We start from the raw sequence: 57671 nt of genomic DNA, 5'->3' as shown, positions 1-57671 counted from the left end.
TGTTGTGTTGGGCCAAGAGAGGTTTTTGACCAGTCCCGTTCTCGCATCCTAGCACCCATTTCACCTCCGCCGAGAAGGAAATTTACGTCGGCGTTGCTTGCTGACGTTGACTCGTTCTTCATTAATTCCTCTCGATTGGTCATGCGTCGGTTAAAGGATAAATCTGTGGTCGTTTTTGGTCAAAATACCCTCTAAATTAGACGTTTATGCTGCTAAACAGTCATTTTTGAAGATATTTAAGGTCATATCCAGCGTTGAAATCTCAATGCCGTGACTTTTTAAAGGTTAGAGACCGTCTTTTAAAGGCAAGTTGCTGTTTTGACGATTTTCTCATTGTCACCTATATATCATCCATATTCCCAGGTGACAAGGCCGATTCTCACTCAGAACTCACAAAGGTTACTCTTGTTCTCGGAAGTATGTTGCCTTGATAATTTGCCCGCGTTCGCCTAACTCATTGAGTAAGCTACTGATTCGCTGTATTGCTAAAGGAGAAGGTGTTACATGTCCATTTTCCCAACGGTTAATTGTTGGGAAAGTAACACCAAACTCGGCGGCAAATTTTTCTTGAGACAGATTTAACTCTTGCCGCAGGGCACGAATTAGTATGCCAATATTAGGTTGCTTTGCCACAAATAGGCTTCTAATCTGAGCCATATAGATTAAAGTTCATAAAGCACCATATATTACCAAGTTTTACGATAAAGTCTTCTTCTGCGTCTATTACTCCTGAGATAGAGATTGCGATCGCCAATCAGAGCATCACAAACAATTTTATCAAACAGAATTAAGGAGTCAGGAGTCAGAATTCAGTTGGACATTCGGTGCAGGCTTTGCTCGGAAATTTTGACTGGACTCCTATCGGGCATAAATTTAATTTATCGTTTTAACAAACAAGACTATTTGATTTTATTCTATAAGTTGCTTTATCCTGAAATTAGTAGAGATTTGAACTTTAAACAAATACAAACTTGCCTTGTGATTAATACAAGTTTTTGCCTGAGTAATTAACTCCGCTAATCTCTAGTGCTATCAAAACTAAAATTTATTAGTGAGATAAAAGTAGGTGTTTTGTCAGGATTCCAATACCAAACTAATGCTAAGTTGCCTAAAGTAGTTTTAGTGTACCTACCTTTTAACCTTGATAAAACAAAGAAGGAGAATAGTTAAATGTTAGATCGGCAAATTGACTGCCCCAGCAGATCCAAGACAAGTGCAACGAGCGTAAAACTTTTACAAATCACTCTAGTGGTCTTAATACTTTTAATTAATTTAGCAGTTGCTTTCCCCTCTTGGGCAGAAAAAGCACCTTCTTTAACTAGCAATTCTGACTACTTTCAAGTAGGGCAAAAAGTAATTTGGCTTTACAAGTCTCGTGCAGATTCTAAAGATATCCAAAGAATTCCTGCCGAAGTAGTCCAGTTAAGTTCTAAGCAAGTGCAAATTAAGGTATACAAACATAACCACGAATTTGTCAATCGTTGGGTAAATCCAAACAAACTTGAGAATTTGTAAAAATTCAAATAGTCATCAACTATTTTATTTTTTGTAAATCAAAAAAACTGAACCAATTGGCCCAAGATTTTCTACATAAGTTTTCTGGTTATAATACAATCCTGGAGACATACCTCCATCAAATAAAATTCCTTCTTGAATTTTACCTAAACAGTTATTGCTAGCAATGCCTTCTACGACATTATCAAACATATCTGGCAGTAACTCTTGATTAAGTTGAGATGATTCAATATCAGAATTAGCTTTCAAGTCATTAACTATTAAGATTACATAGCCTCCATCGGTAATCGCTGCCAGAGAGCGATTGGTAGCATTTTTACAAGCAAATTCTCCCAAATCTTGACAAATATCTTTAAACTTACCCTGACGATAGAACCTGCCATTACCACCCACTAAATTGTAATTGAGAATATCGCTTTTTCTTCTACCAGTTTGGATAGTGGCTTGTCGCTGGTTGGGTGTACCTCCTGATATTCCAAAGGAAGAACGCTTATTTTTAAATATTCCTGAATACTCTACGCCACGAGAAATATTTAAGCCTTGTGGTTTATTATCAGTACCTATATAGTCGGCATTAATTGCGGCAATTGGTAGTTGTCCATTTAGTTTGGCATTTTCATCACCAATGAGTTCATGAAACTGTTTTGGGATGTATTCTTTACGGAGTTTACCTTTAGCGTCTTTGGCGTAGAGTTTATGAGATAGACCAACATTCACTTTGAAATCTAGTTCTGCTGATTTGGGATTAAAAATAATTACATTGTTAATACCTCTGAGATTTTTTTTACCTTGATTATTGGTTTTAAAAAAATCAATACTGAATTTAGCATCTTTGCCAGGGCAAGTTTTAGATGCTTTGGGGACTGAATTTGCTTCAATCTCTTGACAACCTGATAACAAGCTTGTACCAATTATCAAGATAAATAACAAAAATAATTTTTTGGCTGACATATAATACAAAAAAAAACCGCTACAGAATTACTATAGCGGGGAATAATTTAAAATTTCAGTTTGGAGTTAATCTGATAACCAAAACTTAAGAGAACCATTCTACAACAGCTTCTTCTTTGGTGTTAGTATTTCGAGATGGTGTCTCACGGTTAAATTTCATCTGAATTGACCGGGTTTGCTCGCCATCAGCAGCTACAGCCAAAATTGGATAGTCAATTAAACCATCTTGGAAGGACATCTGGAAGCGGAATGTCCCATCTGGATTTAGCTGAATTGGACGACCGCCAATGGTTACGGTAGCGTCGGGTTCGGTTGCACCGTAAACTATCAATTCAGCATCGGCAATTAACCAGAACTGGCGCGGACGCACTGGTACGGCGGAAGCCGAGAAGCCAACACCTGACATTCCGGCACCGGAGGCTGTTAAGCCAGACCCGGTGGGAACTGCCCACATACCCACACCAGATGGGAAAATGTAAGAGCTAAGGGCTTGTTCTGGACTTGCTACTTGGTGTTGCGAACCGAAGATAGAACCAGCAACCCGTAGCGCTTCGACAGATTCGGCTAAACCAAAGATTTGGTCGTAGATGGGGTTGCCATTGGCATTCACAGCATTACTACCATTGGCGGTAGCTGTAGCTGTAGCTGCAATCTTCTTGGCAGGGGGAACTAGTTCGTACTGAGTCTTAGCACGCAAATCTTCTTCAAAGTTGACAGTGATGAAGACATCTTCAATCCAGTCAGAAGGATAGACGGGAGGAATATGTACTCTAGCAGAACGAGCTAGTACTAACCAGCGACCATCAGCAGCACGATAGCCGATATCGATCGCATAATCGCGATCGCTAACTGGAACTGGTAAATACCATTCTCTAGCTAGTTCATCAGCCGGATATTCTTGGATGCTGTGGGGGCTTTGGTATTCGGTATCGATGTCGGTGACATCATAAATCCGTAGTGCGAGTTGTTGTCCCCCTTGGCGGCGCAGTTCCTCTTTATGTTCATTGGGAATATCCCAGTAAGTGTAAGCCCACTGAGGATCGCGCGGTAAAAGGACAATCCGACTTTCACCATAGCCAGAGGGCAAATCTGCAAGTCCTTCATCAACATCAGCCAGAGATCCACCTGTACGATCTTCTTGACCTAATTCAAACTTAGCTGCTTCCACGGTTTCCTGTGCCTCCAATGAACGAGATGGACTGAGCGAAGTTTTGCTGCGCTGAACTTCTAAAATTGATGCCAGTAATTGTGATTTACGCATTCGGCTATAGCGAGAGATGCTATATTCGCTAGCAACTCTTCGTAGTTGGCGTAAGGTCATCTCCTCTAGTGGCGGGCGTTCTTTTGCCATTTATTTGGCCTCCAGTAGTGTAAGCGGTAAATGATTTCCCCTGGTTAAAGAATGCTATGTAAAATGTCATCCACTCCAGATGAATTTCTTATTCCTGACTCCTGGTTTTGCCCAGTTTTAAGTTTTTTAATCTGTTTTTAAATTGAGGTAACTTTCAACCAATTCCTAGTTATGCCAAAATTAGCATTTCTTTGGGATCGGAGAAGTTGTGTTTGTTAAGTCAATATTAACCACTAAGCATATCTAGGGATCAAGGGGTTTCAATAGGTTTTCTGCCTGTGTTACGAATTTATAAGCCTTTTCGGGATCGTATTGTCATGGTTTCATCACATTACTTGCTAGGCAGCTATTGAGCAATAGCTGCTATGTCAAATTTTCATGATATTTAGCTTCGGGCTTTGGGTATTAGGCATTTGTAATTACTAATTTGTCAAATTTGAGAGTTATAATTTAGCAACTCATAAGTAAATCGGCGATAAAAGTTCAATGTATATAAAGAAAGATAAATTATCAGTAGGGTGTGTTATGCCGTAGGCTAACGCACCTGGAATTGTTAGCAGTGAGTTGCGCTGCGCGACAATGCACCCTACATTTAAATTTCTTAATATAGCTACGCCGAGTTACTTAACTCCTAACTTTTAATATTTGATTACCTATGACGAAGGATGAAGTCTTAGCGGCTAATGCAGCTTTTTATCGAGCTTTTGAAAGAAAAGACATTGAGATAATGAGTGCAGTATGGTCACAAGGAACTGGTAGTTTTTGTATTCATCCTGGAAGTAATATACTGCGAGGTTGGAAGGAGATTCGCATCTCTTGGGAACAGATATTTAAAAACACCGCTTATATCGAAATAAACACAGATATAATTGCTACAGAATTAAGTGATAATATTGCTTATGTTGTGCTGAGGGAAAATGTGTTCCAAGTAGTGGCAGGGAGAAGACTTGAAGCACAATCAACAGCTACAAATATATTTCACTTTCTTGGTGGAAAGTGGTATTTAGTTCATCATCATGGCAGTCCAATTATGCGGTAAGAAGAGAAGCAGTTGAGAGGATATCTGAAAAGTCCTCTTACGGGTATTCAAAAGTTCTAGATTCCTTGAAATTACCCGATAAATTGAGAGATTTTGATTCTGATTCCCCGCTTAAAAAGGGCAGGGCTGTTTAATTCTCTAAAAGGCTATAAAAATCAAGGGTTATAGCAATTTAAATTTGATTATTTTGCTACCTGCGTGTCGAGATAACAGACAATTACACTGTTGTTTATGTGCTTGAAAGTCGATTCAGTCGCTACCCATACCTGAATAAATCATCTTTTCAATCGCATGAAGGCTGCACCAATCCCTAAACCTAAAACCTGTCCCCAAAAAATAACACCCGATTGGTTTACGCCAACGGGGGGAATATTTAAACTGCCGATACCATAAAATAATTGCTGCACAAACCACCAAAATATATAGAAAAAGGCTGGAAGTTGGATCGGGAGATACACAATAATTAACGGCAAAATACTGTCAATTTTAGCTTTAGGAAACTTCATAACATAAGCCCCTAAAATAGCTGCGATCGCACCATTTTCCCCAATTAATGGTACTGTCAAACTTGGTTCAGCCAGAATTTGTAAAACTTCTATTATAATACCAGTTGCCAGATAAAATCCGAGATAGCATCTACGTCCCAGAATATTTTCTACAGTCTTGCCAAAAACCCACAGAAATAGCATATTTCCCAATATTTGACTAAAACTGCCGTGTAGAAATATTCCAAAAATTAACGAACATGCCCGCCAAATTACAATTATCCAAGCAGCAGAGTTGAAAAAGAGAGCATTTGTAATTGCTGCACTAATCTGGGCTGGAATCACACCCCAACTATTGACAAAATAGCCCAATGTCTCACTAAATTCTAGTTGGAGTTCCCATAAAAATACGGCAATATTAATGCCAATTAGCCAATAGGTAATAATCGGCTTATTCCAACAACGAATATTATCACTAATAGGAATCATGCTAATTCGTAATTCATAGTTCGTAATTCGTAATTAAGAAAGAAACACCAAATATGCTATGTGTTCTTAACTCCCTACTCTCCACTCCCCCCTATAACCCTTAACCTGTGGCAAGATTGAAATCAGATCGCATCGCACTTAACTAGGCAAACGAGATGCTGGGAAACACACTTGTTGGAAGATACCAAATTATTAGTAACTTGGGAGGAGGGGGTTTTGGTGAAACCTTTGTTGCTTATGATACTCAATTACCTGGTTCACCTCAATGTGTCGTCAAGAAACTCAAACCGCAGGCAAACGATCCTGTAACTTTGGAGACGGCTAGGCGTTTATTTGATACAGAAGCACAAGTTCTATATAAATTAGGAACTCACGATCGCATTCCTCAACTTTTAGCTTATTTTGAGGAAAATGCCGAATTTTATCTCGTACAGGAATTAATCGAAGGTCATGACCTGAGTCAAGAATTAATACCAGGTAAAACCCTTAGTCAAGAGCAAGTAATTTCACTTTTACAAGAACTTTTGACAATTCTAGAATTTGTCCATCGACAGAATGTAATTCACCGTGATGTTAATCCCCGAAATATCCTCAGACGACACCCAGATGGCAAATTAATCTTAATTGATTTTGGTGCAGTTAAACAAATTACTACCCAAGTGATTACTCCCGAAGGTTCAGCGAAAGGTACTGTTGCTATAGGTACGCCTGGATATATACCTGGGGAACAAGCTCATGGTACGCCAAAATTAAGCAGTGATATCTATGCTACAGGAATAATTGCTATTCAAGCTCTCACCGGATTATCACCAGAGGAAATAGTAAAAGATGCTGAGACTAATGAAATTATCTGGCGCGATAAAGCCACGGTAACGCCAGAATTCGCTCAATTCTTAGATAAAATGGTGTGCTACGACTTTCGACAACGCTATCCTTCAGCAACGAGAGCATTACAAGGGCTGAAAGAGTTAACACTACCACCGGCTGAAACAATAGCGTTAACTCCTATTTCTCCAGCCAAAAATATAACTAAACCTCAACTGAAAAAAGGGATTTTAGGTAAAGTTTTACTAACAATATTTTTAGTCACAGTAAGTGGAATAGCATCAATATTCATTTTGAATTATATTAATTCAAATAACGCTATAGAATTATCTAAGCAAGGAAATACACTTTTTGATTTGCAACGCTATCAAGACGCATTAGAAGTATATGAAAAGGCTGTTAATATTAGACCAGATTATGCTCAAGGTTGGAATGGTCAAGGCAAAACGCTGTATAAATTAAAAAAATCTAAAGAAGCCCTAGTTGCGTATGATAAAGCAATTCAAATTAAGCCAGATTATTTTGAAGCTTGGAGTGGACGGGGCTTTGTATTGGCAAATCTACAGCGATATCAAGAAGCGATCGCATCTTTTGACAAAGCCATACAATTAAATAACGAAAGTTCGGAAGTCTGGAATGCTAAGGGTGAAGCTTTTAGTAACCTAAACCAATATGACCAAGCAATTAAAGCTTATGAAAAAGCGATTGAATTAAAATCAGATAATTATGAAGCTTGGTATAAAAAAGGATTAGCTTTACAGAATTCTAACCGATATGAAGAAGCGATCGCAGCCTACCAAAAAGTCGTTGATTTAAAACCAGACTACGACCAAGCTTGGTATAATTTAGGAAATGTGCTAGTTAATCTGCAACGCTACCAAGATGCATTTGCAGCTTATGATAAAGCGGTACAATACAAATCAAATTATTATCAAGCCTGGTTTTCGAGAGGTAATACCCTACTAAATTTACGACGTTATCCAGATGCCATTGAATCTTTTAATCAAGTAATTAAATACAATCCTAGTAACTATCAAGGATGGTATAATTTGGGCTGGTCGCTGCATCAAAATCAACGCTATGAAGAAGCAGTAAAAGCTTATAATAAGGCCGCAACACTTCAGCCAAGAAACTATCAACTCTGGTATAACCTGGGGAACTCACAATACATTTTGCAAAAATACGAAGATGCGATCGCGTCTTATAATAAAGCAGTTCGTTATAAACCAGACCATTCTGAAAGCTGGTATAGCAGAGGTAATGCCCTCTTAAATTTAAAACGGTTTCAAGATGCGATCGCGTCTTACGATCGAGCAATAAAATACAAGCCTAATTACCAACAAGCAGTAGACGGGCGCAATCAAGCCCAGATTCAACTACAATCCGAGAAACCAAAGCCTATAATCGTGCCAATTATCCCAGTTCCTAATTCTACTAATCCACCGCCCCCAACACCATAAATAATTCTTAATGATGCTCTCTACGCATCGCGTTTCGTAGCTTGCTTCCTCGTAGGGATACGCGGACTCCTTCGCGTAACGCTAACGTAATTCGTAATTCGTAATTCGTAATTCGTAATTACGAATTGTTACCAACACTTAATCAGAAGGAATAATTGGAGCTTTAGTTGATTTTAAAGAATATTTTGAGATAAAAACTTATAATTCGTGGCATTCCTATAAATTTATTGTTTATTTTACCAAAAGCTGTGAGCATCGGTAATTTCTTGGGCAATCTAAAGATAACCTAGAATTTCTTTTTACCGAACTATGCGATTAAGGAGTTAACCCTTGATACGAGCAAACTCCAGCGTATCTGTAGCTAACAGAGGAAATCATCCCTCGCGAAATTTACTGATTCGATTTATTCTTGGCGGCACTACCCTTGTAGTTAGCATTTCGGCTTATTTCAGCTATCAAGCCGCTAGAAATATGATGCTCAAAGATTTGAGACAGAGCGCTTTTTTAGAGGTAAAGAGAGGGGTTGCTGAAATTGAGGAGTGGCTACATGTTCGCCAGGTGGAGGTACAAACCCTGGCTAATACTTCAACTGTACGCTCCTTAAACTGGCCTGTGGCAGAACCGTATTTAAAAGCAGAAGTCAAGCGGATCAATGAATTTTTCCTTTTCCAAATAGCTAACCCTGATGCTTCATATTCCAATACAAAAGTTGGTCGATCAAATAAAAATATTCGGGATCGAGACTACTTTAAAAAGGCAATTGCGGGAAAGAGCAACATTTCTGATCCCTTTATTAGCCGTTCTACAGGAATTCCTTTAATTGCGATCTCTACCCCGATTTGGTCAAACTCTGCTAGCAGTAGTTCACCAATCGGGGCCTTCCAGGGCAATGTGAGAGTCGATCGCATTACAGAGGTTGTTAACTCCCTGCAATACGGTACGAACAGCTATGCTTTTGCGCTCAATTCTCAAGGACAAGCGATCGCCCATCCTAACTCAGCGTTGATGTCAACCCTAGAAAAACCTGCACCCAGCCTGCTGAAAATGAGCGATCGCAATTTAAATGCGATCGCCCAGAGGATGGTAAACAAACAACAGGGAATTGAGTTAATGGAAATTGACGGCACTAAAAAGTATGTAGCTTATCTGCCGTTGCAAGCCGCTAATTGGTCTGTAGCTTTGGTGATTCCCCGCCAAAATATCGAATCTCGATTGCAATTCCTCGATGCGATCGCCTTAATTGTGGGTGCATTAACTGTCACGATGATTACTGTCTTGTGGCAAGTGCAAGCATTTGAACAACGCGAACTAAAAAAATCTAAAACTGCGGCGGATACAGCCAACCACGCTAAAAGTGAATTTTTAGCCAACATGAGTCATGAACTGCGAACACCTTTAAATGGCATTCTCGGTTGTGCCCAAATTTTGCTGCGTTCTCCAGCTTTACCGAATCAAGAGCAATATCACGTTAATATTATTGAACAATGCGGCTCTCATCTGTTGACTTTAATTAATGATATTTTGGATCTCTCCAAAATTGAAGCGAAAAAGTTAGAACTGCATCCTTCTGATGTGCATTTCCCCTCCTTTCTCCAAGGAATTGTCGAAATATGCCAGATTCGGGCAAAACAAAAGGGCATTTTGTTTGTCTATAAACCTGCGATCGACTTGCCTATCGGGGTTTATGTTGATGTCAAAAGATTACGTCAAGTACTATTAAATCTGCTGGGAAATGCCATCAAATTTACAGATCAAGGTCAGGTTACTTTCAATATTGAAGTCATCGATCGACCTCCCAGTGATGGACAGACGCTGAAACATCGCCTTCGCTTTATCGTAGAAGATACGGGAATTGGTATAACTCCCGCAGAATTGAGCAAAATTTTCTTGCCATTTGAACAAGTAGGTGAGAAAAAGCGCCAAGCTGAAGGCACTGGTCTGGGTTTAGCGATTACTCGGCAGTTCGTAGAGATGATGGGTACTGATATCCATGTTAATAGTCAGATTGGTCAGGGGAGTAGCTTCTGGTTTGAGTTGGAGATTCCCGAAGCAACTGATTGGGTAAAATCTGCGATCGCAGCATCAGAGAAACAAATCATTGGCTTTGAGGGTAGCGCCTACACCATCCTGATGGTTGACGATCGCTGGGAGAATCGCACAGTGATTACAAACTTACTGCAACCACTGGGTTTTAATGTCGTTGAAGCCAGTAACGGTAAAGAAGGTTTAGAAAAAGCGATCGCCCTCAAGCCAGACTTAATCATCACAGATTTGCTGATGCCAGAAATGGATGGGTTTGAATTAATTAAACGCCTCCGTCAGACTCCAGAAATTCAGGATGTATTCATTATTGTTTCTTCCGCTAGTGTTTTTGAAGCCGACCAAAATCGCAGCCTGCAAGCTGGAGGTAACGCCTTCTTGAGCAAACCCATACAATTAGATGAATTATTGCATCAACTAGAACAATACTTAAATTTGGTATGGATTTACAGGCAATCTCAGCCGGATGGGGAAAAAGCTAAGGAAGCAACAATAGTAACTGCTCAATTAACCCCTCCTTCCCCCCAAGTGTTGCAAGAAATAGTCACCTTAGCCACTAAAGGTAACTTCAATGCCATTCTCAAGTGGGCCGATCAACTTGAGGAAACAGACATAACCTTCGCACCATTTGCTAACGAACTACGGCAACTAGCAAGGCAATTTGATGAAGATTTAATTCTCAGTTTTTTGACTAAATATGTGGTGCAAACAGTATGAAAACAATTATTGAAAACCAAAATAATTCTATCAATTATGCTCCTTCTAGAGGAATTATTTTAGTCGTTGATGATAACCCTGCAAATTTACAAGTTTTATCCAGCTTTCTGGATCAATCTAGCTTTGAAGTTTGGGCAGCACGCAGTGGAGAGAAAGCCCTTCAGCGATTAGAGAATGATGATTTACCTGATTTAATCTTGCTGGATGTGATGATGCCGGGTATAGATGGTTTTGAAACCTGTAAACAGCTAAAAAGCAATCCTCGTGTCCAAGATATTCCAGTCATTTTTATGACAGCCCTTTCAGAAACGGCTGATAAAGTCAAAGGTTTGCAATTGGGGGCTGTAGACTACATTACCAAACCTTTTCAGTATGAAGAAGTCTTAGTGCGGATTGAAAATCACCTCAAGCTGAGAAATTTGACGAAAACCTTGATTGCTAAAAACGTCGAATTACAACAGACTCAAGCTCAACTTATTCAAGCAGAAAAGGTAGCAGCTTTAGGGCAACTGACAGCTGGAATTGCTCATGAGGTTAATAATCCCATCAATTTTATAGCTGGCAACTTGAATTTTGTTCAACAATATGTTCAAGAGGTAATTAGTTTACTGTATCTCTATCAAAAATATCTGCCTGAACCCCCAGATGAAATTCAAACCGCAATTCAAAAAAACGATCTTAACTTTTTGTTAGATGATTTATCGAAAATTATTAAATCAATGCAACTTGGTACAGATCGCGTCACAGAAATTGTGTCATATTTGAACAACTTCTCGCGCCACAGAGAAGCTGGTAAGAAACTAGCTAACTTGCATGAAGGGTTAGAAAGTACATTACTCATTCTTGGACATCGCTTGAAACGAAATGCTCATCAACCAGCCATCCAATTAATTAAAGAATATGGAGATTTGCCACTTATTGAGTGTTTTCCTGGTGAAATAAATCAGGTTTTTATGAATTTAATTTGCAATGCAATCGATGCGATTGAAGAATCACATAAAAATAAAGATATTGATACAATATATCAATATCCTGGTGTGATTAAAATTAAAACTGAGGCAATTGGAGAGCAAGTTATTTTAAGAGTTGCCGACAATGGTTCAGGTATAGAAAACGCAGATAAAATAAAAATATTTGATGCCTTTTACACAACAAAACCCGTCGGTAAAGGGACAGGGCTTGGTCTATCGATTGCTTACCAAATTGTGGTTAATAATCATCATGGCAAGATTACATACCATTCCAAACCTGGTGAAGGTATAGAGTTTATCGTTGAACTACCTATCGGATAAATGAGAATTTGCAAACTAAAAAATTGCTGTATATAACAAGTCTATACATCTAACAATTACTATTACTACCGAATATTAACTTCTTGCAGGTAATTTCCTACCTGAAGGTATTCAATTTTATTAGCTGACTTTTTAGAGACAAATGAATTTGTTCTTTTTGCAGAAGCTACCTTTTGATTGTCAGCTAGCAGCCGTTGCTTTTGAGTATACTCATTTAATTTGACTTGAGCTTGAGCATAAACTAGAGTGTCTTGGGGAATGTTTCGGAGAAATTTTACAGCCCGATCGAAATCACCAATGGATGCTTTTTTGTAAGCATTCTGTAAAAAGTAAGCTGCTCTAATCTGGCGCTTTCGATTGTACTCAGCCAATTTTTCTTGAACTAAAGCACCCGCACGACTTTCTTTAGGAATTTGTCGCAGATATTGTAATGCACTAGAAAAATCTTTTATCTGGGCACTTTCGTAAGCTTTTGCTAACAAATCTTGTGTCTGTGCTTCAATATTGATGTATGCTTGCTGAACTAGTTTATCTGTTTTAGATTGCCAATACGAAATATTTGGAATTTGAGAAACAGCATCAAGAACATCTGACCATCGGCTCTCATGAAAAGCTAGTTGAGCCATTTGATATTGTTGGGCAGCAACTTGCCATTGCTCTTGCCATTCTTCAATTGTGGCTTGCGCTTCTGGATAAACATTGCTGTGGGAGGGAATTGATTTAGCAAGTGCGATCGCTTCTTGCAAATCCCCAGCTTGATATTCTTGTGTGGCTTTAGATAAAGTTTCTGTTTCTGAGTATGCAGGAGAAGTATTAATTAAAGAATATACACCAAATCCCATCAACAAAGAATTAGCCGCCAGTCCGATTTTCATTCCTGTGAATAACGGGGATAAATTGCCAGATGTAGGATTATCATCTTCAATCGCCGCTTCTAGGAAAAATTGATTATCTGCTTCTAATGTTTCTGATGGTTGAGTTTCCCATGTCATTTGTTTGAGTACCTGCAACACCTCAGCCGCAGACTGGAAGCGGTTTTGAGAATCGTAGCGGATCATTTGGCTGAGAACAGCAGCTAGATAATCGTTAACTGGCGTGTTTTGAGAACGCCAAAAAATTTCATTAGTATAAGGATCGACTTTTAATTGTAGTGGTTCTAACCCAGTTAAAGCCTGAATAGCAATCATACCTAGAGCATAAATATCGCTGTTGGGCTGGGTTTGACCAATAAATTGCTCTGGTGGTATGTATCCCAATGAGGTGACGGGAATTCTATAAATCGGCAATTCGGCACCGATGCCAAAATCGATAGACTGGATTGAGCCAAAGTCAATCAAAACTAACTTGCGGAGGGCATCGCTATTACGTCTAATCAAGTTTTCCGGTTTGATGTCACAATGGATTACGCCTTGAGAGTGAACAAATTCTAGAATACCTAAGACATCGATCAGGAATTCTACAACTTCTTTTTCACTCCACAGACACCCCCACTGTTGATCGATGGGCAATTCCGCAGTCAGTGCATGTCCTTCAATTAGCTCTTGCACTAAATAAAACTGGTTGTTTTCTTCAAAACAGGCAATAAATTCAGGAATTTGTGGATGGCTTCCCAGAAGCTTGAGGGTTTCAGTTTCAGTTAGAAACATTAACCTCAGCATTTCCAAGTAGCCAGGTTCGCAGCTGTTGACTTTAATTTGCTTAACAACGCATTTGGGATTCTCTGGATAATCTACGTCTACAGCAATGTATGTTTGTCCAAATACCCCTGCACCAAGGGTTTGGACAATTTGGTAACGCCCTTGTAGTAATTTACCGATTATGTGGTTGGTCATGACCTGGTTACTCAGTAAGTTCTTTTATTTAGTTTTTCTGACATTACCTCCTGTTTCCGGAATGCTTTAGAAATAAATAAACGGAGTTTTGATACCTTAAATACAAGTTTAATTTTTTAAGTATTTTTGCGTAAATAAATATAATTTTTTATTACAATTTGTATTGTTATTAAAAAATTGACCTAGATACACCTAACTGCTGAGAATTAATATCCATTTAGCAAATATCAAAGCTAATTTCAGGAAAAATTAGCTAAAATTACTAAATTAGACATTAAACATCCTCACGCGGGAAGTTTGTCCAAATTTGTTGTCGCATTTGTGCAATATCTGATTCAGAAACATTACTACCTCGCCACAATCCTCGTAAAGACTTTCGCTGTTTCGGCTGAATATTTGTTAATTCGCGTTCAATTTGGGGTGCAATTTGCTCGATTAGGCGAATTTTGTCTATCAATGAAAGCTGTTTTATTAACACTAATGCTTCTTCAAGAGTTACTGTTTTATTCATTGTTATTTTCTCTGTTCAAAAGTGGATAATAACTATATTATATAAAAAAATAAGCATTACTTTTTGAATTTTTAACCATTAATTTCTTCATCGTGTTCAACTACTTCAGATTTATCTTGTAAGGGCTTGACAACTCGCGCGATCGCTTCTTGAATAAAAGCTTTAATAAATTCATCTCTGCGATTAATCTGAAACTGTTTCTGCACAACTTCCGTCATTCCACCATCACCCCAGTCTTGGTCATGACGAAAATATTCAATAAAACTTTTACCAGCAATTCGCGTTAAATAAGCTGCTGTCACGCCTTGAATTGCTCTACCAATCAGAAAGGTAGCAACATTAAGTTGCAACGCTGTAGATAATAACTGAATCGCTCCTTTAACAATGCCCAAACTGGCAATAGTTTTCGCTAAAGAAAGGGCTAACTCTCGTCCCCGTTCCATATTCAATTCACAGCCGTAGACTCTGCCAATTTCCACAACCATTTGAGCGTTGACTGCGGCTGTCGCTAATAAATCCACAACTGGTATGGGCGTGACTGATACCACACCAGCACCAATCCACTGAAACCGTTCTACGATTTTGTCAGCTTGACGGCGACGCTGACTATCGATGAGTTTTCGCGCCTCGTCTCCCAATCGCAGAGATTGCAAAAGAATGTTATCTGCTACTAAATCTTCACCTTCGGCGCGTAAAACAGCAGCTGTCCGCCGCAGCAAAGGAACAATATCGGGTTCTGGCTGGTAAGTTTCGCCAGTTTCTAGTTGTGCAGATTGGGGATTAGCTGCGATCGCCACCACATCACTAGTAGCAATAAATCCCCGTACCCGTTGACGCAACCTAGCAAGGATGGCTTCTTTATCTTCATCTGTATATAAATCGGTTTTGTTAAGCACCAAAAGCGATCGCTTGCCAATTTCTGCTAACCCCCGCAACGGCTCATATTCTGAGCGTCGTAAGTCATTATCCACCACAAATAACAGTAAATCTGCTTCTGTCGCCAGTTCTCGCGCCATTTGTTCGCGTTCCGTTCCCGCCACCCCCGCTTCTAAAATCCCTGGCGTATCTGTAATTAAAATCTTCCGTTCTAATCCCTTCAACCGCAGACAATAGGTTTCCCCAACCTGGGTTGTACCCATCGGTGCATCCACTTGACCCACCATGCGTCCCATAATTGCATTCACTAGGGAAGTTTTGCCAGCACTTCCCGTACCAAATACTACTACTTGAATTTCACCCCGTGCTAAGTTCGCTTCAATTTCCCGCGATCGACTTAATAAAGCTTGGCGTGTGACTTCATCTTGAATTTGCGCTACCTGTTGGCGCACAGCTTGGAGAGTTGTAGAAGCAGCGTCAGATTTAGCAGCAGGAATTTGCGCTGCAGTGACTCGCTTGGGGTTGCGGCGCGATCGCTTTTCCCCAGATTGAATTACCAATACATAATAGACAAAAGCGGCAACCAAGGCTCCGATAAGGACAATCAGCAGCAACAGCAGCAAATTGCCAAGCAACGGCGAATAGGACAATTGCCAATAGAGGCGCGATAGGGAATCAATTAGCCAGAGGGCTAGCCCCAAAATGACGATTAGACCAACAATTAGCGTTACTATGCGCGACAGAGGCATGGTTGGGAAAGATTAGTGGGTATTTAGTAGGCAGATGCTTCCGATCTTAATAGTTTCAGGATTTTTTGAGATCAAATTCAGATTGTTATATCTCAGTAGACAGATACTTCTTATCTTCATAGTTTCAGTATTTTTGACCAGGGTAGAAAAAAGCCCCTTTTGATAAACTAAGAGCGCATTTTGGATTAAATGTGTTCTTATTTGCGTCTGGATTTCTTGTTTTTGATGAAAAACCGCCTAGTAAAAAATTCAACAGCGAGTAATACAGTGACTGCAACACCTCAATTAAAATACTTTAACTGGGTTCAACAAAGATTCCATCGCCTGAGTATTCGGCAAAAAATTTTTTATGGATACGGTTTGGCTTTGGGAGTTGCAGTTTTAGGGACAACAGCAGGGTTGGTAATAGGCGATCGCTACTTTCAACAAGCCAGACAACAGATGAGCTTGGTAGATGAAGAAGGAAGCTTGTTAAGTAGTTTGCAGGGCGAACTGTTGAAAATACAGATCCATCAGCAAGAGATAGTGCCTTTTTTACAACAGCCGCAAGCGTTGCAAAGGGGAATTTCTGATTTCAAAACCGATCTGGCGGAAACCGAAACATTGGTTTCTCAGGCACAAGAATTTAGTCAAACCAATTCCCAAGCGGATTTACAAACTCTGCTCGCAAAGCATAACAGTACTACAGCCGGATATTTTGAACAACTCAGGGCGCTGATTCGGCAAATTTTGCCATTAAGTTCACAGCCAGAGGGAGCTATAAAAGCACAGCAATTAATCTTGAAATTCAGTCAAAGTCAGGATGCTCTAAAGTTTTATCAATTTGCCCATGAGTTAACCCACTTTGCCCAAACCCTTCAAGAACGCCAACAGGAAGCTGATATAGCCCAAAAACAAGCGGGGCTTATCCAAGCTCAGATTATTATTGGTAGTATGGTATTGTCAGTAGCGATCGCTGCTATCCTGGCTTTCTACACCAGTACAATCATTGCCTATCCGATTAAAGCGGTGACAGATATCGCCCAAAGAGTTAGCCAAGAAGCCAATTTTGACTTGCAAGCACCCGTAATTACCCAAGATGAAGTTGGGGCTTTAACTAGTTCCCTTAACCAACTAATTCAACAGGTAAAGCGCCTTTTAGAAGAACAACAAGCTGAGACCCAAGTCCGACTAATTCAAAGTGAAAAAATGTCTAGTTTAGGACGGATGTTAGCTGGTGTGGCTCACGAAATTAATAATCCTGTAAATTTCATTTCTGGCAATCTCGTACACGCAAAAACCTATACTGACGATTTATTAGCATTATTACAAACATACAAAGCCGAATTTCCTCACCCTTCCACTGCCGTGCAAACTCTAGCAGAAGAAATTGATTTGGAGTTTCTCGAAGTAGATTTGCCAAAACTCTTCAATTCAATGAAAGTTGGCGCTGAACGCACGCGAGAGATTGTCCGAAGTTTAAAAGATTTCTCTCGTTTAGACGATGGCGAAGCGCAGTTAGTAGAGCTACACCCTTGTCTGGATAGTACATTATTAATTCTGAACAATCGCCTGAAAAATGGGATTAACCTTGTTCGCAACTATGGAGAGATTCCAGCGATTCCAGGCTATACAGGTTTACTTTATCAAGTATTTATGAATCTGATCGGCAATGCCCTTGATGCTGTGGAGGAAAAATCGGCTAATAATCCGGAATTTATCCCTAAAATCACTATTATTACAGAACGTTGCCCGAATGATTTGGTGATAGTGCGAATTGCCGACAACGGCCCTGGTATTCCACCAGAAAATCAGAAAAAGATATTTGAAACATTTTTTACAACCAAACCGCGAGGTATTGGTACTGGTTTGGGGCTAGCGATCGCATATCAGATTGTGGTAGAAAAACACAAAGGCAAGATTAGCTGTCAGTCTGAGTTAAATCAAGGTACAGAATTTGCGTTGGCTTTGCCCACCGCAGGTATCGCTTTACCCACCGCAGGTATCACTTTACCGATTTCTCATCCTTAAGCTAGTAGGTTTCCAAAGTTAATTTTTTCACAATAACCAACAGCAAGTATCAGCTTGCGTGTTTAAATTTTTTAGTGGACTGACGAAAGTTTGCCTACACACGAACACTTCAAGCCAGTTTTGGCAAGCTTTTTGAGAACAAAGGGAGAAATAAATTTATGGGACTTTTCGATCAAATTCTTGGGGCCGTTACTAATCCCAATCAACAGGGCAGTTTAGGGCAACTGGGAGGAATTATTAACACTGTACAACAGTTGAGCCAACAGACTGGCGCAGACCCTTCTACCATTCAATCAGTCTTGTCAATTGTCGGAGGTCAAGTGCGTTCTGCTTTACAAGACAAGCAAGCTACAGACGGAAATGAAGCCGCACAAAGTTTAGTGAATCAATATGCTGGGACTTCAGCTAATCCCCAAGCAGTTGATTCGCTGTTTTCTCCTGAAATACAACAGCAAGTAGCTGAGGTTGCTGCCCAGCGCACTGGATTGGATGCTGGTATAATTCAACAATTGCTACCTTTAGCAGTACCTTTAGTCCTGAATTTCTTACAATCAGGCGCAAATGCTCAAAATCCCCAAGCTGGCGGCAATCCTGTACTAAATTCCTTTTTGGATGCTGACGGCGATGGTGATGTTGACATCGCTGATGCCATCGAAATGGCAAGTCGGTATATGAGACAGTAATATTTTTCCCAACTCCCCACTTCTTTAGACATGAGCAATTGTCCCTTGCTAGATATTTAGCTAAGACATAGGCTGAGAAGATGGGGAATTTCCAAATATAAATCAGACAGTGTATGTCTAAAGTTTTTGACTGTATTACTGACGAACAGCAAGAGTTTATTGCAGCCCAACATCTTTTCTTTGTTGGCTCTGCACCCTTGAGTCCTACGGGTCATGTTAACCTATCTCCTAAAGGTTTAGGCTGCTTTCGCGTCCTCTCTCCTAGCCGAGTAGGTTACTTAGACCTTACAGGCAGTGGTAATGAAACCTCAGCCCATTTACAAGAAAATGGGCGGATAACCTTCATGTTTTGCGCCTTTGAAGAACCCGCACGTATCCTGCGTCTTTACGGTCAAGGAAACACGATTTTACCGAGTTCTCCAGATTGGGACTCTCTATATTCTTTGTTTGTACCGATGCCTGGAACTCGTCAAATTATCGTCGCTGACATTGAAAAAATACAGATATCCTGTGGTTTTGGCGTACCACTCTATGAATATCGAGGTGAGCGCCAGACTTTAGTCAACTGGGCTAGCAAAAAAGGCGAAGAGGGAGTTAGAGAATATCAACAGAAGAAAAATCTTGTCAGTATTGACGGTTTAGCGACACCCCTGAGTAAATTACCCTCTAAATTGCCTCAAAACCCGTGATTAATTTTTAAATAGTTGTAAAATCCTATCTTCATTTGGAATTGTGCTTTTATGACCCTTTTGGGTTGGTGTCACCACCAATTATTACTTGGAACAAGTTCCCTAGTAAAGATAAAAATGCTGAAACTAACACTACCAGCATTAAACTAGCAAGGGCTGCAAAGGGAGAGATGATGAATAAGAGTAACAGCGCAAACATCAAAATCGTTAGTAATGTCTTATTCATCTTTTTCACCTTTGATAGTTGCTATTCTTAAGTTTACCAACTAAGCCATAAACTTGACTATATTGGCAAGATACCCGTCTCACAAGAAATATTAGGATATTTTATTACTTGGAAGTTCCATAAATCAATAATCTGTCACTTCCCCTCTGTTAGACTTCACCTGTTTGCGCTTAGTTTTGTAGTCAAGGCGCTTTCTTTGAGAACTGCGAGTTGGTTTCGTAGGTTTGCGCTTTATGGTTACTACAACTGCGCTTTGAATCAGTTCTTGAAGTCGTCTCAAAGCTGACTCCCGATTGTTTTCTTGGCTTCGGTGTTCTTGCGCTTTAATTACAACAACTCCATCCTGAGTGATGCGTCGATCGTTCAGCTTTAAAAGCTGTTCTTTATAATAATCCGGTAATGATGAAGCGACAATATCGAAGCGCAAGTGAATCGCAGTTGAAACCTTATTGACATTTTGGCCTCCTGCTCCTTGCGAACGAATCGCACTAATTTCAATCTCACTCTGTGGGATGATAACTTTATTGGAAATTTGCAGCATTACTCAGAAGGCAAAAGAGAAACTTTTCAATTTGGGATAAAAATCCTTTACTCAGTTTGTTCAGGAAAATCTATCACTAAGTGTTGGTCTTCATTGTTATCCAAATTCACCTCTAAAGTTTTTCCTTCTATTGTCACTTTATCACCCGGTACTAGTCGCCGCCCTCGTCGGGTTTCCAGCATTCCGTTTACTTGAACATCGCCACCTTGAATCATTAGCTTGGCTTGTCCTCCAGTTGGCACTATGCCCATCAACTTTAAATATTGATTTAACTTAATTGTGTTGTCTCGGATTTTCTTCATAGTCAATAAAGGTACACGATCTTAATTCTATCGGCGTTAGCGAATATTCGTTCGCTTTTAGCGTCTCGTAGACATCGCCATAACAAAAACTGTAATGCCAGTTTATTATCTATAATGTTGATCGACAAAATTTCCAGATATTTAGGTGAACAAACTAGTCTGGAAAGTTCTTTTAGTGTGTTCAGGGGACTGGATCTATGATTAAGCTCGGTTTATTAGTACAGTCCCAGAATAACTCTTTGGGTATCGGAAAAGTTACGGAAATCTCTGATGCCAATGCAAATGTTGAGTATTTCTGCTCAATAGGGCAACGTCTTCAAAAAACTTTACCTTTAAGTTCGCTCTCTGAGGTCAGGCTTGAACCCCAGGCTCGATGCTATATTAAGTCTCAGACTCAGGATAAATGGATAGTTGGCAGAGTTTTCATCTGGGATGAAGATACAGAAATGTATCAAATTGATTTACCAGATAAGAAAACTGCGATCGCTACTGAAGAAGACATTTACGTTCGTTGTAATCTCCCAAACACAGACCCCATCGAAACTTTAGCGATGAAGGGTCACGAAACGCCTTACTTCCATGACAAAAGATTAGCTTTCGTCAAATCCTTGATTAAGCAACGCGCTGTCAGTCGCGGGATGACAGGATTGATTTCGGCAAATATTAATCTTTATCCTCACCAAGTTGAAGTTGTGCGGCGGGTACTGGAAGACCCAATTCAACGCTACTTGCTAGCAGATGAGGTGGGACTCGGAAAAACCATCGAAGCGGGTGCGATTCTGCGTCAATTCCTTCTAGATGAGCCGAAAAAAGGGGCGGTGGTATTAGTTCCGCAATATTTGCTCAAACAATGGCGGACTGAGTTAGAAAACAAGTTTTACATTTCCCATTTTCCGAAACGGGTAGCGGTGCTGGCGGTTGAAGATATCCATAAAATCAACCTGAAAGCGAGGATAGGCTGCTTAATTTTAGATGAAGCTCATCACATCGCAGCAATGGCAACCTCCAAGGATGCAACAGTGCGCCAGCGTTTTCAGACTTGCAAAGAACTTGCTCATAAGAGCGATCGCTTACTTTTATTATCTGCCACTCCTGTCCTGAATCACGAGCAAGATTTTCTCGCCATGTTGCACTTGCTCGACCCAACAACCTATAAAATTGGTGATTTAGCAGGTTTCCGCGCCAAAGTTGAAAGCCGTCAGGAAATTGGTAGACTTCTGCTTTCTTTTAAAGAAGGGGCGGAACCTGCTGTACTCAAAAGCAACTTGCAGCAACTACGAACCCTCTTAGCTGAGGATGAGTATTTACAGAAGTTAGCGGATGATTTAGAAAATTGTTTAAAAGCCAATTCTACCGAGCAAGATCAAATCGTTCAAGCGATTCGCACCCACGTCAGCGATATCTATCGACTACACCGCCGAATGCTTCGCAACCGTCGCGCGGCGGTGGAAGATGTGATATTTGACCGCAATTTTACACCCAAAGAAGAGTACGATCTAGACGAGCGATCGCCTGATATCCACGAACTGCTCAATCAATGGCGTAGTGTTGCTCCTAGTGAAAAGCCATATCAGCGAATTTTTCTGCTGTTATTCCTAGCTGCTGGGACTTGGTTAGGCATATTAGAGCAGGTAATTACCGCCCGTTTAACTGGTAAGCCTCATGCTAAACTCATCCAGGAGTTTAAAGAAGATGATATTCGCCTATTAACTACAACCCCCAAATTCTCAGGGGAAGAAGAGATTCTGCAATCCTTCCTCAAAATTATTCGTCAACCCCAAGAAGACGGAGGACGGACAGAAAATTTGAAAACAGTAGTGCTGAATCAGCTAGGTACATACTTTAAAATTCCCGCAAACGTTCGGAAGAATCAAAAAGAATTCATCACAAGGATACAGCAGAGAATCAAGAGACCAATTTCTGGCGATATTCTGCCCAAATTTATTGTATTCACCAGCTTTGTGCAAACTTGTGGCGAAATAGTCCGGTATTTGTCTGATACCTTTGGTGCAGAGACAATAGCCAAACATCAATTTGGAGAATCACCAGACAAAGTTGAGGAAGGGTTAAGTAAATTCAGGAATAACCCAAACTGCTTTATTTTAGTATGCGATCGCTCTGGAGAAGAAGGACTTAACCTCCAATTTGCCGATTGGTTAATTCATTTTGACCTTCCTTGGTCGCCGAATCAATTAGAGCAAAGACTTGGTAGACTTGACCGCATTGGTAGCAAAATTGGAGTCCAATCTTGTGTTTTGATTGGCCCCTATTTGGAAGATAGCCCCCACAATGCTTGGTATCAAGTATTAAAAGATGGCTTTGGTATTTTCCAACAATCAATTGCCAGTTTGCAGTTTTATGTGGATGATAAACTTGCAGAATTAGAAACAGCTTTGTTTCAATCAAGTGCTGCTGGATTGTTAGAGATGATTTCGCCAATTCAAGAGCAAATTGAAACTGAAATCGCCAAAATTAGCGAACAAAATGCTCTAGATGAAATTGATGCTAACGACGAAATTGCCACCGAGTATTTTCAAGAGCTAGATAATTACGATGCTTGTCATCTAGAAATGAAACGAGCAATTGAAGGCTGGATTTGTGAGGCGCTGGGATTCAGAGGACTCAATAACCCCGACTCATCAGAGATGCGACGTTATCAACCGTCAACGCGGACATTGGTTCCCATAAATGAGTTAAAAAACCGCTTTGCTGATAGTTACCTAGACCAATTTGGTACTTATAATCGCAGAGTGGCAAACCAGAATGCTGGTATTAAACTATTTCGAGTTGGGGAAGGATTTGTCGAAGCACTTTTGAACTATATAAACTGGGATGACCGAGGTGAAGCCTTTGCAATGTGGCGCACTGATTCATCTTGGGATGCCAAAGAAGGGAAGGAGTGGTTTGGTTTCCAATGCAATTATGTAGTCGAGGTAAATTTAAGACTTGCCAAACAAGTTTTACTAGATAACAAACTAGATAGTTCTCAATTCAAACACTTGCAGCGCCGTGTTGATGCTCTATTTCCGCCAATTATAGAAACTATCTATGTTGATGGTCGCAAGGAGCCAATCCGCGTTGTTGAGGATAAAGCCCTCTTAAGTATTCTACAACGTCCATATAAAGATAAAAACAATAATCAAGGACGAGATTACAATCTGGCAAAAGAGCGCTTAGGAATTATTGACGATTTTGTTGACCCTAGTAAATGGCAAAATTTCTGCTATCAAGTGCGGAATACTTCTTCAGAATTACTCTCAAATCGTCCCGATTTTATTGACTTATGTCAAAGTTGTGCTAAAGTCGCCGAGAAGAAATTAGCCAATCGAGTCGAACAATTACGCCTGCGTTTGAACCAACAAAGCTGGGATAATGCGTTAGCTGAAGAATTGAAGATAGAAACTGCTTTAAATGCAGCCATCCTCGAAGGGATTCGTCAGCCCCAGATTAGACTGGATTCTGTCGGCTTTATTGTTGTATCGGGGCGATCGCTTATGCAATTTGAGTGATATCATTTATGTGTAGTTAAATAGCCTTAGTAAGTATAAGTAGATGGGCGTGAATAAATATAATATGTTCCGTCATTGCGAAGCGTTGCGAAGCAATCGCAAAGTCTCTGGGATTGCTTCGTAACGCTTCGCAATGACATTTTATATTTAAATATGCCTACCTACTTACTAACCCCACCTCTTAAATAGGTGGGGTTTTTTAAGATTTGTAAATATCATCAGAGAATCGTTTCTTCAATAATTTGCACTGCTATTGCAACACCATTTTCTGAGCGGATTTTTTCTCCAAGTATAGTAGCGCGATCGCGTATACTTCGATCGTGATTGGAACCCCGGCTTCTTCAAGAAGTTGGGATTCTTCTTGTTCGTAAGTCCTGCACGAGTTTCTATATTTTCGTTACTGATGACATTACTGTAAAAACATATATAGTAGTGCCTATATGCAAGCCAACTTGCCATTAGTAATTACAACACTATGTTAATTAATGAATTAAGAGATATTAATTTTATTATTTTTCCTGACTGGTCTAATTTGGAAACTGCGATGCCTTCTCTACGAGACGCTACGCGAACGGCGAGCTTTCCTGCGAAACGCTGCGCGAACGCTAACGCAGAAGATTTGATAAATATTCTCAGAACTCTTTTCACACACCCAGCAAGACAAGATATAACACTGCTAATTGACACCAAAAGTTTATCGGATGAACTACAAGATAATGCTAACTCATTACTTTTTGAGACTGTTATGAAACTTAGTTTGGAAGAAGTTATCTGTGAAGACCTCAATGTAGGGCTTACAGGTCAGTTAACCACACAAGAATGGTCTGTGATTAAATCATTAATTAACTTTCGCATCCCAATTCAAAACGAAGATTGCTATATTATCCAGCAAGCAGAAATTGCACAAATTCCGATATGTGATTTGTCAGAAATTTGCCAGCAAACTGTTTATGAAGCTGCTCAGTTAGAATCTTGGCAAAGATGGGGTGACTATTTCGCAGACAGGGAATCACCTGAAAAAGCTATCCCATATTACAGCAAGTATTTATCCAGTTGTCCACACCAGACTGACTATTATCTAAAGCTAAGTAATGTTTTCTATAAAATTGGTCAGATGCAAGGAGCTATCGAAACATTACACAACGGTATTAGCTATTGCCCTCAAGCAGAAGAACTCTATTTCTGGCTGATTATTCGCCTAAAGCAAAGCCATAAGTATGTGGAAGCTCGTAACTTCGCTCAACAGGTTACAGATAAGTTTCCTGAAAACTATATATTTAAGATATTGAGCCATCTTATGCTGCCAGAAATTTATCAAACTCCTGACGAGATTGATACTTACCGTGCATGGTTTCAGGATGGGCTAGAAAAACTCATTCAACAAATAATAATGAATAGCCCTGATGAAGAGAAAAAAGCTTTAACAGGAATCAGGAATCATACAAACTTTTTTCTTGCATATCAGGCAAAGAATGATGTGCTACTACAGCAGCAATATGGACAGCTAGTTCACCAAATTATGGCGGCAAATTATCCGCAATGGATTCAGGCGCGTCAGATTTCTTCTATTAACAACAATCAGCGAATTAAAATTGGCTATCTTTCCTATTTTTTGTGTGGATGGAGCGGAACGGCTTTATTTTTAAACTGGCTGAAATATGCAGATAATCAAAATTTTGAAATTTATTCATATCATATAGGGCATCAAGTTGATGCTGCTACTAAATTATTTAATTCCTATAGTACAAAGTTCTATCATTTGCCGAATAATTTAGAACAAGTTTGTCAACAAGTTATTGATGACAACCTTGATGTGTTAATTTTTCCAGAATTAGGAATGGATGCTACAACATTATGTATTGCAGGACTTCGTTTAGCACCGATTCAATGTATGGCTTGGGGACAACCTGTAACTTCTGGATTGCCCACCATTGACTATTTCTTATCTAGCGAACTGATGGAACCCGTAAATGGGCAAGATCACTACACCGAAAGCCTTGTCCGTTTGCCTGGTGTGGGGATTTCCTATCCTGCGATCAAAGTTGACTCAATCCGTCGCAACCGATTATTTTTTGGATTACAAGAAGATGCTATTGTCTACATCTCTAGTCAAGCTGGCTATAAATATCTACCACAACACGATTACATTTATGCAGAAATTGCCCGTCAAGTTCCTAATGCTCAGTTTATGTTCCTTCGCTCTGGGATTTCTCAAGAACGTCTGAAACGGGTATTTGCGGCTGTAGGTTTAGATAGTCTGGACTATTGTGTATTCTCGCCTGTTTTACCCCGTGAGGATTACTTTGACTTGCTTTCGTTGACAGACATTTATTTAGATACCTTTGATTGGGCGGGTGGGAATACAACACTGGATGCGATCGCCTGTCATTTACCGATTGTCACTTGTCCTGGTGAGTTTATGCGAGGGCGGCACTCTTATGGTTTCTTGCAAGCTATGGGGGTAACTGAGACAATTGCTGATGATGCCTCGCAATATATCAAGATTGCAGTGCGATTAGCGGTAGATATTGATTGGCGATCCTCAGTTCGTGAAGCTCTAAAACTGTCAATCAACGTTCTGTTTGACAATCCCACTGCTACCCAAAACTTAGAAGCATTCATCAAGCAGGCGATCGCTTTATCTTAAGTTAAAGCGATCGCTCCTATCCAATACTATAAATACTTCTGCAACAATAAGCCTAACTTTTCCTTTGTAGTTACTGGTGCTTTATCCAACTGAGTTAAAATCGCATATTGCAATGCTGAATGCGCCTCACTTGCTGGCGGATTTTCACTCAATCGCCGCACAGTTTCTTGAATCACTTTTTGGGCATTGGCAGCATTCCGCAGCAAATTACCAATTACCAATTCCACCGTTACACTATCATGATCTGGATGCCAACAATCATAATCTGTCACCAGCGCTAAGGTTGCATAAGCAATTTCAGCTTCCCTCGCCAGCTTCGCCTCTGGTAAATTCGTCATCCCAATGATGGTTGCACCCCAACTGCGGTAAAGATTTGATTCCGCCTTGGTAGAAAAAGCTGGCCCTTCCATGCACACATAAGTACCACCGCGATGGAGAGTAACTTCTGGTAAATTGAGAGATGCGATCGCATCTGCCAATACTACAGCCAAGTTCTTACAAATCGGATCGCCAAAGGCAATGTGAGCCACAATTCCCTCACCAAAAAACGTGGAAATCCGATTTTTTGTTCTGTCAATAAACTGATCTGGCACTACCATATCCAGTGGTTTCGCCTCTTCCTTCAAGGAACCGACAGCACTAGCTGAAATTAAATACTGTACTCCCAATTGCTTCATCGCATAGATGTTAGCGCGAAACGGTAATTCAGAGGGTAACAGCGTGTGATTGCGGCCATGACGCGCTAAAAATGCTACTCGTGTACTATCCAATGTCCCCAGAATCAAAGCGTCTGATGGCGAACCAAAAGGGGTTTGGATATGTATCTCTTCTACGTCTTTGAGTGCGTCCATTTTATACAGACCACTGCCACCAATAATCCCAATACTAGCTTGAGCCATGATTCTGAACCTGTTCCTTACCGATCTGCTAAGTCATTTTACCGAAAAGGGGAGTAGCAGAGAAGCCAGGTTCTAACTTGGGCATTGGTATTAAGTTAATCGCCATCATAATGTTTAATCAATACTTAATGTATATAAATGTTAAGTAAATGCACTCCTGAGCAAGGAAAGAAAGTTAGGGTTATACTTTTGAGAAAAGGCTTATTTTAATCCTTGTTTTTAACGTTTTCATAAATCAATGACTCTCAATTTTCGTTTTGCGGTAGTCAGTGACTTACACCTGGCACTTCCCCACACAATCTGGGATCATCCTAGTAGGTTTCATCTGGTAGAAGTTAGTATCTCGGCGTTTAAAAGTGTACTCGAACATTTAACACAACTCGATTTAGATTTCTTATTGTTGCCAGGAGATTTAACTCAGCACGGCGAACCAGAAAACCACGCCTGGTTACAACAATGTTTAGCCCAGCTACCTTTTCCCGTCTACGTTGTTCCTGGGAATCATGACGTTCCCGTGCTGTTGGCCGATCGCCAATCAATCGCTTTTGCGGATTTTCCCTACTATTACACCAAGTTTGGCTATGAAGATCCGCAGCAGATGTACTACATTCGTCAATTGCTACCTGGAGTTAAGCTGATTGGACTGAATTCTAACTCCTTTAATGAGCAGGGTGAGCAGGTGGGGTGTTTGGATACCAAACAGCTACGGTGGTTAGAAGAAGTGCTGGCGGCATCTGTTGATGACTTAGTTTTGGTGATGGTGCATCATAATGTGGTGGAGCATTTGCCCGATCAATCAAACCACCCACTGGCAAATCGCTATATGTTGGCGAATTCCACAGAATTGTTGCAGTTACTAAGGCGCTACGGAGTCAAGCTAGTATTTACCGGGCATTTGCACGTTCAGGATATTGCTTACTCAGATGGAGTATATGATATTACCACTGGGTCGTTAGTTAGCTATCCTCACCCTTATCGAGTGCTAGAGTTTCATCGGGATAACCAAGGTAAAGAATCATTGCAAATTGTATCTCATCGGGTAGAGTCAGTGCCTGAGTTCCCCAATTTGCAAGAGTCATCGCGGCAATGGGTGGGCGATCGCTCTTTCCCCTTCCTAATCAAGCTACTAACTCACTCTCCATTAAACTTACCACTATCACAGGCAAAAGAATTAGCTCCTGGTTTGCGAGACTTCTGGTCAACAATTGCCGATGGCGATGCGGTATTAGACTATCCCCAGTTTCCATTAGAAGTGCGTCGCTACATTGAGACTTATAATGCATCGGCACAGCCTAATTCAGGTATGGCTACTGGTGGAACTATGAGGCTAATTGATAACAACAGCACACTTTTGCTGCATTAGGAGTGATGGGTGTCTGTGTGAAGGTAACTTTTTTGCCTGGGCTAAAAGTTTGGTAGTCTATTCTCCAGTGTTTCTTTTTAGATAGCGATCGCTCCTGCCATAATTCTCCGATAAAAAGTCACCTTGGCAGGGCTAAAGATCGCTCTTAAATCCCAAAGGATATCTTTTGGCTAAGACTCCTATGTGCCTTTTGATGGATTGCATTTTGGAGCTTAAAAATCCATAGTAATATAACTAGGGGATGCCTACTCTTCAAGTCTATGTTATTTAGTTATAGGCAGTGTATGCAGATGCCAAATGTTGATAAAATTAACTCTAAATTTACTGATGAATTAGCGGTTTTGCGGCAGCGTATAGCTGAGTTAGAGCAATCAGAAATATTTTATCAGCAAAGGCAAGTATCACTTGAGGAACAATTAACAAAAACAAGAACTAAACTAGCAATAGCTGCACAAAATCCCCAAAATAAAGTGGTAGATGATGACATTGAATGCCATCTCGAACCGGAAAAATCCACAGGCTTGAATGTGCCAGAAAACGTGGCGGGGACTTTACAGCACCTCCAACAAGAAATTGCAGAGCGGCAGCAACTGGAAATAATTTTCAAAGAGAGTGAAGAACGGCTAAGGTTAGCTTTAGAAGTTTCTCAGATGGGCTTGTGGGATTGGAACATTATTACCAATCAAGTCATCTGGTCAGAAAATTATGAGATGCTTTTTGGTTTAATTCCAAGTAGCTTTGATGGCCCTTATGAGACGTTTCAAAAGTGCGTTTATCCTGAAGATAAGCAATCTGTAATGCAAGGGATCGGCCACGCATTGGCACAAAAAACTGACTACAATGATGAATTTCGGATAGTTCGGTCAGACCAAAGCGTACATTGGATTTCTGCTAAGGGAAAATTTCTCTATAACGATGGCGGGCAAGCGGTGCGGATGATCGGTGTTTGTATGGAAACTACTGTGTGCAAGCAGGCAGAAGAAAGTACTCGTGAACTAACGACACAAGTTCAAGAACAAGCAAATATTTTAAATGCCATCCTCACCGCCTCTGTCGATCATATTTACATCTTTAATCGCAGAGGTTGCTATGAATATGTCAGTCGTGATGCAGCTATTATATTAGGTTTTCAACCCCAGGATATTATTGGAAAAACTTTGCAAGAACTGGATTTACCTACAGACCTAGTAGAACAGGTAGATAATCAACGACAAGCTGTGATGAGAACTGGGCAGCCAATCAAGGATGAGTGTAAATATGTAACTACTGATGGGGTGCATTATTATGAATACATTCTTACCGCATTACGGAATTTCGACCAAAGTATTGAAGGCGTAATTATTGTTTCTCGTGATATTACCGAACACAAACGCGCAGAAAAATTGTTACGCGAAAGTGAAGCGCGATTTCGGCGTTTGTTTGAGTCTAACCTAATCGGGGTCGCTTTTTGGAATGTGGATGGCTTTGTGATTGATGCCAATGATGCTTTTCTTCAGCTAGCTGGCTACACTCGTGAAGAGTTGGCTACTTTAGGTAGAATTAATTGGCAAGAACTCACTCCTCTTGAGTATCAGCATTTAGACGATCGCGCCCTCTTGGAGGTGCAAACTACTGGAGTTTCCAAAATTTACGAGAAAGAGTTCATCCACCGCAACGGTAAGCGAGTACCAATTGTTTTGGGGATAGCCTTGCTGAATGATTCCCAAGACAACGGTGTTGCTTTTGTCCTAGATATTACCGATCGCAAATTGGCCCAAAAAGAATGCGATCGCCTCCTCGACTGCGAAAGAACAGCACGCCAACAAGCAGAGATCGCCAACACAATTAAAGATGAATTTTTAGCGGTTCTCTCCCATGAACTGCGAACTCCGCTAAACTCCGTTCTGGGATGGTCGAAAATGTTGCGGACTCGCAAGTTTGACGAACACACCACCAATCGCGCCTTGGAAACCATTGAACGCAACGCCAAGTTACAAACCCAGCTAATTGAAGATTTGTTGGATGTGTCTCGCATCCTCCAAGGGAAATTAAACTTGAATATATGTCCAGTGAGCTTGGTAATGGTAGTTGAAGCAGCACTAGAAACGGTACGATTAGCAGCAGAAGCCAATTCAATTCAACTTAAGACCATCTTCGATCCCAGTTTAGGGCAAGTTATGGGCGATCCCAATCGCCTCCAGCAAGTCCTGTGGAACCTGCTTTCCAATGCGGTAAAATTTACACCACCAGGAGGACGGGTAGAAATTCGACTCATGGAAGTTGGTAATCAGATTCAAATTCAAGTTAGCGATACAGGTAAGGGAATTAACCCAGACTTTTTGCCTTATGTCTTTGATTACTTTCGCCAAGCTGATGGCACAACTACACGCACATTTGGCGGACTAGGTTTAGGATTAGCGATCGTGCGGAAGGTGGTAGAAATGCATGGAGGAAAAGTTCAAGCCGAAAGTCTTGGAGAAGGATTAGGTGCAACCTTCAGTGTTGAATTACCGCTTTTGGTGAGAAGCGAACAGGTTCGGCAGCAAGAGAATGAGTATTTAGATTGTGAACCGGAATCTTCACTCCTTTCAAACACTCAAGCTTTAGTGGTGGATGATGAACCAGATATCCGCGACTTAGTGAGCTTCATTTTGCAAGACTACGGTGTAGAAGTAACCGCCGTATCGTCAGCACAGGAGGCATTACAAGCACTGTCTGAGTCGATACCAGACGTTTTAATTAGTGATATTGGAATGCCCAAGACAGACGGTTATATGCTGATGCGGGAAGTGCGATCGCGATCGCCCCAACAAGGTGGACGCGTACCTGCGATCGCTCTCACAGCTTATGCAGGGGAAATGAATCAGCAGCAAGCACTAGCAGCCGGATTTCAAATGCATATCTCCAAACCAGTAGATCCAGATGTATTGGTGAAAGCGATCGTCAATTTGATTGAACCAAAACGATCTAGGTAAACATCCGAGGGACTTTCCATAATCTCAGTATTGTGCCACCTCTACTGCTTTCCTGCTAGACTCTTGATAGTCCTATGCTTTCAGGAATTATGTCATCTGTTGAGCAAATCATGAAAGAAGCCTTAGCTTTGCCCAGTGCATCAAGAGCATTGTTGGCAGAGAAACTGGTTGAAAGTCTTGAATTTGATGTAGATGAAACACAACAAAAGCTATGGATAGAGGAAGCCAAGAAGCGTAGAGATGAAGTCCGAAACGGTACAGTTATACCCATTCCTGGAGAGGAAGCCTTAGCTAGGGTGAGACAACTTTTGGATTAATGAAGTACGTTTTTCACCCAACAGCATTAAGTGAATACGGCGAAGCGGTCAATTTTTACGCAGAGCGTCGAGTTGAATTAGCACAAGCATTTATTAATGCGATTGAGGATACAATTTTCCGAATCATTCAATCACCAAATCGCTGGGCTATTGTTGAGGAAAACATTCGTCGATGTTTAACACGCAAATTTCCCTATGGAATTTTATACACCATTGAGGAAGATTACATTTTGATTTTGGCGGTGATGCACTGTAGCCGCGAACCAGGATATTGGAAAGAGCGTGTTCAAGAAAAGCCATCGGGTGAAGAAACTGAACTTTAGGATGAGTAAATTAACCCAAACTAAACCAAGTTTGACAGTACGATAAATATAGACAGGATGTAGTTTGTAATTCTATCTACCGTTTTCATGAAAATGACTGAGCAAGATGATTCTCAGCAATTGAGTGAACCGACCGACAAAACGATTACTAAGTCAGTCGATAATTCCTGGACAAACCGTCTTGGTGGTGTCTGGAACAAAGCAACAACACGTCTAACCCAACTGCTACCCGTAGAACAAGTGGCACAGACAGTTGTTGAATGGTTTAGTGTGAGCGAAACTCAAGTTGCAGAGATTTTAGAGAAAATCCGAGCCGAATTGCCAACCACAGAAGCACTGCTGATTGGTAAACCTCAAGCTGGAAAAAGTTCCATTGTGCGGGGATTGACAGGAGTTTCTACTGAGATTATTGGTCAAGGATTTCGTCCCCACACACAACACACCCAGCGCTATGCCTATCCTTCCAATGAACTGCCGTTACTAGTTTTTACTGATACAGTGGGATTGGGTGATGTTAACCAAGATACTCAATTAATCATTCAGGAGTTAGTTGGCGATTTACAAAAGGAAACTCGTTCCGCCAGAATCCTCCTTTTAACGGTCAAAATCAATGATTTTGCAACTGACACACTCCGACAAATTGCTCAACAGTTGCGCCAGAAGTATCCAAATATTCCCTGTCTGCTAGTAGTTACCTGTTTGCATGAGGTTTATCCTCTCGATAGTATCGATCATCCTGCCTATCCACCAGATTATGAAGAAGTCAACCGCGCCTTCGCCGCAATGCAACAAGCCTTTGCAGGGATAACTGACCGCTCGGTACTCATTGACTTTACCCTAGAAGAAGATGGCTATAATCCGGTATTTTATGGCTTAGAGGCACTGCGAGATTCTTTAGCAGAACTACTCCCACAAGCAGAAGCCGAGGCAATTTATCAATTATTGGATCGAGAAGAAGCTGGCAAGCAACTTGGTAATCTTTACCGAGATGCTGCACGCCGTTATATTTTGCCCTTTGCGATTATGTCTGCCACCCTGGCGGCTGTACCTTTGCCATTTGCTACAATGCCAGTACTCACTGCCTTACAAGTATCAATGGTGGGTCTGTTAGGTAAATTATATGGACAGACAATTACACCATCACAGGCGGGAGGTGTTGTGAGTGCGATCGCAGGTGGTTTTGTAGCACAAGCCATTGCACGGGAGTTAATTAAATTTATACCAGGTTTTGGAAGTGCGATCGCAGCCTCTTGGGCCGCCGCCTACACCTGGGCGCTAGGGGAAGCAGCCTGCGTTTACTTTGGTGATTTAATGGGAGGTAAGAAACCCGATCCCCAAAGAATTCAGTTGGTGATGCAAGAAGCGTTTCAGGCGGCGCAAGAACGTTTTAAGGGAATCAAACGTTAAAAAAATATCAGATGTTGGGTTAGCTGCTTCAAACTCAACTTACAGCAATAAGCGAGCGCACTGAGTTTAATCTAAGCTATAGTCTTGTTTGTAGGATATTTACAAAAATGATTTATCATAAATATTTAGTAAACATGTACTATAGATTTACACGCTCCGATTACAATAGTATGTGTGAGTTACTCTTGAAACTTGTTAAAGTCGGAAGTCTGTTTTAATTTGCGGGTCTGAGTATGATCGATTGTCTCAATGCAGCTCGCTATTTTATCGCGAGAGCTTATGAGGACAGTATAGAAGCAGAAATGACCAATATGAAGGTTCAAAAGCTTCTGTATTACTCACAAAGCTTACATTTAGCCCTGTACGATGAGCCATTGTTTGAAGAAGAAATCCAAGCATGGCGATATGGCCCTGTGTGTCCTCCGGCTTACAGGTTTTACAGTGAATTTGAAGCTAAACAATTACCTATCCCTACTCAAGAATTCTTGTTACAGATTCCTAACGAGAAGAAACAACTTCTAGAAGAAATTTGGGAATATTTCGGTAGCTACCATGCCTATCTACTTAGTGATATGACCCATTTTGAGTTTCCTTGGAAGAAAGCTCGCAAAGGGCTGCTACCTGAAGCTAGATCAACTGAGCCGATTCTTCTTGAGGATTTGAAAGCATTAGGCTATCAGAAGCTAGACCTGATAGAGCGTGACAACCCTGTGTATAAACATGTAATGTCCGAAACTTTGCAGGACGCTTTGACTTCGGAATCTTCAACTAGTATTCGCAAAGGAGAAGTGCGTGACTGGCTCAACTCCCTTCTCGATTGAAGAATGCGAGAATTTCATACGTTCTTTCAAAAAACTTGCAAAAGCTCATAGGGCAGATTTTGTTGCACTTGTGGCAGAAGTCTTGGAAGATTTGATTGAAGACCAGTATCCTATCAATTCTCGTAACGAACCCTTACCTGCAAAGATTAAATTACCTCAAGGGTGGTCATTTCATAAGCTAGAGTTAAAGATTTCCAAAGGAGCTTCTGGACAAATCAGATTAATGTATTTAGTTAATACAATTGACTGCGTAATTAAACTTGTATGGATTTATAGTCACGAACAGTTTGCAAAACGTCCTACCGACACAGATATAAAAAGCGTTATCAAAGACATCTTAGAGTCTTAGCCACTGCTGGATGTCCTTGTACTTTCACTTATGCTTCAAATGTAATTACATTATGCTGTCTGTCCTACACTTTCTCCTTTGCTGCTGGCACAATGCCAAACTTATTTAAACCTGTATCGATTTCTTTAAGTAGTTTAAAATCTTCTTCTGGTAAGAGATATCTACTCAACAAACCCCCATTAACAGCAGGCTGTTTTTCCAAAAAAGAGAAAGCTTGGCGAAACTGATGCGGTTCGGCTTTAATTGGTGAATCAAAGTGACAGGAAATAATCCACTGGAAATTCCAGCTTGCAACTTTCTCAGCCCATTCAATGGTTTCTTGGGGTGCGCGGTTGAGAATTAACGTCTGCAAAATTGGGGCGACAAACAACCGCCCATCACCTCGAAGAGCATCAAACGATCGCAGCCAATCGGGATGCCATGTAAAGGGGTACAATCCAAAGTAAGCTTTCCTTGAGCGTTCTGGGGCTTTCAAGGCATCTTGCAACACCTGACTCCATTGGGGTGTATGTAGTGCGCTTGGTTGAAAGTACAAAGCAAACAAACAGATGCGTTGCCAACCTTTACGGCGATTTATCTCAATGTCTGCAACAATATCAGAAGCCCGATCCCTGGCATGGAATAATAGGGGATATGGATCTAATAAAACGATCGCAGGTGGATCTTCTGGGATCGAAAGTATTGAATCTGTTACTAAAAGAGTATGCGATCGCTTGTGGAAAAAAGCAACCTCCGCAAATCGACCAGGGCCAAGCTCGATGGGGCCCAGCATTGCATAATCAAACTCGTCAGCAAAGGGCGTTTTGCTACTATCTTCAGGGAGTACCTGAGTCCGTTTTGAGGGTAAACCAAGCCAGCTAAGGGGCAGATTTAGCGGGAAACTCCATTGATGGGGAGCCACAAACACCTGTGCAGTCGGAAAGTATCTGGCGAAGGGGCCAACGAAGACTTTGTGTTCTATACCGGAGATAGTCGGCAGGATAATATACTTAACATTACCATGTTCCACCACCAACTCATTCACAAGTCGGATGCACTCTGGAGTTGGTGCAACAGGCGCATAGATAAGAAGACCCCCGGTTTCGAGTTTAACTACAGTCATGCGAATCGGCACAACTACGTAGAAAATGCCTTGAATCTGGTCAAAATTCCAGATTGTGTCCTTAACCACTTCTTTGCGGATTGTCTGCCGCCTACCATAAGGGTACAGTGGCAAAACAGGCCATAATCTCCATGAAAAATCTTTTGGATGTATCTGTTGTGCATTGACTATGCATTCATCATCAGCCACTCTGCAACCCCCTCTCACTTCCCAACACTGAAATTATTTTTATTTGCTATCCCTGAAGTTGGAGTTTAGCAAATTGTTGAGATAATCATATCAATTCCTAATTCATAATTTGTAATTCGTAATATCTCCGGCATAGTTCTTTCACAATAAAAAATCATGAATAAATATAGAATTTTAAAACCTGAGCAAAGTTACACTTTTAGTCAATACTTTTTGTTACCTAATCCCACAATAGATGTAGTAGCTGAGTTTGACTACAGCTACGATCGCACAGAGCTAAAATTACCAAGATATTTTGCTGAAATTAGCTATTTAGAATTTTTACAAAATTACTTACAGCGCAATATAAAGCTTTTTAACCCGACGGCTGAGATATCAGTCAGAGAATTTATGATTGCTCCTATCCTAGCTGAAATCTGCGATCAAACAAAAGCTCAACTATATAGTGAGTATCCAATTAATGTAGATGAAAAGCTCAAAGGTACTTTAGATTATTACTTACATAAATCTAACTCTTTATTAGTGATTGAAGCAAAACAATCAGATATCAGAAGAGGGTTTACACAACTAGCGGTAGAATTAATAGCTCTGGCTCAATCTCTAGATAAACAATCATCAATTTTATTTGGCGCAGTGACTAATGGAGATGACTGGAAATTTGGTACACTCAATAGACAACAAAACAGCGATGAGTCACTATATTTTAAAAGCTACAAAGCAAACTGTGCATCTGGGTGGTTTCTCCCATCTACTAGAACCAGCACTGATTATTGACTCTGGCGATACCGTTGATGTGGAAACTTATACTGGTTACTACGTTTACGACAAAGCACCACCTGAGTTTCTCACACCAGAATTTCTCGACATCTGCCAAAATCTTCTACCAGAACGCAAGATTGCTGGGGGGCCGCATTTACTCACAGGGCCAATTTATGTGCGCGATGCCGAACCAGGGGATGTTTTAGAAGTACAATTAGATGCGATCGCACCTAGTTTACCTGTCGGCTTCAATGCCATTCGTACAGGTTGGGGAGCTTTACCACAGCAGTTTCCTCAACCTGCGTTGAGATTCATTCCTCTAGATTTAGCAAATAATATCGCGGAATTTCCGGCGGGTGCTGGCATCAAAATTCCCCTCAAACCGTTTTTTGGGATTCTTGGTGTCGCTACTCCAGAAACCTCTCGAACTTCTATCCCACCAGGTTCTTACGGCGGTAATATCGACAACCGGGAATTACTTGCTGGTTCTCGTTTATTTTTGCCGATTTTTGTAAAAGGTGCATTATTTTCTATTGGTGATGGGCATTCTGCACAAGGAGATGGCGAGGTAAATGTCACCGCCATTGAAACTTCTATGAATGGTAGAATTACCCTCAAACTTCGCAAGGATTTACAACTGACAACACCAATTGCCGAAACTCCAACTCATATTATTACAATGGGCTTTGCTCAAACCTTAGATGAAGCCTTAGAACTAGCTTTAAAAAACACGATCGATTTTCTAGAACACTTCGCAAATTTGTCGCCAGAAGATGCTTATGTATTGTGTAGTTTAGCTGTGAATTTTCACATCACTCAAGTTGTGAACAGTCCTAACAAAGGTGTTCATGGAATGCTATCTAAGTCAATGTTTTCTCAGAAAATTAATTTATAATCTAGCAACCATTTTTATGTCTAATATCTTGATCCAACTATTGTTAATCGGTTTAGTTTCTGGTATTGCTGGCGGGATGTTTGGTATCGGTGGCGGTGCAATTATGATTCCGGCAATGGTGTTAGTAATTGGTTTAGATCAGAAATTAGCTACAGGGACTTCTGTGGCTGCTCAAATTTTGCCAATTGGGATTTTAGCAGCCTTAGTTTACCATCGCAATGGTAATCTTAATATCAAGTATGCCCTGATTATTGCAGTTGGTTTAATCGTGGGTAACTTCTTCGGGGCATTGTTTGCAAATCAGCCGTTTATTAGCAGCGAGTTGATGAGAAAGTTGTATGGTATCTTTGTGTTAATGATAGGTATTCGTTATCTACTATAAAATTGAACAATTTAATTAAGCTTCAGCAATATTTTTGTTAAGCCATTACCCAACTGCTCAATAGATTCTTGCTGTTTCGGATCTTTTAAAGTGCCATCATGATTGAAGGCTTCGTAAGCTTTGGGTAATGCGATTTGATCGGGTAGTACCAAAACTTTGATGTTTCCCAAAATAGACCGCAGGTGAACCAACCCGCGCAAACCACCAAGAGCGCCTGGGGAAGCACTCATAATAGTAGCAACTTTACCTGCAAAAGCAGCCAATGGCGCTTCATTTGTGGCTGGACGGGATGCCCAGTCAATGGCGTTCTTCAAAACTGCTGTGAGTGAACTGTTATATTCCGGCGAAGCAATCAGCAATCCTTGATGAGAAATCAACAAATCCTTAAAAGTGCGGGCGTTGGCTGGTAGTCCTTCTTGAGCTTCCAAGTCTTCATCAAACAAAGGTAGGGGCAAATCACGGAGGTCTAGATAAGTCACTTCTGCGCCTGCTACCTGAGCGCCAGCCGCCGCGATTTTTACCAATTTTTTGTTGTAAGAATCAATCCGGGTGCTGCCAGCAAAGGCGAGGATTTTAGGTGTAGATGCCATAGTTCTATGTTGAATAGGAACGATTTGAGAGTTCAGCTGTATTATCCTGTTTTCAGGCGATCGCTATTTACTACCTTTAGATTTTCTTTATAAACAGCGTACCTACGGAATGTGGGTTATATAGGAATCCGGCTTAATTCCTGAAAATATAAGTAGGATGTGAGCGCGGAGAGTACGGCATCAAACCCGTGATAATAGTATTTGTAGGGTGCGTTACGCTACCTAATTTCGTTCAAAAATCAAATAGTAATCCTATACTAACTGTAAGTATTTATTTAGATTTTGCCTATCTAGAGGTTCAGTTAAAATATTATTTACCCCAATCATCTGACTTAATACTAAAAGACCGGCTTGGTGAATTTTATCCCCTCCTGTTGATGCTGAATAATATTCTAAAATATAAGGTTTGATATTGTTCTCAAAAAAATCAACGGCAGTTTTTAAAACACAAGAATCAGTATCTAATCCACAAATAAATACTTTTTGGATATCATTTTTATTTAGAAAATTAAGTGTCTCTTCGTTACAAGCAGTGTATATAGTTTTATCAAAAACTACTTGAGCGAATACTTCAAGCTGATCCACAATTTTTTGTTCGGCTGGTGACATTAAATCGTGCCAATTTAGATATTTGACATAAGGACTGTTAGGCGTATTTATAAATTTTGTGAAAATGACGTGTTCAAAGATATTTTGCTCTAATAAGGATTTAACCCTTTGTGGAACATGGCTTGTATTTTCAGTGATAAATCCATTTTGAATATCAATGATAAATAGGCAGAAGTTCATATAGTAACTACTATACTTGATTGGTTGGTACTGAAAATAGCGATCGCAAGCATTATCGACTATTTTTCTTATTATCCAGATGTACAAACACTGAAGTAAATTTAGATGCTATTTGCTACCTTTAGATTTCCTTTACAAATTTTCTAATTATGGCAAATTGGTCACACTCTTATCTGGGCAAGTTACGACAAGTTGTAGGCGATCGCTTACTTCTATTATTTGGCGCACGTGTGATTATTGAGGATAACTTGGGGCGCGTTTTGTTGCAAAAGCGAAGTGATTTCAAACTTTGGGGGCTACCTGGTGGCTGTCCAGAAGTCGGTGAATCTGCTGAAGAATGTTCAGCACGGGAGGTTTTTGAAGAAACTGGTTTAACGGTTAAGCGGTTTGCAGCCGTGGGATTTTCTTCCAACCCAGCCTTTGAAACTGTAACTTATCCTAATGGCGATCGCGTCCAAACCTTCATTTTAATTTTGCGAGCCATTGAATGGTCAGGCAGTCTGGCTTGCTTAGATGGAGAATCGCTGGCGCTGGAATTCTTTGATTTGGCAGACTTACCTACATTAATGCCAAACGATCGCCCCGTTTTGGAAAAGTTTCAAGAATACAAAAAAAGCGGCGAATTTCAATTGTTCTAAAGCATTTTTTCTAAGAACTGCTTGGCGCGATCGCACTTAGGATTTTGGAAAAACTCGCCAGGAGTAGCATCTTCTGCTAAACTCCCCTGGTCGAGGAACATAATCCGATTGGCAACTTCTTTTGCAAAGCCCATTTCATGGGTAACGATCGCCATTGTCATCCCAGATAGCGCTAAAGCTTTCATCACTTCCAGCACATCCTTAACCATTTCGGGATCTAGTGCAGAGGTAGGTTCATCAAATAAAATCATCTCAGGTTCCATTGCTAATGCCCGCGCGATCGCTACTCGCTGTTTCTGTCCCCCCGATAGTTTGGATGGGTATACATCTGCTTTTTCTTCTAAACCTACCGATTCAAGCAATTCTAAGCCATGTTGTTCTGCTTTTTGCTTGTTTATTCCTTTCACCTTTATGGGTGCGTAGGTGACATTTTGCAGCACATTCATGTGGGGAAACAAATTAAAATGTTGAAATACCATTACTAACTGCTGGCGCACCTTAGCAATGTTTACCTTGGGATTGGTAATTTCTTGCTCGTGAAAATAGATTTTTCCTTTGGTGGGTTGTTCTAGCAAATTTATGCATCGCAAAAAGGTAGACTTACCTGAACCAGAAGGGCCTAGTATAGCAACCACTTCCCCTTGATAAAACTCAGTAGAAATATCTTTGAGTACGTCGAGTTTTCCAAAGGATTTACATAAGAATTCTGTGCGAATTACTACATTATTCACTTTGCCGTAACCTCCTTTCTAAAGCCGATGCACTCAAAGTCATACCCATTACTAAAACATAGTAAATTAATCCTGCAAATAGCAGTGGTTCAAAATAAATATACTTATTTGCACCAACGATTTGAGCGCTGCGTAATATTTCCACCACCCCAATGGTTGATACTAGCGCGGAATCTTTAAGCAATCCGATAGTTTCATTTACCAATGCTGGCAGAATATTCTTCAATGCTTGGGGTAAAATCACATCCCACATCATCAACCAATAGGGAACACCCATAGACATCGCCGCTTCACTTTGCCCTTTATCCACCGCTTGAATCCCACCCCTGATGGTTTCCGACATATAAGCGCCAGAATTCAGGGTAAAAGTTAGTACCCCAGCCTGCAATGCGGAAATGTCATAGCCTGTAAGCTGGGGTGTTGCGTAGTAAACCAACGCCAACTGTAATAACAAAGGTGTACCTCGAAAAATAGAAGTGTAGGCGTTAGCAACCCAGGTAAGCGGCTTGATGCCGAGAATTTTTAATAGAGACAGGATTGTTCCCCAGATTAACCCTAAGGATACGGATAATAGGGTGAACAATAAAGTTAAAGGGATTCCGCGAAGAATAAAGGGAATGTCGGGAAGAATTCTGGTGAAATCGAGATTCAATCCGCCTTTGGCAGGAGTTGAGGATACAGGATTGGCGGTATTTTGTGAAAACCACTTGGCGACAAGTTTATTCAATGTACCATCGCCCTTGATTTGTTGAAGGACTTTGTTAAACGGTTCTACAAAAGAAGAACCTTTAGGAAAAGCGATCGCCGATCCACTTGCTTCTTCTGAGGGAATTGTATTAAATTCTAAATCTGGGTTAGCTTGGGCGAATCCCTTAGCAACAGTATCCTCAACAATTGCGGCATCAATTCGCCCAGATTTGATTTCTTGAACTACTTCCGGCACTTTATTGAGTTGCTTTAGCTGAATACCCGCAACTTTTTTAGCAATTTTCTGAGCATTTTGTTCCTGTATTGTTCCGAGTTGCACCCCAACCTTTTTGCCTGATAAGTCTTGGGGCTGTTTCAGGTTGCTACCTTTAGGAGCGACAATTGTATCTTTAGCTTCGTAATAAATAATTGAAAAATCAATATTTTTCTGACGTTCTGGAGTCGGAGTCATCCCAGCCATTACAAAGTCAGCGCGATTTGCTTGCAGTGCAGGAATTAATCCATTAAAATCGGATTCCATTATTTGAAGTTTAAACCCTAGTTTTTCAGCAAGGGTTTTGGCAATATCTATATCAAAGCCAACGATTTGGCGATCGCCTCCTTTCGTATCATAAAACTCATAAGGGGGATAATCTGGGGAAGTAATCATCGTCAGCGTGTCTTTACCTAAAGATGAGGCAGCTTTTAGAGAATTACTATGTCCTATGATGATGCTAATTCCTACTGCTGCTACAACCAGTATTGTTAATAGCCATACTTTCTTTTTCTTCATAAAATATTCTGCACCTTAAACTGTCACATCAATCGAGCAAATAATACCGTGTACACACAAGTCTTCTAAATATTTCCCCACATCTTGCCCTGCAATGCCATTGCATCGGCTTGTTATGCCATTGCATCGGCTTGTTATGCCATTGCATCGACTTGTTATGCCATTGCATCGATTTGTTATGCCATTGCATCGACTTGTTATGCCATTGCATCGACTTGTTATGCCATTGCATCGACTTGTTATGCCATTGCATCGACTTACAAGCCCTAATTAATGCATGGTAAAGTCTCTGCTTAAGAGGATGTTTTAAAAGTCCTCTTCTCGGTAACAAAACGTTTTAGATCCCCCTAAATCCCCCTTAAAAAGGGGGACTTTGATTCCGGTTCCCCCCTTTCTAAGGGGGGCTAGGGGGGATCAATAAGTGCCTAAAATCACAGCAAACTACTTTTAAAACATCCTCTAAAGAACTCCAATAAATAAATTATTCAATCTTGTGGGGCGGGCAACATGAGCGCCCAATTCACAGGACGGGCAAGATGCCCATCCCACAAGAAATATTGTGATATTTTATTACTTGGAAGTCCCTTAATCCCATAAAAACTTCGGGACTGTCAAATTCTGACTTTAGTCGCCTCTAGTAGCTTAACGCTGGCATAAATAGCATCAATATAAGGTGTAGGAATTTGAGTGAGTTTTCCCAATTCCGCCACCGCGCCAACGATCGCGTCTATCTCCGTAGCGCGTCCAGCTTCAATATCTTGTAGCATCGAGGTTTTATGGGCACCAACATTTTCTGCGCCATTAATTCGCTGTTCCAAAGTGATGCCAAACTTTATACCCAAATTTTCTGCGATCGCTTGAGTTTCAGTCATCATAAGCCTTGCTAGTTCACGGGTAAGGGGATAGCGGCAAATATCCTCTAAAGTCGCACCAGTTAAGGCACTGATGGGATTAAACGCCACATTTCCCCACAACTTAATCCAAATTTCCGTGCGAATTTGATTGCGAATTGGTGCTTTGAATCCTGCCTGTTTTAAAGTCTGTGCCAATAATTGGATGCGATCGCTTTTAGTGCCGTCGATTTCACCCAGAGTAAAGCGATCGCCTTCAATATGCTTAATTACACCTGGTTCAATTATCTCAGTTGCCGGGTAAACAACACAACCGATGGCGCGTTGGGCACCGATACTAGTTTCAATAATCCCATCTGGATCAACAGATTGAATCCGCGTACCTTCATACTCACCGCTATGCTTGCGAAAGTACCACCAAGGAACGCCATTTTGGGCTGTCACCACCATTGTGTCAGGATTGTAGAGTGCAGGAAGAGAAGGTGCGATCGCGGGTACACTGTGAGCCTTTACAGTTAAAATTACTACATCTTGTGTCCCTGCTTCCTGGATATCACTAGTTGCCAAAGTCGGAGTAGCAATTTGACTAGAACCGTCTGCCATGAGTAACTTCAGCCCATTTTTTTGAATCGCTTCCAAATGAGAACCACGCGCAATCAACGTCACTGCTTCACCTGCAAGTGCCAGTTTTGCCCCTAAATATCCGCCGATCGCACCCGCGCCAACAATACAGATTTTCATTTTGTCAAAAAAATATGAGTCGTGGAAAACGGTATCCAGTTGCTTTTACCTCAAACAGCTACACTTTGCATCGCTGATAATAAGTCTTGATGAACAGATTTTGAGGCAGCTACGATCAATCCAGGCAGGCTATAGTTTTTACAAGTATGCAGTGGCGGTAAAGTCGAACCATCCAGAGTAGTGACAATCCAGCCAGCCTCTTTTGCAATAAAAGCGAGTGCAGCACTATCAATAAACTTACCCGATTTGATGACTGCTCCACTCAAGTCACCACTGAGAATACCATTGAGATTGGGAATTTGAATATCACTAGAGTAATCAGTTGCTATATCGATTACTTTATATCGATCTTTTAGTAAATGTGCGATCGCATTCATCCCCCATCCCAACAAAATAGCAGGTTTGGCGGATGTAATATGTAATGGGGCACAGGCTTCTAAACTCATCTCCAGCGTCCCTTTAAAAGCACCTTCACCTCGAAGCGCGTAAAAATAAACATTTTGGGCAGGAGAAATGGCAATTACTGCTTCAAATTCATCATAATTTAGAATACTTAGAATAATTTGGTAATTAGAATGTCCATCCATGTAAAACTTCGTGCCATCAATTGGGTCGAGTGTGACTAAATAATCACCTTCTGAACCGAGTTCGGTAGCGCGAAAATACTTGGTGTTGTGAGAACTTTCATACTCTTCACCAAAAAAGCGAATCTCTGGGAAAGTGCCTAGTAATACTACTTCTACCAAATTTTGAATAGCCACATCCGCATCAGTAAGTGCAGCACTAAAAAAGTTGTTTGCTTGTTCTTTGGCGGGAAGTGCAGCAATTTTTGGTTGCAGAAAATTGGCATAAGCTGCTGCTACTTTGAGATGGGGGAGTAAAGTCTCTAAAATTAGTCGAGTGGTTGGTGTTGTGGACATTGCAGCAAACTCCTTTCAGAAATAATCTATCATTAGTAGGGCGATAGAATTCTATATCTAGACAAAATTACGGTATCATTTCGATGCAATGATACCACCGAATTGCTTCTCCTGCCTCCTGAATTCTTTCTTGTTAATGTTCTACGAGGCGTTTAGCGCGTTTATGTTCATACATGAGCTTGTCAGCCTCTTCTATCAATTGTTCTAGCGAAACGTTTTCATTCAAGGCACATTGTGTCACGCCAATACTTATAGATAGTTGATACAAATAGTTATGATCTTGATTATAGCGATCGATACTTGCTTGCAATCGAGGATAAAATTCATCTGTATTCCTAGAGCAGATAGGAACAAATATTACAAATTCATCTCCTCCTAGACGGGCAACAATATCAGAATCACGGAAAGTTTGCTTTAGTATTTGGGCTGTGTCAACGATCATTCTGTCTCCTATTTCATGCCCTAGAGAGTCATTAATCTGCTTTAAACCATCTAAATCAACAAACAAAAGACAGCACAACATTTGTGTACGCTGGGCAATTTTAAATTGCTGATTTGCCAGCCAAAAGAAACCACGTCGATTATATAATCCTGTCAAATCATCAGTGAGAGATAGCTGTCTTATGTCTGCTTCAGCCTTTAGACGTTCTTGAATTTCATGCTCTAGGCGTTGATTTTGTTCAAGAAGTTGTTGGTATTGCTGTTTGATGAGTAGCTGGTTTTTGACTCGCATTAGCACTTCAAGTTCTTGAAACGGCTTGGTAATATAGTCTTGTCCACCCAGTTCAAATGCCTGAACTTTATCATTGATTTGGTCAAGGGCACTAATAAAAATAATCGGAATTTGATCTGTTGTTTTTGATGCTTTCAACTGTTGACAAACTTCATAGCCGTTCATTTCGGGCATATTGATGTCAAGCAAAATCAAATCTGGCGGATATCGATAAGCAGCTTGTAATGCCATTCTCCCGTTGAGAGATTTACGGATAATATAGCCCTGCGACTCTAGTATTTTAGTTAACAATCGGAGATTATCGGGGGTATCGTCTACGATGAGGATGTTTGTTTCAGAAGCGGATTTAAGTAAATTAGCCACAGTCGTTTTCGTGAATTTGGGTTAGAGTTGCGATCGCTTCTAGCTGGAAGTTATCGACCAGATATTTCAGGGCATTGGCGAGAACTTGCTCCTGGTTGGGGATTTGAGCGATGAGATTGTAGAGTTCGACATCGTTGAGATCGAGAGCTGCTTGATGCACCTGAATAATCCACTCTGGCGGCATTACCTGAAAATCTTTGGCGCTTAGGGATTTCCGATCTAACCCCGATAAAGCTTCTTCGCGGTAGCGGTAACGGACTCCTAAGTAGTGTGCCATTTGATCAAATAGGACAGTTTCTAGAAATGGTTTGGTGATGTGGTCATTGCAGCCTGACTGAATGCTAGTGGTGTAATCTTCCTCAAAGGCATAGGCTGTCAGCGCAATAATCACCACGTCTTTACCCGCTTGTGTGTCTCGAATTTGCTGGGTAGTTTCATAGCCATCAATTCCCGGCATTTGAATGTCCATCAAAATCAGGTGCGGTTGCCATTCTGACCACAGAGCGATCGCTTCGCTGCCGTTTTTGGCTGCACATACCTCGAACCCAACTGATTCCAATAGCCTGACGAGTAACTGACGATTTTCTCTAAAGTCTTCCACTACCAGAATGCGATAATTTGGCTGTCCCGCTTCCAAACCGATAACAGCGCGAGGCGTTTGGGAGGCAATGATATCCACTGAGTTTACCAGACTCAGTAAAACCTCACAAATGAAGGTTGACTCTTGACTCAAGGTGCTTTGCACTGTAATATCACCACCCATTAAACGGGCAAATTGACGGCTAATCGATAAGCCTAAGCCTGTACCTTTAGCATGGCGACCTTCTTCTGTTTGCATGAAGGCTTCAAACACATTCTCTATATCAGACTGAGCGATGCCACATCCAGTATCTTCAACTTCCAAATGAAGGGTGATAATTGCTTTGGAATCAGAGGAACTGCGTTGTTTTGAATTAAGTGAATTGACGAAAGCTTGTAATCGCAGCGTGACACTACCTGTTGTCGTAAATTTGATCGCATTGGTTAATAGGTTGAGCAGAATTTGGCGTAGTTTTGATTCGTCACCATACACATAGCGAGGAACGCTGGGATGCTGCTCTGCAATCAGATCGATTCTTTTCTCTAAAGCTTTGAGGGCAACCATATCGATGATGGAGTGAATTAGCTGATGCAAATCAAAACAGTTTTCTGTTAGCTGTAACTGACCCGCTTCAATTTTAGACATTTCCAACACATCGTTGATCAGGGTTAGTAAGTGTTCTCCACTGCGGCTGATGATACCTAAATGTTCTTGAAATTCAGATGGAATTGCGTCGCTACGATTCATCAACTGAGTAAATCCCAAAATGGCATTCAGAGGAGTCCTGAGTTCGTGGCTCATTTTAGCGAGGAATTGACTTTTGGCGCGGTTAGCGATCGCAGCTTGTTCTGCGGCTTGTTCTAGAGCTGTCTGGGAAAACTCCAGTACTACCAACATCAGTGTATTTCGCATCTCACTGGCGGCTTCTAGTTCGGCAACTTCCCAAGGCAAGGAAGTTTCTCGCACGGTTTCTTTCCACACTTCAAAGGACTTCCGGGGACACAATTGCATCTCGCCAATTTCGTTGATGGTGACTGCATCCTGGGGGTTGCCCGCCCAATTCACCGTCTGGATTTGCTCCGATCGAAACCAGAGAATGTGGTAAGACTTTTGCTTGACATGATTGAATAAGATGGAAATTGCTAAGATGCCGCTAGCTCGATCTTTGAATGCTTTTGCTTGTGGATATAAACGTGAGAGGGAATCGGTAGCAAACACTCGTTCTTCGTTGTGTTGCACCAACCATGTTACAAGCTGCTGCACCTGGGTATCCGATGGCGTTTGACCAACTAATATCAGATGACCATCAAGCAAAATCGCGGCTCCTTGAGCATGAACCAGATCCAGTAATTGAGAAGAGTTTCGGCTAAAAACTTGCTCAAGCAAATTGGCATTCTGCAATAACTTCTGTTGCAGTTCATCCTGAATTGTTTTCACTTGTGTTCGGTAAATCTGCAATTCTCGTTCTTGCTGATGCACCAGTTCGATTGAGGCAAACTGTCCTAAAAACTCACAGGCTTTGCGAGTTTCATAATCCACTAGCTTCGGGCTGTAGTGGTGACAGGCAATTAATCCCCAGAGGTGTTTGTCGTCGAGCAACGAAATCGTCATCGACCCAGCAACCCCCATATTCTGTAAGTATTCAACGTGACAGGGAGACACTCCCCGTAACAGAGAATTACTTAGATCGAGGGGTGCATCTGTCAGAGGATGGTTGGTGGGAATCAGCGACACAGGGGTGTAATTGACATCGGGAATGAATCGCATTCGATTGCGGTAAAACAATTTGTGGGCTGGTGCAGAAACATCTATTGCCAAGTAGTGCAGTCCCAGATAGGTTTCTAGATGCGTCTGTTTCTCCTGGGCAATCACCACACCACTATCGTCTGCCTCAAAGCGGTAGATCATCACCCGATCGAACCCAGTCATCGCTTTCACCTCTTTGGCAAGGATTTGAGCCAGATTCGTCACGTTAGTAGCATTACGAAGATTAGCGATCGCAGCTTGCAGGCGGCGATAGAACTGGATTGAGTGGGTGCTTTTGATGGATCGCTGAGGTTCTAGTTCCAAAATCAACCCATCTCCCATCCGGTGCATTACACCTCTGAATGTCTGATTTTTTCGTTGCCAATCGGTCTGGGCAACCTTCCGCCGTGTTTTTAGCTTAAACGGATTGCCAAGTTCTAGGTTATCTTCAGTCAGGTAGCCAGCAAGTCGCTGCACTTGAGCGCGGGAAAACAACCGTCGTAAGGGTTTACCCAGTAATGCTTCTGCCGAAATCCCAAAAAACTGTTCCGCATTTTCACTAATCTGTAAAATTGTCAGCTGTGGCTCTTGCAGCATCACCAATATTCCATGCGGCTGAATATGACCGGGAGCATACACCGATTCATCACTGCACACTTCTAAAGCCGTTAGTCCCGAAGGGGTGAGTGAGGCTGTCATTTGTCCTTTGTCATTGGTCATTAGTAAGGGCTTTAAGCCTGTTTATGTTTCGTAATATACTTGGTTTTTTCTCGCGTCCACTTGCTTGTAGCAATAGATCCTCACCTGGATGAAACTATTATGGCGCTTCAAAAGAACTGGATCGCCCAGCTAAAAGATTGAACTCAGTAACTTGGTAACAAATTCCCGTAGTTCTTTTAGCTGAGGAAGCTTTTAAGAAATTATTGACCGAAATCTGTGGGTAGATATTTAACAATCAGCCTGAAAGCACGTTTAAGATTTAAGTAAAGAAATATTTCGTAGCTTACAGGCATGAAACGCATCGTCTTGGTTGCTGGGTTTGAATCATTCAACGCTGACTTGTACAGGAAAGCCGCTTTTTTGGCTAACTCTCGCTGTCCTGAGTTGGATATTCGGGTATTTAGCGATCGCAATATTACCAGCCAACGGGCCGAGGTAGAAGCAGCACTTGATGGCGCTGATGTATTTTTCGGTAGCCTGCTATTTGATTACGATCAGGTTGTGTGGCTGCGCGATCGCATTTCCCAAATTCCCATCCGTCTAGTCTTTGAGTCAGCCTTAGAATTGATGAGTTTAACCAAATTGGGTGACTTTGCCATTGGCGACAAACCGAAAGGAATGCCCAAACCAGTTAAATTTATCCTCGACAAATTCAGCAACGGACGAGAAGAAGACAAACTCGCTGGTTATATCAGCTTCTTAAAAATTGGCCCCAAACTACTGAAATATGTCCCAGTGCAAAAAGTCCAAGACTTGCGTAACTGGTTAATCATCTATGGTTACTGGAATGCTGGCGGTACAGAAAACGTCGCTTCATTATTCTGGACACTAGCAGAAAAATATTTAACTTTAAAAGTCGGCGACATTCCCCCGCTAATCGAAACCCCCAACATCGGATTACTTCACCCCGATTATCAAGGATTTTTTGAATCGCCCCGCGAGTATTTAGAATGGCATAAAACCCATTGTAGAGACGCGATTCATCGCGTCTTCCCAATAGACGCGATGAATCGCGTCTCTACAAAACCGATTATCGGAATTCTCCTCTACCGAAAACACGTCATCACCAAACAACCCTACATTCCCCAACTGATTCGCAGTTTTGAAAAAGCTGGGTTAACTCCTTTACCCATCTTCATCAACGGCGTAGAAGGACACGTCGCGGTACGAGATTTGATGACAACCGACTATGAAATTCAGCAACGACAACTCGATAATATAGAGACTCCCTCACTTTCTAGTGAAGCAGTAAAAGTAGATGCGATCGTTTCCACAATTGGCTTTCCTTTAGTGGGTGGCCCGGCTGGTTCAATGGAAGCTGGCCGTCAGGTGGAAGTAGCAAAGCGCATTCTCACTGCCAAGAATGTACCTTATATTGTTGCTGCACCATTATTAATTCAAGATATTCACTCGTGGACGCGCCAAGGTATTGGTGGATTGCAAAGTGTGGTGTTATACGCCTTACCAGAATTGGATGGGGCTATTGATACCGTTCCTCTCGGTGGTTTGGTGGGCGAAAATATTTATCTGGTTCCCGAACGAGTGCAGCGATTAATTGATAGGCTGAAAAGTTGGGTGGCTTTGCGGCAAAAACCTGCATCGGAACGTAAAATTGCCATTATTTTATATGGGTTTCCTCCAGGTTATGGTGCTGTGGGGACAGCTGCATTATTAAATGTGCCGCGTAGTTTGCTGAAGTTTCTCCACGCACTTAAAGAACAAGGTTATACCGTGGGAAATTTACCTGATGATGGAGAAGAATTGATTCGCTGGGTGAAAAAAGCAGATGAAGCTAATCCTCTTGTGGGGTGGGCATCTTGCCCGCCATTATCTAGGGGCGGGCAAGATGCCCACCCTACAAGTAGTGTCAATGTTCGCACTCTAGAAAAATGGTTGGGATATCTGCAAACCTCCCGCATCGAAAAACAATGGAAATCTCTCACGGGAACCGGTATTAAAACTTATGGCGATGAATTTCAGATTGGTGGCGTGCAATTAGGAAATATCTGGATAGGTGTACAACCACCTTTGGGGATACAAGGCGACCCAATGCGCTTAATGTTTGAACGAGATTTAACGCCACATCCGCAATATGTTGCTTATTATAAATGGCTGCAAAATGAGTTTCAAGCTGATGCTTTAGTCCATTTTGGAATGCATGGGACGGTGGAATGGTTGCCTGGTTCTCCGTTGGGGAATACGGGTTATTCTTGGTCGGATATTCTGTTAGGAAATTTGCCGAATCTATATATATATGCGGCGAATAATCCTTCTGAATCTATGTTGGCAAAACGTCGCGGTTATGGTGTGTTGATTTCTCATAATGTACCGCCTTATGGGCGGGCAGGTTTGTATAAGGAATTGGTGGCGTTGCGTGATTTGATTGCGGAGTATCGGGAAGATCCGCAAAATAATTATGTTTTGAAGGAAGGGATTTGTAAAAAAATTGTGGACTCTGGGTTGGATGCTGATTGTCCGTTTGCGGATGCTAAACGGTTGGGGATTGCGTTTACTCCTGAGAATGTGCGGATGTTTAGCAGTCATGCTTTTGATGATTATTTGGTGGAGTTGTATGAATATTTGCAGGTTTTAGAAAATCGGTTGTTTTCTTCGGGGTTGCATACTTTGGGGGAAGCACCGAATGAAGAGGAGTTGGCTTCTTATTTGGAGGCTTATTTTGGAGACGAACCGCAGAGGCGCGGAGAACGCAGAGAGGAGGAGAAGGAAATAAGGGATTTGTTGATGCAATCTACGGATGAGTTAACGAATTTGTTAAGGGGATTGAATGGGGAATATATTCCGCCTGCGCCTGGTGGGGATTTGTTACGGGATGGGGCTGGTGTTTTACCTACGGGGAGAAATATTCATGCTTTAGATCCTTATCGGATGCCTTCACCTGCTGCATACCAACGGGGACGGGAAATTGGTCAAAAAATTATCGCCCAGCATTTGGATGAGTATGGAAAATATCCAGAAACGGTGGCGGTGATGCTTTGGGGATTGGATGCGATTAAAACTAAGGGTGAATCTTTGGGAATTCTTTTGGAGTTGGTGGGGGCTGAACCTGTTAAGGAAGGAACTGGTAGAGTTGTTCGTTATGAGTTGAAACCGTTGGCGGAGGTTGGACATCCCCGCGTTGATGTGTTGGGTAATTTATCTGGGATTTTCCGGGATAGTTTTGTCAATATTATCGAATTGTTGGATGATTTATTTCAACGGGCGGCTGATGCTGATGAACCGGAAGATCGGAATTTTATTAGGAAACATGCTTTGGCTTTAAAAGCCCAAGGTGTAGAAAATCCATCGGCGAGATTGTTTTCTAATCCGGCGGGTGATTTTGGTTCTTTGGTGAATGATAGAGTTGTCGATGGAAACTGGGAATCTGGTGAGGAGTTGGGGAATACTTGGCAAAGTCGCAATGTATTCAGCTATGGGAGAGAAGATAAGGGGCAAGCTAGACCGGAAATTTTGAATACGTTGTTAAAAACTAGCGATCGCATTGTCCAAGAAATCGATTCGGTAGAATATGGTTTAACTGATATTCAAGAATATTACGCTAATACGGGCGGGTTGAAAAGGGCAGCAGAAAAACAAGGCGGTAAGAAGGTGACAACTAGCTTTGTGGAAAGTTTCTCGAAGGATACTACACCCCGCAATTTAGATGATTTGCTTAGAATGGAGTACCGCACTAAGTTGGTAAATCCCAAATGGGCGCAAGCGATGGCGAATCAAGGTTCTGGTGGTGCTTTTGAAATTTCTCAACGGATGACGGCGTTGATTGGTTGGGGTGGTACTGCCGATTTTACCGATGATTGGGTTTACGATCAAGCGGCTGATACTTATGCGTTAGATGCAGAGATGGCGGATAAATTACGTAAGGCAAATCCTGAAGCTTTTCGCAATATTTTAGGGAGAATGTTGGAAGCGCATGGGCGGGGTTTCTGGGAAGCTGATAGTGATAAGTTAGATAAATTACGCCAATTGTATGAGTTGACAGATGAGGAGTTGGAGGGCATTACAGTTTAGAAAGTAGATGCGTTAAAACTTAAAATCAAGACACTACTCAGTTCCAAGGTTGCCAATATGTTGTTTCGGGAGTTGTCGAGAGCGATGGCTGCGCCAACGCCAAGGGCGATCGCCAATACCACTAACTAATTAAAATATCCCCCTCAAGTTCTAAAGTATTGAGGGGTTTAAAATCCCTCAATACTTTAGAGTGAACTTATGCAAAGCTGTAAGAGAAAATGCCTTGTTAAATACGATCTATGAACATCCGTAAAATCTCTACTACTCCTTTTACCGACCAAAAGCCCGGTACTTCTGGGCTGCGGAAAGCAGTTAAGCCTTTTCAGCAGCCCCACTACCTGGAAAATTTTATCCAATCTATCTTTGATTCTGTGGGGGAATTGCAGGGGCAAACCCTAGTTCTGGGTGGTGATGGTCGTTACTATAATCGCCAAGCCATTCAAATCATTTTGAAAATGGCTGCTGCTAATGGCATTGGGCGGATTAAAGTTGGCCAGGGGGGGATTTTATCTACTCCTGCAACTTCCGCTATTATTCGCAAATACCAGGCTATTGGCGGCATCATCTTGTCTGCTAGTCATAATCCGGGCGGGCCAAATGGTGACTTTGGTGTGAAATATAACATTAGTAATGGTGGCCCAGCGCCAGAAAAGGTGACAGAGGCTATCTACGATCGCAGTAAAGTGATTGATAGCTACCAAATTCTGGAAGCACCAGATGTAGATTTAGAAACCTTGGGTGAATCACATTTGGGAGAGACGGTAGTTGAGGTGATTGACTCGGTGCAAGATTATCAAGAGTTAATGGAGTCCCTGTTTGATTTCGATCGCATTCAGCAACTGTTGACTTCTGGAAATTTTCAAATCAGCATCGATGCCTTACATGCGGTAGCTGGCCCTTATGCTCATGCCATTTTTGAGAAACGCTTGGGCGCACCAGTGGGAACTGTGCGTAATGGTACACCCCTAGAAGACTTTGGAGGCGGACACCCCGATCCAAATTTGGTTTATGCTCATGAGTTGGTGGATATTTTGTACGGAGACAATGCACCAGACTTTGGGGCAGCTTTTGATGGAGATGGCGATCGCAATATGATCTTAGGGCGGAAGTTTTTTGTCACTCCTAGCGATAGCCTCGCAATCTTAGCCGCAAATGCCAAGCTAGTCCCTGGTTATAGTTCCGGTTTAGCAGGAGTAGCGCGATCGATGCCTACTAGTCAAGCTGTGGATCGAGTTGCCGCTCACATTGGAATTGAATCTTATGAAACACCAACTGGTTGGAAGTTTTTCGGCAACCTTTTAGACGCGGGTAAAGCTACTCTCTGCGGTGAAGAAAGCTTTGGTACTAGCTCTAACCATATCCGCGAAAAAGATGGGGTATGGGCGGTTCTGTTCTGGTTGAATATTCTGGCAGAGCGGCAACAATCTGTTGAGCAAATTGTCCGGGAACACTGGCAGACTTATGGACGCAATTATTACTCCCGCCATGACTATGAAGGGATAGAGATCGAGCCAGCAAACACCTTAATCGCAAGACTGCATTCCTTATTGCCAACTCTCAAAGGCAAGCAATTCGGTAACTATCAAGTTGAATACAGTGATGACTTTAGTTATACCGATCCTGTTGATGGCAGCGTTAGCGAAAAACAGGGTATTCGCATTGGCTTTACCGATGGCTCCCGCATTGTGGTGCGACTTTCTGGTACGGGGACTCAAGGTGCAACCCTAAGAGTTTATATAGAAAGCTACGAGGCAGATCCTGCTAAACATAACCTCGATCCACAAGAAGCACTTGCTTCTTTAATCGCTCTTGTTGAGGAGATAGCCCAGATCCGGGAACTGACAGGGCGGGAACAACCAACTGTGATTACTTAGTAATAGGTTAGGAGTTAGGAGTTATTATTTTCTTCTTCAATTTCTATCTTCTGTCTCCTATCTCTCAATACTGTTCGGTTAAGGCAAGAGACGCGATGAATCGCCGTCTCTACAAGAATCATTTTGTCTTGAGGGCGATTTATCGCGTCTTTACGATCTAGAATTTCCATCAAAAAACCTTAAACCGAACTGTATTATCTTGCCTCCTGCCTCCTTACATATCTTGTTTGTATATTTCTAATAATTTGGGAATGTGATCGTACCCATCTACACCGATAACTGCAATGATTTTAGGGCGATGTTGCTGTAAGAAATTTTGGAATGCTTCTACACCTATTTGTCCTTGCAAAATTGTTAGTAAACCTGCCGCTTGTCGCCACTCATTAGAAGCAATTTGCTCTAAAAGATACATTCCTAAGCAACCTGTGTAAACGGTTTTTTCAGCATTTTGGAGATGGTAATAAGCTTCTGCTAAATAAGCTAAGTTCCGCCCTTGGAGATACAAATCACCGGAAACTTGCGCTGTTTTAAAGCCATCTTCAAGATATTTAATTGCTGTTTGGTGTTCTCCAATTACTAGATAAGCGATTCCTAAGCTGCTGACACATAAGGCTTTACTTTGAATATCGCCTAATTTTTCTGATAATTTTAAACCTTGTTCCAAATAGTTAATTGCAGATTCATAAGTTTCGGGTTCTAGATTTTCTAGTTCTTGAGCTTGCATGACTTCGCTGTAACCTAAGTTTACTAGCGCGTTTGCTTCGCCTGTTCTATCGCCTGCTTGCCGACTCAATATTAATGCTCGTTGGCTGTAGTTAATTGCTTCAGCATAATTTTGCAGTTGCACGTAGGTACGGCTGAGGTGGTTGAGATTGGCAATTTCACAGGCGCGATCGCCTGCATTCCTGGCTATCTCTAATGCCTGCTGATGAAAATCAATTGAGCGCTGGTATTGTCCCATAGCACGCTGAGAATAACCTAAAAGGGTCAAAATCCGCGCCTTTTCTTGGGTTCCTTCGCCTCTTCGCAATGGTTCATCCAAATAATCTAGGGCATCTCGCAAATAAGTGCCAGTAAAAGAGGCAAAAATCCCGCCGTAAAAGGGAAAATATGGACGCTGGGCGAAGGTTCGCAAAATCTGGAGCATAATTTGAGAACAGGCATCGCCGTACACTGTCGTAATGCTGGCAAAACCACTGGCTAATTGACTCCAAATCACTGCAAAGGTCAAGAATGTGGAAATGGACAACTTTGGCCCCGCCTTAACATCGTAAGCTTGTTGGTCAAACCAGTTAATTAGTCCCCGTTGCAAGAACTGTAAAATCAATGCCATTTCCACCCAATCTCTGAGGGTGATTCCCCGTTGTCGTTGGGCAAACTCAATTGCCGATCCTTCCATCGCTAAGGTGCGAAGCAGTGCTTTGGGTAATTCACTATTTAATTGTTTAGCCCAACTTGCCCAAGGGCCGCGTTCCCCGGGTACGCCGCCAAATCCTAAAGCTTCTTTTTGCTCGTACATCCAACTGAGCAAGTTGTCTTGCAATCGCTGCCAAGAAGCTAAACCACGGGTAATACCTTCGGAAAATTGTTCTAAATCAGCATCCGCCTGGGCAAATTGCTGTAATGCTTTTGATAATTGCTGTAGCTGCTGCAAATTTAGCGGATACTTCTGATTGGGGTCAGTAATCCGTAAAAATGTCGCTAGACGCTCGTCAGCCGGGGCTGTGGTAATTTCTGTAACCCCAGAAGCGATCGCTTCTGTGGCTTTGTTTTGCTCTTGCCAGCGTTGCCATTGACTTTGAATGGTCTTAATGGCTCTCAAACTGCGAGTAGCCTTGGCTTTCTTGAGTTCGTCGTTTTCACTATCTACTTGGCTTTGGAGGGCATTCAGGCGATCGCTCAAAACTAACTCAAAGACTTCCCCTGTACCGGAAGTAATTCCTTTAAGGAGCATTTGATACACCATCTCAACAGAGCTAATTTTGCCCTTGAGGGTGGCTTCAACAATTTCATCGATTAAGGCAAGATAGCGATCGCGCAATGGCAGAGAATCTGACACTTTAGCTATTAAGAAACGTCACGTCAATTCTAATTCTAGTCCCCGTCAACGAGTATTTGAACCGGATGAATCCACCTCTGAACTCCGTTAACGAGTATTTGAACTGGATGAATCCACCTTTGAACTCCGTTAACGAGTATTTGAACTGGATGAATCCACCTCTGAACTCCGTCAACGAGTATTTGAACTGGATGAATCCACCTCTGAACTCCGTTAACGAGTATTAAAGGCCCATTAATGAACCTTTAATACTCGTGAACTATCATAAGAAGATATCTGAAAAGTATCAAATATTTGTTGATCCCCTTTAACCCGGATTTCTCACCGATGC

General features: G+C 41.4%; 45 protein-coding genes (1 of these 45 running past the window's edge). 23 read left to right on the top strand and 22 right to left on the bottom strand.

Translation table 11 applies throughout. From position 1 onward, the window contains the following. Both CDG79_RS17545 and CDG79_RS17540 read right to left on the bottom strand, forming a co-directional pair. The coding region annotated (locus CDG79_RS17545; protein ID WP_262985809.1) for a GAF domain-containing sensor histidine kinase crosses the window boundary (this coding region is incomplete at its 3' end): on the bottom strand, positions 1–122 show 122 of its 1661 nt. Its footprint begins 1539 nt before the window's first position. 277 nt (positions 123–399) lie between these two features. Next, entirely contained in the window at positions 400–633 is a 234-nt protein-coding gene (locus tag CDG79_RS17540) for a helix-turn-helix domain-containing protein (RefSeq protein WP_317616591.1), read from the bottom strand. Between the two features lie 537 nt (positions 634–1170). Here CDG79_RS17540 and CDG79_RS17535 point away from each other — a divergent pair. Next, on the top strand, positions 1171–1515 hold the full coding sequence (locus CDG79_RS17535) for a hypothetical protein (protein ID WP_094343270.1): 345 nt from the start codon (positions 1171–1173) through the stop codon (positions 1513–1515). Between the two features lie 24 nt (positions 1516–1539). Here the strand turns inward: CDG79_RS17535 and CDG79_RS17530 are convergent, their stop codons facing one another. Both CDG79_RS17530 and CDG79_RS17525 read right to left on the bottom strand, forming a co-directional pair. Beyond that, positions 1540–2466 carry a phosphodiester glycosidase family protein gene (locus CDG79_RS17530; protein ID WP_094343269.1) on the bottom strand — a complete coding sequence of 309 codons (927 nt, stop codon included), beginning with the start codon at positions 2464–2466 and terminating at the stop codon, positions 1540–1542. Positions 2467–2551: 85 nt separating this feature from the next. Further along, positions 2552–3817, bottom strand: a complete 1266-nt coding sequence (locus CDG79_RS17525; protein WP_094343268.1) for a DUF4912 domain-containing protein — start codon at positions 3815–3817, stop codon at positions 2552–2554. Positions 3818–4472: 655 nt separating this feature from the next. Here CDG79_RS17525 and CDG79_RS17520 point away from each other — a divergent pair. Further along, positions 4473–4856, top strand: coding sequence for a nuclear transport factor 2 family protein (locus CDG79_RS17520; protein ID WP_094343267.1), 384 nt, complete (start codon positions 4473–4475; stop codon positions 4854–4856). 275 nt (positions 4857–5131) lie between these two features. On the opposite strand, the gene CDG79_RS17515 is transcribed toward CDG79_RS17520, so the two are convergent. Further along, on the bottom strand, positions 5132–5830 hold the full coding sequence (locus CDG79_RS17515) for a rhomboid family intramembrane serine protease (protein ID WP_094343266.1): 699 nt from the start codon (positions 5828–5830) through the stop codon (positions 5132–5134). A gap of 155 nt (positions 5831–5985) precedes the next feature. Here CDG79_RS17515 and CDG79_RS17510 point away from each other — a divergent pair, with 155 nt between their 5' ends. The 3 genes from CDG79_RS17510 to CDG79_RS17500 all read left to right on the top strand — a co-directional run bounded on the left by CDG79_RS17510 (position 5986) and on the right by CDG79_RS17500 (position 12164). Further along, entirely contained in the window at positions 5986–8115 is a 2130-nt protein-coding gene (locus CDG79_RS17510) for a tetratricopeptide repeat protein (RefSeq protein WP_094343265.1), read from the top strand. 330 nt (positions 8116–8445) lie between these two features. Next, positions 8446–10872: a hybrid sensor histidine kinase/response regulator gene (locus CDG79_RS17505; RefSeq protein WP_094343264.1), complete on the top strand. Its 2427-nt coding sequence runs from the start codon at positions 8446–8448 to the stop codon at positions 10870–10872. Next, positions 10869–12164, top strand: a complete 1296-nt coding sequence (locus tag CDG79_RS17500; protein WP_094343263.1) for a hybrid sensor histidine kinase/response regulator — start codon at positions 10869–10871, stop codon at positions 12162–12164. Before CDG79_RS17505 ends, CDG79_RS17500 begins: the two co-directional genes overlap by 4 nt. 65 nt (positions 12165–12229) lie before the next feature. Here CDG79_RS17500 and CDG79_RS17495 read toward each other — a convergent pair whose 3' ends face one another. The 3 genes from CDG79_RS17495 to CDG79_RS17485 all read right to left on the bottom strand — a co-directional run bounded on the left by CDG79_RS17495 (position 12230) and on the right by CDG79_RS17485 (position 16132). Continuing rightward, the gene (locus CDG79_RS17495; protein ID WP_094343262.1) at positions 12230–13996 is read right to left on the bottom strand and encodes a serine/threonine-protein kinase; all 1767 of its coding nucleotides are present in this window, start codon (positions 13994–13996) and stop codon (positions 12230–12232) included. Between the two features lie 274 nt (positions 13997–14270). After that, complete coding sequence (locus tag CDG79_RS17490; RefSeq protein ID WP_094343261.1) at positions 14271–14507, bottom strand: hypothetical protein; 237 nt, start codon at positions 14505–14507, stop codon at positions 14271–14273. Between the two features lie 71 nt (positions 14508–14578). Next, complete coding sequence (locus tag CDG79_RS17485; protein ID WP_094343260.1) at positions 14579–16132, bottom strand: YcjF family protein; 1554 nt, start codon at positions 16130–16132, stop codon at positions 14579–14581. Positions 16133–16357: 225 nt separating this feature from the next. Between CDG79_RS17485 and CDG79_RS17480 the strand changes: the two genes are divergently transcribed. The 3 genes from CDG79_RS17480 (at position 16358) to CDG79_RS17470 (ending at position 19514) form a co-directional block, all read left to right on the top strand. Beyond that, positions 16358–18142 (top strand): sensor histidine kinase, encoded by a 1785-nt coding sequence (locus tag CDG79_RS17480; protein WP_094343259.1) that lies wholly within the window; start codon positions 16358–16360, stop codon positions 18140–18142. A gap of 158 nt (positions 18143–18300) precedes the next feature. Next, positions 18301–18825, top strand: a complete 525-nt coding sequence (locus tag CDG79_RS17475; RefSeq protein ID WP_094343258.1) for a DUF937 domain-containing protein — start codon at positions 18301–18303, stop codon at positions 18823–18825. 113 nt (positions 18826–18938) lie between these two features. Further along, the gene (locus CDG79_RS17470; protein WP_094343257.1) at positions 18939–19514 is read left to right on the top strand and encodes a pyridoxamine 5'-phosphate oxidase family protein; all 576 of its coding nucleotides are present in this window, start codon (positions 18939–18941) and stop codon (positions 19512–19514) included. A 49-nt stretch (positions 19515–19563) separates the two neighbouring features. On the opposite strand, the gene CDG79_RS42445 is transcribed toward CDG79_RS17470, so the two are convergent. The 3 genes from CDG79_RS42445 to CDG79_RS17460 all read right to left on the bottom strand — a co-directional run bounded on the left by CDG79_RS42445 (position 19564) and on the right by CDG79_RS17460 (position 20583). Beyond that, positions 19564–19740, bottom strand: coding sequence for a hypothetical protein (locus tag CDG79_RS42445; RefSeq protein ID WP_189525029.1), 177 nt, complete (start codon positions 19738–19740; stop codon positions 19564–19566). Between the two features lie 124 nt (positions 19741–19864). Continuing rightward, positions 19865–20281 carry an alternative ribosome rescue aminoacyl-tRNA hydrolase ArfB gene (arfB, locus tag CDG79_RS17465; protein ID WP_094343256.1) on the bottom strand — a complete coding sequence of 139 codons (417 nt, stop codon included), beginning with the start codon at positions 20279–20281 and terminating at the stop codon, positions 19865–19867. Between the two features lie 47 nt (positions 20282–20328). Further along, a complete protein-coding gene (locus CDG79_RS17460) occupies positions 20329–20583 on the bottom strand; it encodes an RNA-binding S4 domain-containing protein (protein ID WP_094330109.1) in 255 nt (84 codons plus the stop codon). A gap of 197 nt (positions 20584–20780) precedes the next feature. On the opposite strand from CDG79_RS17460, the gene dpdE reads away from it, so the two are divergent. Then, a complete protein-coding gene (dpdE, locus tag CDG79_RS17455) occupies positions 20781–24092 on the top strand; it encodes a protein DpdE (RefSeq protein ID WP_094343255.1) in 3312 nt (1103 codons plus the stop codon). Positions 24093–24567: 475 nt separating this feature from the next. Continuing rightward, the gene (locus CDG79_RS17450) at positions 24568–26739 is read left to right on the top strand and encodes an O-linked N-acetylglucosamine transferase, SPINDLY family protein (RefSeq protein ID WP_094343254.1); all 2172 of its coding nucleotides are present in this window, start codon (positions 24568–24570) and stop codon (positions 26737–26739) included. 26 nt (positions 26740–26765) lie between these two features. Here the strand turns inward: CDG79_RS17450 and CDG79_RS17445 are convergent, their stop codons facing one another. Further along, the gene (locus CDG79_RS17445; RefSeq protein WP_094343253.1) at positions 26766–27638 is read right to left on the bottom strand and encodes an S-methyl-5'-thioadenosine phosphorylase; all 873 of its coding nucleotides are present in this window, start codon (positions 27636–27638) and stop codon (positions 26766–26768) included. A gap of 238 nt (positions 27639–27876) precedes the next feature. Between CDG79_RS17445 and CDG79_RS17440 the strand changes: the two genes are divergently transcribed. The 7 genes from CDG79_RS17440 to CDG79_RS17410 all read left to right on the top strand — a co-directional run bounded on the left by CDG79_RS17440 (position 27877) and on the right by CDG79_RS17410 (position 35172). Further along, on the top strand, positions 27877–29001 hold the full coding sequence (locus CDG79_RS17440) for a metallophosphoesterase family protein (protein WP_094343252.1): 1125 nt from the start codon (positions 27877–27879) through the stop codon (positions 28999–29001). Between the two features lie 290 nt (positions 29002–29291). Continuing rightward, positions 29292–31955, top strand: coding sequence for a hybrid sensor histidine kinase/response regulator (locus CDG79_RS17435; protein ID WP_094343251.1), 2664 nt, complete (start codon positions 29292–29294; stop codon positions 31953–31955). Positions 31956–32044: 89 nt separating this feature from the next. Next, entirely contained in the window at positions 32045–32272 is a 228-nt protein-coding gene (locus CDG79_RS17430; RefSeq protein ID WP_094343250.1) for an addiction module protein, read from the top strand. Then, positions 32272–32595: a type II toxin-antitoxin system RelE/ParE family toxin gene (locus CDG79_RS17425; RefSeq protein WP_094343249.1), complete on the top strand. Its 324-nt coding sequence runs from the start codon at positions 32272–32274 to the stop codon at positions 32593–32595. Before CDG79_RS17430 ends, CDG79_RS17425 begins: the two co-directional genes overlap by 1 nt. A gap of 93 nt (positions 32596–32688) precedes the next feature. Further along, positions 32689–34002, top strand: coding sequence for a GTPase family protein (locus tag CDG79_RS17420; protein ID WP_094343272.1), 1314 nt, complete (start codon positions 32689–32691; stop codon positions 34000–34002). A 302-nt stretch (positions 34003–34304) separates the two neighbouring features. Beyond that, positions 34305–34823 carry a Panacea domain-containing protein gene (locus CDG79_RS17415; protein WP_223278190.1) on the top strand — a complete coding sequence of 173 codons (519 nt, stop codon included), beginning with the start codon at positions 34305–34307 and terminating at the stop codon, positions 34821–34823. After that, positions 34795–35172 (top strand): hypothetical protein, encoded by a 378-nt coding sequence (locus tag CDG79_RS17410; RefSeq protein WP_094343247.1) that lies wholly within the window; start codon positions 34795–34797, stop codon positions 35170–35172. The genes CDG79_RS17415 and CDG79_RS17410 overlap by 29 nt, the downstream gene beginning before the upstream one ends. Positions 35173–35236: 64 nt before the next feature. Here CDG79_RS17410 and CDG79_RS17405 read toward each other — a convergent pair whose 3' ends face one another. Further along, positions 35237–36463 carry a DUF4336 domain-containing protein gene (locus CDG79_RS17405; RefSeq protein ID WP_094343246.1) on the bottom strand — a complete coding sequence of 409 codons (1227 nt, stop codon included), beginning with the start codon at positions 36461–36463 and terminating at the stop codon, positions 35237–35239. Positions 36464–36619: 156 nt separating this feature from the next. Between CDG79_RS17405 and CDG79_RS17400 the strand changes: the two genes are divergently transcribed. The 3 genes from CDG79_RS17400 to CDG79_RS17390 are packed head-to-tail and all read left to right on the top strand — an operon-like array spanning position 36620 to position 38499. Further along, entirely contained in the window at positions 36620–37237 is a 618-nt protein-coding gene (locus CDG79_RS17400) for a hypothetical protein (RefSeq protein WP_223278189.1), read from the top strand. Then, a complete protein-coding gene (locus CDG79_RS17395; RefSeq protein WP_094343245.1) occupies positions 37152–38117 on the top strand; it encodes an acetamidase/formamidase family protein in 966 nt (321 codons plus the stop codon). Before CDG79_RS17400 ends, CDG79_RS17395 begins: the two co-directional genes overlap by 86 nt. 16 nt (positions 38118–38133) lie before the next feature. Beyond that, on the top strand, positions 38134–38499 hold the full coding sequence (locus CDG79_RS17390) for a sulfite exporter TauE/SafE family protein (protein WP_094343244.1): 366 nt from the start codon (positions 38134–38136) through the stop codon (positions 38497–38499). Between the two features lie 11 nt (positions 38500–38510). Here CDG79_RS17390 and CDG79_RS17385 read toward each other — a convergent pair whose 3' ends face one another. Together CDG79_RS17385 and CDG79_RS17380 are read right to left on the bottom strand one after the other, a co-directional pair. Further along, the gene (locus tag CDG79_RS17385) at positions 38511–39089 is read right to left on the bottom strand and encodes an NADPH-dependent FMN reductase (protein ID WP_094343243.1); all 579 of its coding nucleotides are present in this window, start codon (positions 39087–39089) and stop codon (positions 38511–38513) included. A 252-nt stretch (positions 39090–39341) separates the two neighbouring features. Further along, the gene (locus CDG79_RS17380; RefSeq protein WP_094343242.1) at positions 39342–39878 is read right to left on the bottom strand and encodes an isochorismatase family cysteine hydrolase; all 537 of its coding nucleotides are present in this window, start codon (positions 39876–39878) and stop codon (positions 39342–39344) included. A 149-nt stretch (positions 39879–40027) separates the two neighbouring features. Here CDG79_RS17380 and CDG79_RS17375 point away from each other — a divergent pair, with 149 nt between their 5' ends. Continuing rightward, positions 40028–40516 carry an NUDIX hydrolase gene (locus tag CDG79_RS17375; RefSeq protein WP_094343241.1) on the top strand — a complete coding sequence of 163 codons (489 nt, stop codon included), beginning with the start codon at positions 40028–40030 and terminating at the stop codon, positions 40514–40516. Here the strand turns inward: CDG79_RS17375 and CDG79_RS17370 are convergent. From CDG79_RS17370 to CDG79_RS17345, 6 genes are all read right to left on the bottom strand, one after another. After that, positions 40513–41247: an amino acid ABC transporter ATP-binding protein gene (locus CDG79_RS17370; RefSeq protein ID WP_094343240.1), complete on the bottom strand. Its 735-nt coding sequence runs from the start codon at positions 41245–41247 to the stop codon at positions 40513–40515. The two genes, CDG79_RS17375 and CDG79_RS17370, sit on opposite strands and share 4 nt — an antisense overlap. Beyond that, a complete protein-coding gene (locus CDG79_RS17365) occupies positions 41240–42727 on the bottom strand; it encodes an ABC transporter permease subunit (RefSeq protein ID WP_094343239.1) in 1488 nt (495 codons plus the stop codon). The genes CDG79_RS17370 and CDG79_RS17365 overlap by 8 nt, the downstream gene beginning before the upstream one ends. Positions 42728–43338: 611 nt before the next feature. After that, positions 43339–44319, bottom strand: a complete 981-nt coding sequence (locus CDG79_RS17360; protein WP_094343238.1) for a 2-dehydropantoate 2-reductase — start codon at positions 44317–44319, stop codon at positions 43339–43341. A gap of 50 nt (positions 44320–44369) precedes the next feature. Further along, positions 44370–45239: an inositol monophosphatase family protein gene (locus tag CDG79_RS17355; protein ID WP_094343237.1), complete on the bottom strand. Its 870-nt coding sequence runs from the start codon at positions 45237–45239 to the stop codon at positions 44370–44372. Positions 45240–45372: 133 nt separating this feature from the next. After that, positions 45373–46335, bottom strand: a complete 963-nt coding sequence (locus tag CDG79_RS17350) for a GGDEF domain-containing response regulator (RefSeq protein ID WP_094343236.1) — start codon at positions 46333–46335, stop codon at positions 45373–45375. Next, a complete protein-coding gene (locus CDG79_RS17345) occupies positions 46328–49381 on the bottom strand; it encodes a response regulator (protein ID WP_094343235.1) in 3054 nt (1017 codons plus the stop codon). The genes CDG79_RS17350 and CDG79_RS17345 overlap by 8 nt, the downstream gene beginning before the upstream one ends. A 291-nt stretch (positions 49382–49672) precedes the next feature. Between CDG79_RS17345 and bchH the strand changes: the two genes are divergently transcribed. Then, positions 49673–53407 (top strand): magnesium chelatase subunit H, encoded by a 3735-nt coding sequence (gene bchH / locus CDG79_RS17340; protein WP_094343234.1) that lies wholly within the window; start codon positions 49673–49675, stop codon positions 53405–53407. Between the two features lie 239 nt (positions 53408–53646). Next, on the top strand, positions 53647–55281 hold the full coding sequence (locus CDG79_RS17335; RefSeq protein WP_094343233.1) for an alpha-D-glucose phosphate-specific phosphoglucomutase: 1635 nt from the start codon (positions 53647–53649) through the stop codon (positions 55279–55281). 214 nt (positions 55282–55495) lie between these two features. Here CDG79_RS17335 and CDG79_RS17330 read toward each other — a convergent pair whose 3' ends face one another. Further along, on the bottom strand, positions 55496–57340 hold the full coding sequence (locus CDG79_RS17330) for a tetratricopeptide repeat protein (protein ID WP_094343232.1): 1845 nt from the start codon (positions 57338–57340) through the stop codon (positions 55496–55498). Positions 57341–57671: the final 331 nt, after the last annotated feature.

It is taken from the genome of Nostoc sp. 'Peltigera membranacea cyanobiont' 232 (assembly GCF_002245985.1).
GTDB lineage: Bacteria > Cyanobacteriota > Cyanobacteriia > Cyanobacteriales > Nostocaceae > Nostoc.
This window is presented reverse-complemented; position numbering and strand designations above follow the sequence as displayed.

Coding starts and splice junctions, on each gene's coding strand:
- CDG79_RS17365 (WP_094343239.1), bottom strand. CDS start 42,727: ATGAAGAAAAAGAAAGTATGGCTATTAACAATACTGGTTGTAGCAGCA.
- arfB (WP_094343256.1), bottom strand. CDS start 20,281: ATGCTGCAAATTTCCAATAAAGTTATCATCCCACAGAGTGAGATTGAA.
- CDG79_RS17360 (WP_094343238.1), bottom strand. CDS start 44,319: ATGAAAATCTGTATTGTTGGCGCGGGTGCGATCGGCGGATATTTAGGG.
- CDG79_RS17525 (WP_094343268.1), bottom strand. CDS start 3,817: ATGGCAAAAGAACGCCCGCCACTAGAGGAGATGACCTTACGCCAACTA.
- bchH (WP_094343234.1), top strand. CDS start 49,673: ATGAAACGCATCGTCTTGGTTGCTGGGTTTGAATCATTCAACGCTGAC.
- CDG79_RS17480 (WP_094343259.1), top strand. CDS start 16,358: ATGAAAAACCGCCTAGTAAAAAATTCAACAGCGAGTAATACAGTGACT.
- CDG79_RS17400 (WP_223278189.1), top strand. CDS start 36,620: ATGAATAAATATAGAATTTTAAAACCTGAGCAAAGTTACACTTTTAGT.
- CDG79_RS17345 (WP_094343235.1), bottom strand. CDS start 49,381: ATGACCAATGACAAAGGACAAATGACAGCCTCACTCACCCCTTCGGGA.
- CDG79_RS17470 (WP_094343257.1), top strand. CDS start 18,939: ATGTCTAAAGTTTTTGACTGTATTACTGACGAACAGCAAGAGTTTATT.
- CDG79_RS17390 (WP_094343244.1), top strand. CDS start 38,134: ATGTCTAATATCTTGATCCAACTATTGTTAATCGGTTTAGTTTCTGGT.
- CDG79_RS17535 (WP_094343270.1), top strand. CDS start 1,171: ATGTTAGATCGGCAAATTGACTGCCCCAGCAGATCCAAGACAAGTGCA.
- CDG79_RS17500 (WP_094343263.1), top strand. CDS start 10,869: ATGAAAACAATTATTGAAAACCAAAATAATTCTATCAATTATGCTCCT.
- CDG79_RS17420 (WP_094343272.1), top strand. CDS start 32,689: ATGACTGAGCAAGATGATTCTCAGCAATTGAGTGAACCGACCGACAAA.
- CDG79_RS17395 (WP_094343245.1), top strand. CDS start 37,152: ATGAGTCACTATATTTTAAAAGCTACAAAGCAAACTGTGCATCTGGGT.
- CDG79_RS17445 (WP_094343253.1), bottom strand. CDS start 27,638: ATGGCTCAAGCTAGTATTGGGATTATTGGTGGCAGTGGTCTGTATAAA.
- CDG79_RS17510 (WP_094343265.1), top strand. CDS start 5,986: ATGCTGGGAAACACACTTGTTGGAAGATACCAAATTATTAGTAACTTG.
- CDG79_RS17485 (WP_094343260.1), bottom strand. CDS start 16,132: ATGCCTCTGTCGCGCATAGTAACGCTAATTGTTGGTCTAATCGTCATT.
- CDG79_RS17475 (WP_094343258.1), top strand. CDS start 18,301: ATGGGACTTTTCGATCAAATTCTTGGGGCCGTTACTAATCCCAATCAA.
- CDG79_RS17425 (WP_094343249.1), top strand. CDS start 32,272: ATGAAGTACGTTTTTCACCCAACAGCATTAAGTGAATACGGCGAAGCG.
- CDG79_RS17440 (WP_094343252.1), top strand. CDS start 27,877: ATGACTCTCAATTTTCGTTTTGCGGTAGTCAGTGACTTACACCTGGCA.
- CDG79_RS17530 (WP_094343269.1), bottom strand. CDS start 2,466: ATGTCAGCCAAAAAATTATTTTTGTTATTTATCTTGATAATTGGTACA.
- CDG79_RS17430 (WP_094343250.1), top strand. CDS start 32,045: ATGTCATCTGTTGAGCAAATCATGAAAGAAGCCTTAGCTTTGCCCAGT.
- CDG79_RS17415 (WP_223278190.1), top strand. CDS start 34,305: ATGACCAATATGAAGGTTCAAAAGCTTCTGTATTACTCACAAAGCTTA.
- CDG79_RS42445 (WP_189525029.1), bottom strand. CDS start 19,740: ATGAATAAGACATTACTAACGATTTTGATGTTTGCGCTGTTACTCTTA.
- CDG79_RS17355 (WP_094343237.1), bottom strand. CDS start 45,239: ATGTCCACAACACCAACCACTCGACTAATTTTAGAGACTTTACTCCCC.
- CDG79_RS17380 (WP_094343242.1), bottom strand. CDS start 39,878: ATGAACTTCTGCCTATTTATCATTGATATTCAAAATGGATTTATCACT.
- CDG79_RS17495 (WP_094343262.1), bottom strand. CDS start 13,996: ATGACCAACCACATAATCGGTAAATTACTACAAGGGCGTTACCAAATT.
- CDG79_RS17460 (WP_094330109.1), bottom strand. CDS start 20,583: ATGAAGAAAATCCGAGACAACACAATTAAGTTAAATCAATATTTAAAG.
- CDG79_RS17335 (WP_094343233.1), top strand. CDS start 53,647: ATGAACATCCGTAAAATCTCTACTACTCCTTTTACCGACCAAAAGCCC.
- CDG79_RS17435 (WP_094343251.1), top strand. CDS start 29,292: ATGCCAAATGTTGATAAAATTAACTCTAAATTTACTGATGAATTAGCG.
- CDG79_RS17490 (WP_094343261.1), bottom strand. CDS start 14,507: ATGAATAAAACAGTAACTCTTGAAGAAGCATTAGTGTTAATAAAACAG.
- CDG79_RS17385 (WP_094343243.1), bottom strand. CDS start 39,089: ATGGCATCTACACCTAAAATCCTCGCCTTTGCTGGCAGCACCCGGATT.
- CDG79_RS17520 (WP_094343267.1), top strand. CDS start 4,473: ATGACGAAGGATGAAGTCTTAGCGGCTAATGCAGCTTTTTATCGAGCT.
- CDG79_RS17515 (WP_094343266.1), bottom strand. CDS start 5,830: ATGATTCCTATTAGTGATAATATTCGTTGTTGGAATAAGCCGATTATT.
- CDG79_RS17375 (WP_094343241.1), top strand. CDS start 40,028: ATGGCAAATTGGTCACACTCTTATCTGGGCAAGTTACGACAAGTTGTA.
- dpdE (WP_094343255.1), top strand. CDS start 20,781: ATGATTAAGCTCGGTTTATTAGTACAGTCCCAGAATAACTCTTTGGGT.
- CDG79_RS17450 (WP_094343254.1), top strand. CDS start 24,568: ATGTTAATTAATGAATTAAGAGATATTAATTTTATTATTTTTCCTGAC.